The following is a 45301-nucleotide window of genomic DNA, read 5'->3' on the forward strand; positions in this document are numbered from 1 at the left end:
CCCCTGGGCGCTGCACGACGCCCGGGCGACCGTGTCCCCCGGCGAGACCGTGGTCGTGCTCGGCCCCAACGGCGCCGGCAAGTCCACCCTGCTGCAGTTGGCCGCCGGGGTCCTGCTCCCGTCCCGCGGCGCGATCCGGGACCGTCCGCCGATCGTCGGCTGGGTCCCCGAGCGGTTCCCGGCCGACCAGCCGTTCACCCTGCGGGGCTACCTGCACGCGATGGCCGCCCTGCGTGGCGTCACTCCCGCCACGGCCGACCACTGGATCGAACGCCTCGGCCTGGCCGCGCACACCGGAACCGGGCTCGGCGCGCTCTCCAAGGGCACCGCGCAGAAGGTCGGCCTGGCCCAGGCGCTGCTCGTCCCGCCCGGCCTGCTCGTGCTCGACGAGCCGTGGGAAGGGCTCGACGCCCAGGCCCGTACCCTGATCCCGGAGATCGTCGCCGAGGTCACCGGCGCGGGCGGCGCGGTCCTGGTCAGCGACCACCGCGGTGAGATCACCGGCCTGCCCGGCGCCATCCACTGGTCCGTCGCCGCCGCTACCCTGCACGTCGCGGGCACCGTCGCCGCGCAAGTCACGCCAGCCCCGCCCCGGTCCAGCACCGCGGACAAAGAGATGGTCCGGGCCGGCGCGGACGAGGTTGTCGTCGAGATCGCGGTGCCGCGTGCCGAGGCTGACGCGACGGTGGTCCGGCTCCGCGACTCCGGTCACCATGTTCTGCGCGTACGCGACCACGCCGCCCCCGCACGGCCCGAGCGGGAGGCACGATGATCGCCCTGGTGCGCATGCGGCTCGCCGGCTTCCTCCGCGGCGGCCGCGCGCTGGCCCCGTTGATCGCCGTGCTGGTCGTCCTCGGCGTCCTTTACGGCGGGGGAGCGTCCCCGGCCGGCGCCGCCTACGGCTACTCCGCTGCCGCGCTCTTCCCGGTGCTGGCCTGGCTGGCGAAGGTGCTGCTGGACACCGAGCCGGACGTGCAGCGCCGCCTGGTCCGGCTTGCCGTCGGCCCGGTCCGGGAGGGGGTCGCCGGGTTGCTGGCCGCGGTGCTCGCGGGTGCGGTGGTCTGCGCCGCCGCGATGCTCGCCCCGTGGCTGTTCCACGGCATCCGCGGCCCGGAAGCGGGATCCGGCGAGTCCTCGATCGGCGCCGGAGTTCTGCTCGGCGTACAGGCGCATCTGCTGTCCCTGATCGCGGCTGTGGCACTGGGTGCTCTCTCCGGCCGGGCCGTCACCCGTCGTGTCCTGCCCGGCGTCGCCACCCTGATCACCGGGTCGATTCTGGTGATCGTGCTCGGGCTGAGCAGCTCGATCGTCCCGTGGCTGGTCCCGCCGGTGATGGCGATGGCTCGCGCGCTCAACAGCGGTGTCAGCCCGGCCGCGTCGACGCTGGCGCAGCTCACGGCCTGGGCATTGGCATGGTCGGCGGTGGCGCTGGCGGCATACGGGACGCTTCGCCGCAACCGCTCATGATCATCTCCAGGTAGAAGCCCACCCTTCCCTTGGGGGGCCACCGCCTCTGACGTCAGTGTGGCGGTAAAGGCCAAGATCATGATGGTGGCCTGTGGATGACCACGAACTGTGGACAACTCTGGCGCCACCGGACGGGCGTGCTATACGCCGTACCGGGAAATGGGTCTGATCCGAGCGGCCCCAGAGCGAGGCAAACCGCAAGCGATGAGTCGGCCGATTTGGTTTTCATCGGAGTGCCGCGTAGTCTTCCTTCTCGGAGTTCCACCCATAGACCGCTGGTCGCCGCAGCAATCGTCGTCACGACGTTGTCGCGGCCGAAGGTCCCGCATGAGCGGGCGACCTGCGCAGGGAGAACGGTTCGTGATCTGCCGACATGCGTTCGCGCTTGTTCTGGTGTCCGCCCCGTGCCCTGCGCCGGGGCGTTTTGCTTTTTCGGACCCTCTCGACCAGTGGCCATAGCACTGAGGAGAGGAGGGACATGGCGGACAAGCCGGTCCGGGCCGACAAGGCCACGGCCGTCGCCGAGCTGACGGACAACTTCCGTGACTCCGCGGCCACCGTGTTGACCGAATACCGGGGCCTCACCGTCAAGCAGCTCACCGAGCTGCGGCGGGCGCTGGGCCAGCAGGCCAAGTACTCCGTTGCCAAGAACACGCTGGCGAAGCGTGCGGCTGGCGACGCGGGCATCGAGGGCCTCGACGCGCTGTTCACCGGTCCTACCGCGCTCGCCTTCGTCGGGGGTGACGTGGTTGACGCGGCCAAGGCGCTTCGTGCCTTCGCCAAGGCCAACCCCGTCCTCGTCATCAAGGGCGGCGTTTTCGAGGGCAAGGCCATCTCGGCCGAGGACGTCAACAAGCTTGCCGACCTCGAGTCCCGTGAGGTGCTGCTGGCCAAGCTGGCCGGCGCCATGAAGGGCAACCTGAGCAAGGCCGCGGCCACGTTCCAGGCTCCGCTCTCCCAGGCCGTTCGCCTGGTGGACGCCCTGCGTGACAAGCGCGAGAAGGACGGTTCCGCCGAGGCCGCCTGACGGCCCCGCGGACCGAGCAACGTTTACATCAGAAGCTAGGAAAGGTTGCCAGACATGGCGAAGCTCAGCACCGACGAGCTGCTCGACGCGTTCAAGGAAATGACCCTGATCGAGCTCTCCGAGTTCGTGAAGACCTTCGAGGACGTCTTCGACGTCAAGGCCGCCGCGCCGGTTGCCGTCGCGGCTCAGGGTGGCGGCGCCGCTCCGGCCGAGGCCGAGGCCGAGAAGGACTCGTTCGACGTTGTCCTCGAGGGCGACGGTGGCAAGAAGATCCAGGTCATCAAGGTCGTGCGTGAGCTGACCGGCCTGGGCCTCAAGGAGGCCAAGGACACCGTCGAGAGCGCGCCGAAGGCGATCCTCGAGGGCGTCAACAAGGAGAAGGCCGAGGCTGCCAAGGCCAAGCTCGAGGCCGAGGGCGCCAAGGTCACCCTCAAGTGATCTAACGCTCCTCAGCGTTTTCCGTCGATGGCGGAGGTCCTTCACGGATCTCCGCCATCGGTGTTTCCGCACGTGTTCATACTGGTCAGGGACGCACATCGGAGCAGGTCGCGGGCAGGGTGACAAAGTGTCACAAAGCTCGCCATCCATGCAGTAAGGTCCCTGTGGTGCGCCGGCCGGACGATCGGCTCTGTCCGACCCGCGGCACAGCCCTTGACTGTGTGTCCCCTGACAGGCACGCTGATGGCAGCAAGTTTCCGCGCTTGCGACAGCCGCCCCGTGGGTAATCGGTTGACTCGACGACCACGGACCGGCACCGGAAGAAGATGCGCCGCGTTTCCTGAGCGGCCCCGGCCACAGCGTTGATCGCGATTGCGCAGGTCAACAGCGGCGGGGACACGTTCCGCGAGCCACTTCGTGGTGTGGGCTGGACAGCGGTTAGCCAAGCGGCTACACTGCTAGTTTGCGCTGCCTTCTATCTTGACGCCTGTCCTTCCATTCATGTCTGTGGATTCGACGGGTGTCTATTGGAGTGCACGCAGACCAGTTGCATCAGCAACTCAGCCGCATAGCAGCACCGGTCCTCGGAAGGACGCATCTTGGCAGCTTCCCGCCCTGCGAAGACCAGCCGTACGTCGAGCGCTTACGCACCCCGCCGGGTCTCTTTCGGCCGGATCACCGAGCAGCTAGAGGTCCCCAACCTCCTCGCCCTCCAGACGGATTCGTTCGACTGGCTGGTCGGCAACGAGGCTTGGCAGGCGCGTACGACGGACGACCCGCACGCCCACTCGGGCCTCGCAGAGATCCTCGAAGAGATCAGTCCCATTGAGGACTTCTCCGGCACCATGTCGCTGTCCTTCTCGGCTCCGCGCTTCGACGAGGTCAAGGCCTCGATCGAGGAGTGCAAGGAGAAGGACCTGACCTACTGTGCCCCGCTGTTCGTGACCGCGGAGTTCACCAACAACACCACTGGCGAGATCAAGAGCCAGACCGTGTTCATGGGTGACTTCCCGATGATGACCCCCAAGGGGACGTTCGTCATCAACGGCACCGAGCGGGTCGTGGTGAGCCAGCTCGTCCGCTCGCCGGGCGTGTACTTCACCAAGGAGCCGGACAAGACCTCCGACCGTGACCTCACCAGCGTCAAGGTCATCCCGAGCCGGGGCGCCTGGCTCGAGTTCGACATCGACAAGCGTGACACCGTCGGTGTCCGCATCGATCGCAAGCGCCGTCAGGCCGTCACTGTCCTCCTCAAGGCGATCGGCTGGTCCGCGGACCAGATCCGTGAGCGCTTCGGCTGGTCCGAGCTGCTCATGACGACGCTGGAGAAGGACCACATCGCCGGGCAGGACGAGGCCCTACTCGACATCTACCGGAAGCTGCGCCCTGGCGAGCCCCCGACCCGGGAGAACGCGCAGACCCTTCTCGACAACCTCTTCTTCAACCCGAAGCGGTACGACGTCGCGAAGGTCGGCCGGTACAAGTTCAACAAGAAGCTCGAGATCGACGTCCCGATCGTCCGGGGCACGCTGACCGAGGAAGACATCGTCAAGACCGTGGACTACCTCTGCCGGCTGCACGCCGGTGAGGAGGGCTACGAGGCCGACGACATCGACCACTTCGGCAACCGTCGCCTGCGCACCGTCGGCGAGCTCATCCAGAACCAGGTCCGCGTCGGCCTGTCCCGGATGGAGCGCGTCGTCCGCGAGCGGATGACGACCCAGGACGTCGAGGCCATCACGCCGCAGACCCTGATCAACATCCGCCCTGTGGTGGCTGCGATCAAGGAGTTCTTCGGTACGTCGCAGCTGTCGCAGTTCATGGACCAGACGAACCCGCTGGCGGGCCTGACCCACCGGCGTCGTCTGAGCGCGCTCGGCCCCGGTGGTCTGAGCCGTGAGCGGGCCGGCTTCGAGGTCCGTGACGTGCACCCGTCGCACTACGGCCGGATGTGCCCGATCGAGACGCCCGAGGGCCCGAACATCGGTCTGATCGGCGCGCTCTCGACGTTCGCGCGGGTCAACCCGTTCGGCTTCATCGAGACGCCCTACCGCAAGGTGGAGAACGGTGTCGTCACCGACGAGGTGCACTACCTCACGGCCGACGAGGAAGACCGGTACATCAAGGCACAGGCCAACGCCGTGCTGTCCAGCGACAACACCTTCGCCGAGGACCGCGTTCTGGTCCGCCGTAAGGGTGGTGAGGTCGACTACGTGCCCGGCACGGAGGTCGACTACATGGACGTGTCGCCGCGGCAGATGACCTCGGTCGCCACCGCGATGATCCCGTTCCTCGAGCACGACGACGCCAACCGTGCCCTCATGGGTGCGAACATGCAGCGTCAGGCCGTGCCGCTGGTCAAGGCCGAGGCGCCGCTGGTCGGCACCGGCATGGAGTACCGGGCCGCTGTCGACGCCGGTGACGTGGTCGTCGCCGAGGTCGCCGGTGTGGTCGAGGACCTGTGCGCCGACTACGTGACGGTGCACCAGGACGACGGCCACCGCCGTACGTACCTGCTGCACAAGTTCCGCCGCTCGAACGCCGGCTCCTGCGTCAACCAGAAGCCGGTCGTCTTCGAGGGTGACCGGGTCGAGGCCGGCCAGGTCATCGCCGACGGTCCGTGCACCGACGAGGGGGAGATGGCCCTGGGCCGCAACCTCCTGGTCGCGTTCATGTGCTGGGAAGGCCACAACTACGAGGACGCGATCATCCTGTCGCAGCGCCTCGTGCAGCAGGACGTCCTCACCTCGATCCACATCGAGGAGCACGAGGTCGACGCCCGCGACACCAAGCTCGGCCCGGAAGAGATCACCCGCGACATCCCGAACGTCAGCGAGGAAATGCTGGCGGACCTGGACGAGCGCGGCATCATCCGGATCGGCGCCGAGGTCGTGCCCGGCGACATCCTGGTCGGCAAGGTCACGCCGAAGGGCGAGACCGAGCTGACGCCGGAGGAGCGGCTGCTGCGCGCGATCTTCGGTGAGAAGGCCCGGGAGGTCCGGGACACCTCGCTGAAGGTTCCGCACGGCGAGACCGGCACCGTCATCGGTGTCCGCACGTTCTCCCGCGAGGACGGCGACGAGCTGCCCCCGGGTGTGAACGAGCTGGTCCGGGTCTACGTCGCCCAGAAGCGCAAGATCCAGGACGGTGACAAGCTCGCCGGTCGTCACGGCAACAAGGGCGTCATCTCCAAGATCCTGCCGGTCGAGGACATGCCGTTCCTGGAGGACGGCACCCCGGTCGACATCGTGCTCAACCCGCTCGGTGTGCCCTCGCGTATGAACATCGGCCAGGTACTGGAGACCCACCTCGGGTGGATCGCCAAGACCGGCTGGTCCATCGAGGGTGACGACGAGGAGTGGAAGCGTCAGCTCCGCTCGATCGAGGCGCACGAGTCCCCCGCCGACAGCAACGTCGCGACCCCGGTCTTCGACGGTGCTCAGGAAGAGGAGATCAAGGGCCTGCTCGAGTCGACCCTGGTGAACCGGGACGGCAAGCGGCTGGTCAACGGCGACGGCAAGGCGCAGCTGTTCGACGGCCGCTCCGGTGAGCCGCTGCCGGACCCGATCTCGGTCGGCTACGTCTACATCCTCAAGCTGAACCACCTGGTCGACGACAAGATCCACGCGCGGTCGACCGGTCCGTACTCGATGATCACGCAGCAGCCGCTCGGTGGTAAGGCCCAGTTCGGTGGCCAGCGGTTCGGCGAGATGGAGTGCTGGGCGATGCAGGCCTACGGCGCCGCTTACGCGCTGCAGGAGCTGCTGACCATCAAGTCCGACGACGTTCTCGGCCGCGTGAAGGTCTACGAGGCCATCGTCAAGGGCGAGAACATCCCGGAGCCGGGAATCCCGGAGTCGTTCAAGGTGCTTCTCAAGGAGCTCCAGTCGCTGTGCCTGAACGTTGAGGTGCTCTCCAGCGACGGTGTGGCCCTGGAGATGCGCGAGACCGACGACGAGGTCTTCCGGGCCGCGGAGGAACTCGGCATCGACCTGTCCCGGCGCCCGAACGAGGGCGTCAGCAGCGTCGAAGAGATCTGACGGAGAGCGGCCCCGACCGGTTCTGGAAGCTCAGGACCAGCCCGGGGCCGCCCCCGCCGGCCTTGAATTCACCCGAGCAACGAAACACGAGGGATAGTCCAAGTGCTCGACGTCAACTTCTTCGACGAGTTGCGCATCGGCCTGGCTACCGCTGACGACATCCGGCAGTGGTCGCACGGCGAGGTCAAGAAGCCCGAGACGATCAACTACCGCACCCTCAAGCCCGAGAAGGACGGACTCTTCTGCGAGAAGATCTTCGGTCCTCAGCGGGACTGGGAGTGCTACTGCGGCAAGTACAAGCGCGTCCGGTTCAAGGGCATCATCTGTGAGCGCTGCGGCGTCGAGGTGACCCGCTCCAAGGTCCGGCGTGAGCGTATGGGGCACATCGAGCTGGCCGCCTCGGTCACGCACATCTGGTACTTCAAGGGTGTGCCGAGCCGCCTGGGCTACCTGCTCGACCTGGCGCCGAAGGACCTCGAGAAGATCATCTACTTCGCCTCGTACGTGGTCACGAGCGTTGACGCCGAGTCGCGTCACCGTGACATGTCCACGATCGAGAACGAGATCTTCGCCGAGAAGCGCCAGTCGGAGAACAGCCGCGACTCGGAGATCGAGAAGCGCGCCGCCAAGCTGGAGCAGGACCTGGCCGAGCTCGAGGCCGAGGGTGCCAAGGCCGACGTGCGACGCAAGGTCAAGGAAGCCGGCGAGCGCGAGATGCGCCAGATCCGGGACAAGGCCCAGCGCGAGATCGACCGCTTGGACGAGGTGCTCGACACCTTCCGTAAGCTCGACTCGAAGCAGCTGGTCACGGACGAGCTGCTCTACCGCGAGCTGCGGGACCGCTTCGGTGAGTACTTCACCGGTGGCATGGGCGCCGAGGCGATCAAGGCCCTGCTCGAGAACATGGACCTGGACGCCGAGGCGGAGAACCTCCGGGAGATCATCCGCACCGGTAAGGGCCAGCGGAAGATTCGGGCGCTCAAGCGGCTGAAGGTCGTCGCGGCGTTCCTGAACACCCGTAACTCGCCGCTCGGCATGGTGCTCGACTGCGTCCCGGTGATCCCGCCGGACCTGCGTCCGATGGTGCAGCTCGACGGTGGCCGGTTCGCGACCTCCGACCTGAACGACCTGTACCGCCGGGTCATCAACCGGAACAACCGGCTCAAGCGCCTGATCGACCTGGGCGCGCCCGAGATCATCGTCAACAACGAGAAGCGGATGCTGCAGGAGGCCGTCGACGCGCTGTTCGACAACGGCCGCCGCGGCCGGCCGGTCACCGGCCCGGGTAACCGCCCGCTGAAGTCGCTCTCCGACATGCTCAAGGGCAAGCAGGGTCGTTTCCGGCAGAACCTGCTCGGCAAGCGCGTCGACTACTCCGGCCGTTCGGTCATCGTCGTCGGCCCGCGGCTGAAGCTGCACCAGTGTGGTCTGCCCAAGCAGATGGCGCTGGAGCTGTTCAAGCCGTTCGTGATGAAGCGCCTGGTCGACCTGAACCACGCGCAGAACATCAAGTCCGCCAAGCGGATGGTCGAGCGTCAGCGCCCGGTCGTGTGGGACGTGCTGGAGGAGGTCATCAGCGAGCACCCGGTGCTGCTGAACCGTGCTCCGACCCTGCACCGTCTGGGCATCCAGGCCTTCGAGCCCCAGCTGGTCGAGGGCAAGGCGATCCAGATCCACCCACTCGTCTGCACCGCGTTCAACGCGGACTTCGACGGTGACCAGATGGCGGTCCACGTGCCGCTGTCGGCCGAGGCGCAGGCCGAGGCCCGGATCCTGATGCTGTCCTCGAACAACATCCTCAAGCCGGCCGACGGCAAGCCCGTGACCATGCCCACCCAGGACATGATCATCGGCCTCTACTTCCTGACGCACCAGACGGCCGGGGCCAAGGGTGAGGGCCGGGTGTTCAGCTCGGACGCCGAGGCCCGGATGGCGTTCGACAACGGTGAACTGCACCTCCAGGCGAACATCAAGGTCCGTCTGCGTGAGGTCATCGGCGTGGACAACGGCGCCAAGCACGACGCCTGGGTCGCTCCGGAGGAGTGGGTCGAGGGTGACCCGCTGCTCGTCGAGACCACGCTCGGCCGGGTCATCTTCAACGAGACGCTGCCCCCGGGCTACCGCTTCGTGAACTACGAGATCCGCAAGGGTCAGCTGTCGGCGATCGTCAACGACCTCGCCGAGCGCTTCCCCAAGGTCGCGCTGGCCGCGACCCTGGACGCGCTCAAGGAGGCCGGCTTCCACTGGGCCACCTGGTCCGGTGTGACGATCGGTATGGGCGACGTCATCGGCCCTCCGCGCAAGCCGGAGATCCTGGCTCGCTACCAGGTCGAGGCCGACCGGATCGACAAGCAGTACCAGCGTGGTCTGATGACCGCCGAGGAACGTCGCGGCGAGCTCATCGAGATCTGGACCAAGGCGACCAACGAGATCTCCAAGGAGATGGAGACCGCGCTGCCGCAGGAGAACCCGCTCTGGGTCATGATCAACTCCGGCGCTCGCGGTAACCTCCTCCAGCTCCGGCAGATCGCCGCGATCCGTGGTCTGGTGGCCAACCCCAAGGGTGAGATCATCCCGCGGCCGATCACCTCGTCCTACCGCGAGGGCCTGACCGTGCTGGAGTACTTCATCTCCACCCACGGTGCCCGTAAGGGTCTGGCCGACACCGCGCTGCGTACCGCCGACTCGGGTTACCTGACCCGTCGTCTGGTGGACGTGTCGCAGGACGTGATCATCCGCGAGGAGGACTGCGGCACCGAGCGGGCCATCCCGATGGCGGTCGGCGACCGGGAGCCGGACGGCACCCTGGTCGTGCACACGCACTCGGAGACCGGCGCGCACGCCCGCACCATCGCCGACGACATCTCCGACGCGAACGGCAACCTGATCGTCGCCCGGGGCACGGACCTCAACTCGATCATCGTCGACCAGCTGGTCGCCGCCGGTGTCGAGAACGTCCGGGTTCGCAGCGTGCTGACCTGTGAGTCGAAGCTCGGCGTGTGCGCGGCCTGCTACGGCCGCTCGCTGCCGACCGGCAAGTCGGTCGACATCGGTGAGGCGGTCGGCATCATCGCGGCCCAGTCCATCGGTGAGCCCGGCACCCAGCTGACGATGCGTACCTTCCACACCGGTGGTGTCGCGGGTGAGGACATCACCCAGGGTCTGCCGCGTGTCCAGGAAATCTTCGAGGCCCGCGTGCCGAAGGGTAAGGCGCCCATCGCCGACACCCCCGGCCGCATCCGCATCGAGGACGGCGAGCGATCGCGGAAGATCATCGTGATCCCGGACGACGGCAGCGAGGAGATCGTCTACGACAAGATCTCCAAGCGCGTCAAGCTGCGGGCGCACGACGGCGACCACGTGCAGGTCGGCGAGAAGCTCACCGAGGGCACCATCGACCCGCACGAGCTGCTGCGCATCATGGGCCCGCGCGCGGTCCAGGTCCACCTGACCAGTGAGGTCCAGGAGGTCTACCGCTCGCAGGGTGTGCTCATCCACGACAAGCACATCGAGATCATCATCCGCCAGATGCTCAAGCGGGTGACGGTCATCGACTCCGGCGCGACCGAGTTCCTGCCGGGTCTGCTGGTCGACCGGGCGCTCTTCGAGTCGGAGAACCGCCGGCTCGTGGGCGAGGGTGGCGAGCCCGCCGCCGGTCGCCCGGTGTTGATGGGTATCACCAAGGCCTCGCTGGCGACCGACTCCTGGCTCTCGGCGGCCTCCTTCCAGGAGACCACCCGGGTGCTCACCGACGCTGCGATCAACTCGCGCAGCGACTCGCTGGTGGGCCTCAAGGAGAACGTCATCATCGGTAAGCTCATCCCGGCCGGTACCGGTATCTCGAAGTACCGCAACATCCGGGTCGAGCCGACCGAGGAGGCCAAGGCCAAGGTGTACTCGATGACCGGGTACCCGGAGACCGACTACGGTTTCGGCCCGGCCAGTGGCCAGGCGGTTCCGCTGGACGACTTCGACTTCGGGTCGTACCGCTAAGGAATCTCAGCCCGCTGGGGCGGTCGCGCATCGGGCGCGGCCGCCCCAGCGGCGTTCTCGCCGGGCGGCGCGGATCAGAACCGCGATTAAGATGTACGGGTGACCGTTCAGCTCGCGCCCGCCCGCCATCCCCTGGATCCGGAGCCGGCGCGCTCGACGAAGGCCCGGGCGGTCTTCGTGCTGGGCCTGGTCGGGCTGCTGACCGGGCCCTTCATCGGTGGCGTGATTCCCGCCACGATCGCGGTGCTCCTGGCCCGTCAGACGTCGCGTGAGGCGTTCGCGGCCGGTGGCTACCTCACCGGTGGCGCCTGGATCCGCAGGGGCCGCAAACTGGCCTGGACGGGCCTGGCGCTGGCGTTGACAGCGCTGGTGGTGGCCTTGATCGCGGGCCTGCTGCACCTCGCCGCGGCCCCGGCCGGCACGGACTTCGCTCCCGGCACGGATTGATCGGCGGGCACGCCGGGGCGGTGCGGGGCAGGTCCGGCCGGGCTGCGCGGCGGCGCGTCCGGGTGACATGCTTCTGAACATGATGCAACCCCCTCCGCCTATGCCGTACGGTTCGCAGCCCTATGGCGTGCCTCCGCAGCCGGCGAGCGGCTGGGAGGCCGAGCGGGTGGACGTGGTGAGCGGCACCCGGTTCGGCCTGGTGCAGCTCCGCGTCGTGCCGATCACGTCGGGTCTCGCGATCGGCTCGCTGATCGCCGGGATCGCGTCGATCCTCGTTTCGTTGCTGGTGATCTGTTTCGGCTTCACCGCCGGCGGCCCCTGGGTGGGCGGCGCATTCACGCTGCTCAGCGTCTTGGGCGCCGGGGGAGCGATCGCCGCGGCGGTGCTCGCGCTGCGTCAGATCCGGCGCTCGGGGGAGCCGGGCCGGGTCCGGTTCACCGGTCGCGGGCTGGCGATCTCCGGCATCGTGTGCGGCGGGTCCGGTGCGGGAATATCGTTGCTGGCGTTGTTGCTGGAATTGGTGTTCCGGTCTTCGTGACGGGCCCTGTCGCGTGGATCCGGCACCGCGGCGTTGCCGCGTCGGGGCACCCGGTACACTGGTATACGGAGATGTCCATCGTGGGAGCCTCGGGTCTAGTCTGACTAGTTCATTTTGACCTGGGTGCCTGTGGTGGGTACTCTTTCCCCTCGTGCCCGGGCTCGCCCGGGCAACTCGTGCGTGCACCCGAATCGGAACGTACGACGGGTATTGCCGCACGACGGGCAGGGTTCGTCGAGAACCCATGTCCTGACAAAGACAAGATCCGGTGCGCGTGAACTCTTCACGCGTAGCGGGACCGTGAGCCGGACGACACGCCCGACCGCGGGTGCGGGACGCTCCCATCCTGGGAGAGCCCCGCACACAGGCAGAACACTCGGTGCGGCCGTAAAACAGGAAACGGCCGAAGGGAGCGGAGAAACCCGGTGCCCACGATCCAGCAGCTGGTCCGCAAGGGCCGCCAGGCGAAGACGACCAAGACGAAGACGCCGGCACTGAAGGGAAGCCCTCAGCGGCGCGGCGTGTGTACCCGCGTGTACACCACCACCCCCAAGAAGCCGAACTCTGCGCTGCGCAAGGTCGCTCGCGTGAAGCTGAGCAGCCAGATCGAGGTCACGGCGTACATCCCGGGTGTCGGTCACAACCTGCAGGAGCACTCGATCGTGCTCGTGCGTGGCGGCCGAGTGAAGGACCTTCCCGGCGTCCGCTACAAGATCGTCCGTGGTTCGCTGGACACCCAGGGTGTCCGCAACCGCAAGCAGGCCCGCAGCCGTTACGGCGCGAAGAAGGAGAAGAGCTGACATGCCGCGTAAGGGCCCCGCTCCGCGTCACCCGGTGGTCGCTGACCCGGTGTACAACTCGCCGCTGGTGACCCAGCTGGTGAACAAGATCCTGATCGGCGGCAAGCGTCAGCTCGCCGAGCGCATCGTGTACGGCGCCCTCGAGGGTGCCCGCGAGAAGAGCGGCACCGACCCGGTGGTCATCCTCAAGCGTGCGATGGACAACGTGAAGCCGACCCTCGAGGTCCGCAGCCGCCGCGTCGGTGGCGCGACCTACCAGGTGCCGGTCGAGGTGCGCACCCCGCGGCAGACCACTCTCGGTCTCCGCTGGCTGGTGCAGTACTCGAAGGCCCGCCGCGAGAAGACCATGATCGAGCGGCTGCAGAACGAGCTGCTCGACGCCAGCAACGGCCTCGGTGCCGCTGTCAAGCGTCGCGAGGACACTCACAAGATGGCGGAGTCCAACAAGGCCTTCGCGCACTACCGCTGGTAAGACTCTGCTGCGGGCCCGGCAATCGCCGGGCCACGGCAGTCGTACCGGTTCACGAGACGACGACGAAGAAAAGTAGGGATGGACGTGGCCGCCGCAGACGCGCTCGCCAAGGTTCGCAACATCGGCATCATGGCGCACATCGACGCTGGTAAGACGACGACGACTGAGCGCATCCTGTTCTACACCGGCATCACGTACAAGATCGGTGAGGTCCACGAGGGCGCCGCCGTCATGGACTGGATGGAGCAGGAGCAGGAACGCGGTATCACCATCACCTCCGCCGCCACGAAGTGCGAGTGGAAGGGCTACACGATCCAGATCATCGACACGCCCGGCCACGTCGACTTCACGGTCGAGGTCGAGCGGTCGCTGCGTGTGCTCGACGGCGCGGTCGCGGTGTACGACGGTGTCGCCGGCGTGGAGCCGCAGACGGAGAACGTCTGGCGCCAGGCCGACAAGTACAACGTCCCCCGGATGTGCTTCGTCAACAAGCTCGACCGGACCGGAGCGGACTTCTTCCGCTGCGTGCAGATGATGATCGACCGGCTCAACGCCACGCCGCTCGTCCTGCAGATCCCGATCGGCCTCGAGGGCGACCACATCGGTGTCGTCGACCTGATCAACATGAAGGCGCTCACCTGGCGCGGGGAGACCCAGAAGGGTGAGGACTACGCGATCGAGGAGATCCCGGCCGACCTGGTCGACTCCGCGAACGAGTGGCGCGAGAAGCTGATCGAGACCCTGGCCGACGTCGACGACGCGGTCATGGAGAAGTACCTCGAGGGCGAAGAGGTCTCGATCGACGAGATCAAGGCCGCCGTCCGGCGCGCCACGATCGCCAGCAAGGCCAACCCGGTCCTCTGCGGCTCGGCGTTCAAGAACAAGGGCGTTCAGCCCATGCTCGACGCCGTCGTCGACTACCTGCCGTCGCCGCTGGACATCCCGGCGATCGAGGGCACGGCCACCGACGGCGAGACGCCGATGCTGCGCAAGCCGTCGAACGACGAGCCTTTCTCCGGCCTGGCCTTCAAGATCCAGACGGACAAGCACCTCGGCAAGCTGACCTACGTCCGGGTCTACTCCGGCACGCTCGACTCCGGTTCCCAGGTGGTCAACTCCACCAAGGACCGGAAGGAGCGGATCGGCAAGATCTACCAGATGCACGCGAACAAGCGTGAGGAGCGCGCCACCGCGCAGGCCGGCGACATCATCGCCGTCCAGGGTCTGAAGCAGACCACCACCGGTGACACGCTCAGCGACCCGGCGAACCCGGTCATCCTGGAGTCGATGACCTTCCCGGAGCCGGTCATCCAGGTCGCCATCGAGCCGAAGACCAAGTCGGACCAGGAGAAGCTGGGCACCGCGATTCAGCGCCTGGCCGAGGAGGACCCGACCTTCCGCGTCTTCAACGACGAGGAGACCGGTCAGACGATCATCGCCGGCATGGGCGAGCTCCACCTGGACATCCTGGTGGACCGCATGCGCCGCGAGTTCAACGTCGAGGCCAACATCGGCAAGCCCCAGGTGGCGTACCGCGAGACGATCCGCGGCACCGTGGAGAAGCACACGTACGTCCACAAGAAGCAGACCGGTGGCTCCGGTCAGTACGCGAAGGTCGTCGTCAACGTCGAGCCGCTTCCGCTCGATGCAGACGGCCCCACGTACGAGTTCGTGAACGCGGTGACCGGTGGTCGCATCCCCAAGGAGTTCATCCCCTCGGTGGACGCGGGCGCGCAGGACTCCCTGCAGTACGGCGTCCTCGCCGGCTACCCGCTGGTCGGCGTGAAGTTCACGCTGGTCGACGGTCAGTACCACGAGGTCGACTCGTCCGAGATGGCGTTCAAGATCGCCGGCTCGATGGCGATGAAGGAAGTGGCTCGCAAGGCCGACCCCGCGCTGCTCGAGCCGATGATGTCCGTCGAGGTCACCACGCCCGAGGACAACATGGGCGACGTGATCGGCGACCTCAACTCCCGTCGTGGCATGATCCAGTCGATGGAGGAGCGTCACGGCGCCCGCGTCGTGAAGGCTCTCGTGCCGCTCTCGGAGATGTTCGGCTACGTCGGCGACCTGCGGTCGAAGACTGCGGGCCGGGCCAGCTACAGCATGCAGTTCGACTCCTACGCCGAGGTTCCTCAGAACGTGGCGAAGGAGATCATCGCTAAGGCCACCGGCGCCTGATGCGTTGAGGCACGTGCGGCCCGTCGAGGGCCGCACGTGCACGAGCAGTCGACAGAGTCCTGAGCGCCTTATCGGCGTGCCGGGCGAAAAGTAATGATCAGTCCACAGGAGGACACCAGTGGCGAAGGCGAAGTTCGAGCGGACTAAGCCGCACGTCAACATCGGCACCATTGGTCACATCGACCACGGTAAGACGACGCTGACTGCGGCCATCACGAAGGTCCTGCACGACGAGTTCCCGGACCTGAACCCGTACACCCCGTTCGACGAGATCGACAAGGCGCCGGAGGAGAAGGCCCGCGGCATCACGATCTCGATCGCGCACGTCGAGTACCAGACCGCGGCGCGTCACTACGCGCACGTGGACTGCCCCGGCCACGCCGACTACATCAAGAACATGATCACCGGTGCCGCGCAGATGGACGGCGCGATCCTGGTCGTGGCCGCCACCGACGGCCCGATGCCGCAGACCAAGGAGCACGTCCTCCTGGCCCGCCAGGTCGGCGTTCCGTACATCGTCGTCGCCCTGAACAAGAGCGACATGGTCGAGGACGAGGAGCTCCTGGAGCTCGTCGAGCTCGAGGTCCGCGAGCTGCTCAGCACCTACGAGTTCCCGGGCGACGACCTGCCGGTCGTTCGCGTGTCGGCGCTCAAGGCGCTCGAGGGCGACCCGGAGTGGACCGGCAAGCTCATGGAGCTGATGAACGCGGTCGACACCGCGATCCCGCAGCCCGAGCGTGAGACCGAGAAGCCGTTCCTCATGCCGATCGAGGACGTCTTCACGATCACCGGTCGTGGCACCGTGGTGACCGGTCGCGCCGAGCGCGGCATCCTCAAGCCGAACGAGGAGGTCGAGATCGTCGGTATCCGCGAGAAGTCGACCAAGACCGTTTGCACCGGCATCGAGATGTTCCGCAAGCTGCTCGACGAGGCCCGCGCGGGTGAGAACGTCGGTCTGCTGCTCCGCGGCATCAAGCGCGAGGACGTCGAGCGCGGCATGGTCGTCGTGAAGCCGGGCACCTCTACTCCGCACACGGAGTTCGAGGGCCAGGTCTACATCCTCTCGAAGGAGGAGGGTGGCCGGCACACCCCGTTCTTCCAGAACTACCGGCCGCAGTTCTACTTCCGCACCACGGACGTCACCGGCGTCGTCACGCTGCCCGAGGGCACCGAGATGGTCATGCCCGGCGACTCCACCTCCATGTCCGTGAAGCTGATCCAGCCGATCGCCATGGAGCAGGGCCTGAAGTTCGCGATCCGTGAGGGTGGCCGCACCGTCGGCGCCGGAACGGTCACGAAGATCAACAAGTGATTGATGGTTGTCCATGGTTCGCCGTGGGCAACCACTCAATGGTGACCCCGATTAGCAATGCTGCGTTCAATCCGGCATACTAGTCAGGTTGCGTCCGCGCGGGGTGGGTTCCTGACGTGCTCAGGGCCCACCCTCGCCGGGTGTCCGGGTGTGTTTGTTCGCCGCCCGGCGCGCCCCAGATCCCCGCGATCGCGTTCGTCCCGGCAAGATCAGGGACGGAGGCCGGAAGCTGAGTGCCCAGCACTCTGTGACGAGGCGCGACACGCCCGACCGCGGGGGTCGGACAACGCAGGATCAACGGTCCTGCGGGCATGTGGGGGCCACCGCCTCCGCACGTAGCGGCATCGAGAGAAGGAAACAGAAGCCACCATGGCGGGACAGAAGATCCGCATCCGGCTCAAGGCCTATGACCACGAGGTCGTCGACTCCTCGGCGCGGAAGATCGTCGAGACGGTGACGCGTACCGGGGCGCAGGTCGCGGGCCCGGTGCCGCTGCCCACGGAGATCAACCGTTTCTGCGTGATCCGTTCGCCGCACAAGTACAAGGACTCGCGCGAGCACTTCGAGATGCGCACGCACAAGCGTCTGATCGACATCATCGACCCGACTCCGAAGACGGTCGACTCGCTCATGCGCCTCGACCTGCCGGCTGGCGTCGACATCGAGATCAAGCTGTAGGGATCCGGACAAATGGACAGGCAAGTTAAGGGGATCCTGGGCGCCAAGCTCGGCATGACCCAGGTCTGGGACAACAACAAGGTCGTCCCGGTGACCGTGGTTCAGGCCGGCCCGTGCGTCGTGACCCAGGTCCGTACTGACGAGAAGGACGGCTACGCGGCTGTCCAGCTGGCCTACGGCGCTATTGACCCTCGTAAGGTCAACAAGCCCGAGAGCGGCCACTACGCGAAGGCCGGCGTCTCGCCGCGCCGCCACCTCGTGGAGCTGCGCACGACCGACGCCGGTTCGTACGAGCTCGGCCAGGAGGTCACCGTCGAGGCGTTCGCCGCGGGTAACGCGATCGACGTCACCGGTAAGACCAAGGGCAAGGGCTACGCCGGCCCGATGAAGCGGCACGGCTTCCACGGTCTGCGCGCCAGCCACGGTGTCGAGCGCAAGCACCGCTCGCCCGGCTCCATCGGCGCCTGCGCCACCCCGGGTCGCGTCTTCAAGGGCACCCGGATGGCCGGCCGCATGGGCAGCAAGCGCTACACCGTGCAGAACCTGACGGTGCAGGCGGTCGACGCCGAGCGCAACCTGATCCTGGTCCGCGGCGCTGTGCCCGGCCCGAAGGGCGCGCTGATCCTGGTCCGTACCGCGGCCAAGAAGGGCGGTGTCAAGTGAGCTCGGTCGACATCATCAACGCCGAGGGCACGAAGACCGGCTCGGTCGACCTGCCCGCCAACGTCTTCGAGGCGCAGGCGAACATCCCGCTGATGCACCAGGTCGTCGTGGCGCAGCTGGCCGCGGCCCGGCAGGGTACGCACAAGGCGAAGACCCGCGGCGAGGTCGCCGGCGGCGGCAAGAAGCCGTACAAGCAGAAGGGCACCGGCCGCGCCCGTCAGGGCTCGATCCGCGCGCCGCAGTTCACCGGTGGTGGCGTCGTGCACGGTCCCGTGCCGCGTGACTACAGCCAGCGGACCCCCAAGAAGATGAAGGCCGCCGCTCTGCGGGGCGCCCTCTCCGACCGGGCCCGTGACGGCCGCGTGTTCGTCGTCGAGTCCTTCGTCACCGGCGAGACGCCGTCGACCAAGGCCGCCGTCGCCACGCTGCGGAAGGTCGCGCAGACCACCAAGGTCCTCGTCGTGCTGGACAGCCAGGACGAGCTGAACTGGATCTCGCTGCGCAACGAGCCGACCGTGCACCTCATCGAGGCCGGCCAGCTGAACACGTACGACGTGCTGGTCGCCGACGAGGTCGTCTTCACCAAGGTCGCGCTCGACGAGTTCCTGAGCGGGTCCGAGAAGTCCGAGGAGGGCGACAAGTGAGCACGATCGCCGACCCGCGCGACATCATCGTCGCCCCGGTGGTCTCCGAGAAGAGCTACAGCGTTCTCGACCAGAACTGGTACACGTTCACCGTCCACCCGGACGCGAACAAGACCCAGATCAAGATCGCGATCCAGCAGATCTTCAACGTCCGCGTGCTGACGGTGAACACCGCCAACCGCGAGGGCAAGCGCAAGCGCACCAAGACCGGTTTCGGTCAGCGCAAGGCGACGAAGCGCGCGATGGTCAAGCTGGCTGACGGTGACCGCATCGAGGCCTTCGGCGGCCCGGTCAGCTAAGGGGTTTGTAAATCATGGCTATCCGTAAGTACAAGCCGACCACGCCGGGCCGTCGCGGCTCCAGCGTCGCCGACTTCGCCGAGATCACCCGGTCCACGCCGGAGAAGTCTCTGCTGGTTCCGCTGCCCAAGAAGGGTGGTCGCAACGTCCACGGCCGCATCACCACGCGGCACCAGGGCGGCGGCCACAAGCGGCAGTACCGGCTGATCGACTTCAAGCGCAACGACAAGGACGGCGTGCCGGCCAAGGTCGCTCACATCGAGTACGACCCCAACCGCACCTCGCGCATCGCGCTGCTGCACTACGCCGACGGCGAGAAGCGCTACATCCTCGCGCCGAAGGACCTGAAGCAGGGCGACCGCGTCGAGTCGGGCGTGGGCGCGGACATCAAGCCGGGCAACAACCTGCCCCTGCGCAACATCCCGGTCGGTACGACGATCCACGGTGTGGAGCTTCGTCCCGGCGGTGGAGCCAAGCTGGCCCGCTCGGCCGGCGTCGGCATCCAGCTGCTCGGCCGTGAGGGTGCGTACGCCACGCTGCGTATGCCCTCCGGCGAGATCCGTCGTGTCGACGTCCGTTGCCGGGCGACGGTCGGCGAGATCGGCAACGCCGAGCAGTCGAACATCAACTGGGGTAAGGCCGGCCGCATGCGCTGGAAGGGCAAGCGCCCGACCGTCCGTGGTGTCGCCATGAACCCCGTCGACCACCCGCACGGTGGTGGTGAGGGTAAGACCTCCGGTGGTCGTCACCCGGTCAACCCGGCTGGTAAGCCGGAGGGCCGTACCCGCCGCAAGGGCCAGGAGAGCGACAAGCTGATCGTTCGCCGCCGCTACGCCACCCGCAAGCGCGGGTAACGGGAGTTAAAAGATGCCTCGCAGCCTGAAGAAGGGCCCGTTCGTCGACGACCACCTGCTCAAGAAGGTGGAAGTCCAGAACGAGAAGAACTCGAAGAACGTCATCAAGACCTGGTCGCGGCGTTCGACCATCATCCCCGACATGCTCGGGCACACGATCGCCGTGCACGACGGGCGCAAGCACGTCCCGGTGTTCGTCACCGAGGCGATGGTCGGGCACAAGCTCGGCGAGTTCGCTCTGACCCGCACGTTCAAGGGTCACGAGAAGGACGACCGCAAGAGCCGTCGTCGCTAAGCAGATTCACGGATTAGAGGATTTAGGAGCTACAGCGATGCCAGCAAAGGGCGACGCTCCGGTGCTTCCGGGCGCGCGGGCGGTTGCGCGACACGTGCGCATCTCGCCGAACAAGGCGCGCCGGGTGGTCAACCTCGTCCGCGGTCTGCCCGCGAAGGAGGCGCTGACCGTCCTGCAGTTCGCGCCGCAGGCCGCCAGCGAGCAGGTCTACAAGGTGCTTGCCAGCGCCGTTGCGAACGCGGAGAACAACGAGCGGCTCGACCCCGACGCACTCCTCGTGAGCGAGGCGTTCGTCGACGAGGGTCCGACGCTCAAGCGGTTCCGTCCGCGGGCGCAGGGCCGGGCGTACCGGATCCGCAAGCGCACGAGTCACATCACTATCGCGGTCGAGGCGGTCCAGACGGCCCGCCCGGCGAAGAAGGCTTCGGCGAAGAAGGCCACTGCGGCCGCTGAGCCGGCTGCCGCCGAGTCCCAGAGCACGGAGGGTGCCGAGTAATGGGTCAGAAGGTTCACCCCACCGGGTTCCGCCTCGGCATCTCCACCGACTGGAAGAGCCGCTGGTTCGCGGACAAGCTCTACAAGGACTACATCGGCGAGGACGTCAAGATCCGTCGCATGATGTCCAAGGGCCTCGAGCGCGCCGGCATCTCCAAGGTGGACATCGAGCGGACCCGTGACCGGGTCCGGGTCGACATCCACACCGCCCGGCCGGGCATCGTCATCGGCCGTAAGGGCGCGGAGGCCGACCGGATCCGCGGCGAGCTCGAGAAGCTCACCGGCAAGCAGGTCCAGCTGAACATCCTCGAGGTCAAGAGCCCCGAGTCGGATGCGCAGCTGGTGGCCCAGGGCGTCGCTGAGCAGCTGTCCTCCCGGGTCAGCTTCCGCCGCGCGATGCGCAAGGCCATGCAGTCGGCCATGAAGAACCCGATCTGCAAGGGCATCCGGGTGCAGGTCTCCGGCCGCCTCGGTGGCGCGGAGATGAGCCGCACGGAGTTCTACCGTGAGGGTCGTGTTCCGCTGCACACGCTGCGGGCGAACATCGAGTACGGCTTCTTCGAGGCGCGTACCACGTTCGGCCGGATCGGCGTGAAGGTCTGGATCTACAAGGGCGACGCTGTTCCCGGCCGTGAGGCCGTGGCCGAGGCGCCGGCGCGTCCGCGCCGTGACCGCGCCGAGCGTCCCGAGCGTCCGCGCCGTGGTCGTTCCGGTTCGTCCGGCACGACGGCGGGCGGCACCGAGGCGGGTCGCGCTGCGGCCCAGTCCCGGTCCACCGCGGACGGCGACAACGCGAACGACGCCGCGGTTGCCGCGGCTCCGGCTCCGGCCGAAACGCAGCAGGAGGGCTGACACATGCTGATGCCGCGTAAGCCCCCAAAGGGCTTCCGTAAGCCGCACCACCCGGACCGCCACGGCGCGTCCAAGGGCGGCAACCGGGTCGTCTTCGGCGAGTTCGGTATCCAGGCGCTCGAGCCGGCGTACGTGACGAACCGGCAGATCGAGTCCGCTCGTATCGCCATGACCCGTCACATCAAGCGTGGCGGTAAGGTCTGGATCTCGATCTTCCCGGACCAGGCGCTGACCAAGAAGCCCGCTGAGACCCGCATGGGTTCCGGTAAGGGTTCTCCCGAGTGGTGGGTGGCGAACGTCAAGCCGGGCCGGATTCTCTTCGAGATGTCCTTCCCGAACGAGACGGTCGCGCGTGAGGCGATGCGCCGCGCGATCCACAAGCTCCCGATGAAGTGCCGCATCGTGACGCGCGAAGTGGGTGAAAGCTGATGGCAGCGGGCGTTAAGGCAGCCGAGCTGCGCGAGAGCTCCGACGAGGAGCTGGTCGCGAAGCTGCGGGAGGCCAAGGCGGAGCTGTTCAACCTTCGCGTGCAGCGCGCGACCGGGCAGCTCGACAATCACCGTCGACTGCAGGTCGTCCGCAAGGACATCGCGAAGATCTACACGATCATGCGTGAGCGCGAGCTGGGGCTCTCGGTTGCGCCGGATGAGGTGAGCGCATGAGTGAGAACACTGTCGCGCCGCGCGCCCAGCGCAAGACGCGTGAGGGTCTCGTGGTCAGCGACAAGATGGACAAGACCGTCGTCGTCGAGGTCGAGGACCGCGTCAAGCACGCGCTGTACGGCAAGGTCATCCGTCGTACCCGCAAGCTGAAGGTGCACGACGAGCAGAACGCCGCCGGCACCGGCGACCGGGTTTCGATCATGGAGACCCGCCCGCTCTCCGCCACCAAGCGGTGGCGGATCGTGGAGATCCTCGAAAAGGCCAAGTGAGTACGCTGGGCCGGTCACGGCCGGCCCAGCGGACCATCGTTCCGCCAAGCTTCGGTAGGTCACCGGAGAACTGGCAGACATAGGAGACAGACGTGATCCAGCAGGAGTCGCGACTGCGCGTCGCCGACAACACGGGTGCCCGGGAGATTCTGTGCATCCGCGTGCTCGGTGGCTCCGGTCGCCGTTACGCGAGCATCGGCGACGTCATCGTGGCCACGGTCAAGGACGCCATTCCGGGTGCCGGTGTGAAGAAGGGTGACGTCGTGAAGGCGGTCGTCGTCCGCACCGCCAAGGAGCGGCGTCGTCCGGACGGCTCGTACATCCAGTTCGACGAGAACGCCGCCGTCATCATCAAGGACGGCGGGGACCCCCGCGGTACCCGCATCTTCGGCCCGGTCGGGCGCGAGCTGCGCGACAAGCGGTTCATGAAGATCATCAGCCTGGCGCCGGAGGTGCTCTGACCGTGAAGATCAAGAAGGGCGACACGGTCGTCGTCATCGCCGGTAAGGACAAGGGCGCCAAGGGTAAGGTCATCGCGGCCTTCCCGACGCGGGACAAGGTCCTGGTCGAGGGCGTCAACCGCGTCAAGAAGCACGAACGCATCCGTACCACCCAGCGTGGTTCGAAGACCGGTGGCATCGTCACTCAGGAAGCCGCGATCCACATCTCCAACGTGCAGCTCCTGGACGACCAGGGGAAGCCGACCCGGGTCGGTTACCGGATCGACGAGAACGGCACGAAGGTCCGTATCGCGCGTACGACCGGTAAGGAACTCTGATGACTGCCGCCACTGAGACGAAGACGCTGCCGCGTCTGAAGAGCAAGTACCGCTCCGAGGTCGTCCAGGCGCTCCAGGAGCAGCACAAGTACGCCAACCCCATGCAGATCCCCGGCCTGGTCAAGGTCGTCGTGAACATGGGTGTCGGCGAGGCTGCCCGCGACGCCAAGCTGATCGACGGCGCGGTCCGCGACCTGACCACGATCACCGGGCAGAAGCCGCTGGTGCGGCGGGCGACCAAGTCGATCGCGCAGTTCAAGCTCCGCGAGGGCATGCCGATCGGCGCCAAGGTCACCCTGCGTGGCGACCGGATGTGGGAGTTCCTGGACCGGCTGCTGTCCATCTCGCTGCCGCGTATCCGTGACTTCCGTGGTCTCGACGGCCGCAAGCTGGACGGGCACGGCAACTACACGTTCGGCCTGACCGAGCAGTCGGTGTTCCACGAGATCGATCAGGACAAGATCGACCGTACGCGGGGCATGGACATCACGGTGGTCACGACCGCCACGACCGACGACGAGGGCCGGGCGCTGCTGAAGCTCCTGGGCTTCCCGTTCAAGGAGAACTGACAATGGCTAAGAAGGCGCTGATCATCAAGGCGGCCGCGAAGCCGAAGTTCGCCGTGCGCGCTTACACCCGCTGCCAGAAGTGCGGTCGCCCGCACTCGGTCTACCGCAAGTTCGGCCTGTGCCGCGTTTGCGTGCGGGACATGGCTCACCGTGGTGAGCTGCCCGGCGTGTCCAAGGCCTCCTGGTAACCGACTTAGTAATACCGCTTCGCCGTAGGCCCGCGTCCAACGTGGGAACCCCGGCGAGAAAGGTTGACGAATACCCATGACGATGACGGACCCGATCGCAGACATGCTGACGCGTCTGCGCAACGCCAACCAGGCGTACCACGACAAGGTGACCATGCCGTACTCGAAGATCAAGGCGAACATCGCCGAGGTCCTCAAGTCCGAGGGTTACATCGCGTCGTGGACGTCTGAGGAGCCCGAGGAGGGCGCGGTCGGCAAGCGTCTGGTCGTTGAGCTCAAGTACGGCCAGAACCGCGAGCGCAGCCTTGCCGGCATCAAGCGCGTCTCGAAGCCCGGCCTGCGGGTTTACGCCAAGTCCGACGAGCTGCCCCGCGTGCTCGGTGGTCTCGGTGTCGCGATCATTTCGACGTCCCAGGGACTGCTGACCGACAAGCAGGCCCGCAAGCGGAGTGTTGGCGGGGAAGTCCTCGCCTTCGTCTGGTAACTGGAGACTTTGACATGTCGCGAATCGGACGTAAGTCGATCCCGGTCCCGGCCGGCGTCGATGTCACCATCACGGGGCAGACCGTCAAGGTCAAGGGCCCCAAGGGCGAGCTCTCCCACCTCGTGGCCGAGCCGATCACCGTCGCCCAGGAGGGCGGCGAGCTGGTCGTCAACCGCCCCAACGACGAGCGCAAGGCCAAGGAACTGCACGGCCTCTCCCGGACGCTGGTCGCCAACATGATCGTCGGAGTGACCGAGGGCTACAAGAAGACCCTCGAGATCAACGGCACCGGTTACCGTGTCACCGCGAAGGGCAAGGACCTGGAGTTCGCTCTGGGCTTCTCGCACCCGGTGAACATCGTGCCGCCGGCGGGGATCACGTTCTCGGTGGAGAAGCCGACCCAGTTCACTGTGTCGGGCATCGACAAGCAGCTGGTCGGCGAGGTCGCCGCCAACATCCGGAAGATCCGCCCGCCGGAGCCCTACAAGGGCAAGGGCGTCAAGTACCAGGGCGAGGTCATCCGCCGCAAGGCTGGAAAGGCAGGTAAGAAGTGACCGCCACGCTGCTCAAGCGCCGCAATGGCGGCGGTGTCGCCTCCCGGCGGGCCGTTGGCAAGGCGCGTCGGCACTTCCGGGTCCGCAAGAACGTGCGCGGCACGGCCGAGCGTCCCCGCCTGGTCGTCACCCGGTCCACGCGGAACATCACCGCGCAGATCATCGACGACCTCAAGGGCCACACGCTGGCTTCGGCCTCGACCCTCGACACCACGATCCGGGGCACCGAGGGCGACAAGAGCTCGCAGGCAGGCAAGGTCGGCACGCTTCTCGCCGAGCGCGCCAAGGCCGCGGGTATTTCCAAGGTCGTCTTCGACCGCGGTGGCAACAAGTACGCGGGGCGGATCGCCGCGCTTGCCGATGCCGCTCGCGAAGCCGGACTCGAGTTCTAGGAGGATTGACCAATGCCTGGTCAGCAGCGCCGTGGCGGCGGGTCCGGCGGCAACAGCGAGGGTGGCGGCCGCCGCGACAACCGTCGCGAGGGCGGGCGCAACGCGCCCGTCGAGAAGACCCCGCACCTCGAGCGGGTCGTCGCGATCAACCGCGTCGCCAAGGTCGTCAAGGGTGGTCGTCGCTTCAGCTTCACCGCCCTGGTGATCGTCGGCGACGGTGACGGCACCGTCGGTGTCGGTTACGGAAAGGCCAAGGAGGTGCCCGCGGCCATCGCCAAGGGCGTCGAGGAGGCCAAGAAGCACTTCTTCAAGGTCCCGCGTATCGGTGCGACGATTCCGCACCCGATCACGGGTGAGGCTGCCGCGGGTGTCGTCCTGCTCAAGCCGGCGTCCGCTGGTACCGGTGTCATCGCCGGTGGTCCGGTGCGCGCCGTGCTGGAGTGCGCGGGCATCCACGACATCCTCTCGAAGAGCCTCGGCTCCTCGAACCCGATCAACATCGTGCACGCCACCGTGGCGGCGCTGAAGGGCCTCGAGTCCCCGGAGGCGGTTGCGGCTCGCCGTAGCCTCCCGGTCGAGGACGTGGCGCCGGCCGCGATGCTGGCGGCCCGTGCGGAAGCGGCGGTGCACTGATGGCGCGCTTGAAGGTCACCCAGATCCGGTCCGAGATCGGCCGTAAGCAGAACCAGCGGGACTCCCTGCGGTCGCTCGGGCTGAAGCGGATCAACGATGTGGTGGTCAAGGAGGACCGTCCCGAGATCCGGGGCATGATCTTCGCCGTGAACCACCTCGTCACTGTCGAGGAGGTCGAGTAATGGCGATCAAGATTCATGACCTGAAGCCGGCTCCCGGCGCCAAGACCAAGAAGACCCGCGTGGGTCGTGGTGAGGGCTCCAAGGGCAAGACGGCCGGTCGCGGTACCAAGGGCACCGGCGCCCGGAAGAACACTCCGGCGTCGTTCGAGGGTGGGCAGATGCCTATCCACATGCGCCTGCCGAAGATCAAGGGCCTGCGGAACCGCCCGCGCAACAAGGTCGTGTTCCAGGTCGTGAACCTGGACCGGCTCGCCGAGCTGTTCCCGAACGGTGGCGAGGTCGGCCCGTCCGAGCTCGTCCAGGCCGGCGCGGTTCGCAAGAACCAGCCGGTGAAAGTCCTGGGCTCGGGTGAGCTGGGCGGTGTGTCGCTGACCATCTCGGCGCACGCGTTCAGTGACTCGGCCAAGGAAAAGATCGCGGCCGCTGGTGGTTCCACCACCGAGCTGTGAGGCTTGCGGGGATGCTCGTCCGGACGCGTGTTCGGCGAGCATCCCCTTGTGCCGTTTGACCAGCACTTTTGTGATCGGTAGTAACGCAGTGCCTCGTGGACGGCTACCGTGGCTGACCACGACGGGACAAGACTGTTAGAGTCCGTTCCCAGCTAGGGATATCGGTCATCCGGGCCGATGCCTTCCCCCCGTACCGCTGACAGTGGCGGTCACCTCGCGCAGGAGGAAGAAGTTGCTCTCCGCCTTTTCGAGTGCGTTGCGGACGCCTGACCTGCGCAAGAAGTTGTTGTTCACGGTGGCGATCATTGCGCTCTACCGGCTCGGCGCAACCTTGCCCAGTCCGGGCGTGTCGTACACCAACGTGCAGGCCTGTCTCAAACTGACCGAGCAGTCGGGCAACCAGGTTCTGAACCTGTTGAACCTGTTCTCCGGCGGCGCTCTGCTCCAGCTATCGGTCTTCGCGCTCGGCATCATGCCTTACATCACGGCGTCGATCATCCTGCAGCTGCTCACCGTGGTCATCCCGCGGCTGGAGCAGCTCCGCAAGGAGGGTCAGTCCGGCCAGGCGAAGATCACCCAGTACACCCGGTACCTGACGCTGGGTCTGGCGATCCTGCAGTCCTCGGCGTTCGTCGCCCTGGCGCGCACCGGCCAGCTCTTCGGCGGCCTGTGCGACCAGGACAACCCGCAGTACCAGATCATCCCGGAGAACACCGGCGTCCCGATGTGGCTGACGCTGACCGTGCTGGTGATGACGATGACCGCCGGCACCGGCATGGTCATGTGGCTCGGCGAGCTGGTCACCGACCGCGGCGTCGGCAACGGCATGTCCGTCCTGATCTTCACCTCGATCGCGGCCCGCCTCCCCGGCGAGGGCTGGACGATCAAGCAGACCGCCGGCACCGCCAAGTTCCTCCTGGTGATCGCGCTGGTCCTGGTGATCATCGGCCTGGTGGTCTTCATCGAGCAGGCTCAGCGGCGCATCCCGGTGCAGTACGCGAAGCGCATGATCGGCCGCCGGATGTACGGGGGCACCTCGACCTACATCCCGCTGAAGGTGAACCAGGCGGGTGTCGTCCCGGTCATCTTCGCGTCGTCGCTGCTCTACCTGCCGCAGCTGTACTTGCAGTTCTTCGACAAGAACAACCTCAAGGGCTACCAGATCTGGATCCAGAACTGGCTGGCCGCGCCGACCAGCTGGGTCTACATCAGCGTCTACTTCCTGCTGATCATCTTCTTCACGTACTTCTACGTGTCGATCACGTTCAACCCGACTGAGGTCGCGGAGAACATGAAGAAGTACGGTGGTTTCGTGCCGGGTATCCGCCCGGGCAAGCCGACCGCCGACTACCTGGACTTCATCCTCAGCCGGATCACGCTCCCGGGCGCGCTCTACCTGGGTCTGATCTCGGTCCTGCCGAACTTCTTCTTCATCTGGCTGGACCAGCAGCAGTACCAGAACTTCCCGTTCGGTGGCACCGCTGTCCTGATCATGGTCGGTGTGGGTCTGGAGACGGTGAAGCAGATCGAGAGCCAGCTCATGCAGCGGAACTACGAAGGGTTCCTCCGGTAGTGGCTACGCGGGGCCGGGGGGCTCTGGCGTCAGCGGTTGGCGTGGTGTGGTGCGACCGAAGCGAGGCGATGTAGGTGCGGCTGGTACTGGTGGGCCCTCCGGGGGCCGGCAAGGGGACCCAGGCTGAGTTCATCGCCGCCCATCTCGCCGTACCGAAGATCTCGACCGGGGACATCTTCCGCGCGAACGTCTCGCAGGGCACCCCGCTCGGCGTCGAGGCCAAGCGCTACATGGACGCCGGGCAGCTGGTGCCGGACGAGGTGACCATCAACATGGTCCGCGACCGGCTCGCCGAGCCGGACGCCGGCGACGGGTTCCTGCTGGACGGGTTCCCGCGCACGGTGCCGCAGGCGAACGCGCTGGACAAGCTGCTGGCCGACCTGGGCACGGCGCTGGACCTGGTGATGGAGCTCGTGGTCGACGACGACGAGGTGATCCGGCGGCTCTCCGGCCGCCGGACCTGCCGGGGCTGCGGCAAGATCTGGCACGTCGAGTTCGACCCGACGAGCAAGGAGAACATCTGCGACCGCTGCGGGTCGGAGCTGTTCCAGCGGGACGACGACAAGGCCGAGACGATCGCCAACCGCCTGGTGGAGTATGCGGACAAGACCGCGCCGCTGGTGGACTACTACGGCGCTCAGGGCAAGCTCGTGGGCATCGACGCGACCGGCCCGGTCGAGGACGTCACCGTGCGCGCGATCGACGCCCTCCGGTCGTACGGAGGCTGAACATGCGTCGTCAGGAGCTGGACATCCAGCTGAAGACGCCGGAGCAGATCGGGAAGATGCGGGCGGCCGGCCTGGTCGTCCACGCCGCGCTGGAGGCGATGCGCGACGCGGTCGCTCCCGGCGTCTCTACGGGCGACCTCGACGCGATCGCCGAGAAGGTGATCCGCGACCACGGGGCCATCCCGTCGTTCAAGGGCTACCACGGCTTCCCGGCCTCGATCTGCGCGTCGAACAACGAGCAGGTCGTGCACGGCATCCCGGGCGCGGAGCAGATCCTCGTGGAGGGCGATCTGATCTCGCTGGACTGCGGCGCGATCCTGGACGGCTGGCACGGCGACTCGGCGATCACGGTCGGGGTCGGTGACACCGATCCGGCGCTGCTGCGGATGGCCGAGGTCGCCGAGGACGCGATGTGGGCCGGGATCGCCGCCGCGGCGCGGGGTGTGGCCAACGGGCGGGGCCGGCTCACCGACATCTCGTTCAACATCGAGAAGGTGATCCGCAAGGCCGGGCGGTACGGGATCGTCGACGGCTACGGCGGGCACGGCATCGGCACCGAGATGCACCAGGAGCCGCACGTGCTCAACCACGGCAAGCCGGGACGCGGCCCGCGGCTCGTCGCCGGCATGGCGCTGGCCATCGAGCCGATGATCACGATGGGCTCGCCGCGGACCGTGGAGCTCTCCGACGGCTGGACCGTGGTGACCCGTGACGGCTCACGCGCCGCGCACGTCGAGCACACCATGGCGCTCCTGGAGGACGGGGTGTGGGTCACCACCGCCCTGGACGGTGGAAAGGCCCGCCTGGGCGATCTGGTGACCGCGCGCGCCTGACTCAGGCCTGAGTGGACCGGGGTATCGAGGTTCGCGTACGCCTGGCATGCTGTGACCCATGGGACGCGAGGGAATGCGGGCCGGCGACAGTGATCGGCAGCGCGTCGCGGATCAGTTGAAGTCCGCGCTCGACGAGGGCCGGCTCGATCTGAACGAGTACGACGAGCGGGTCCAGCGTGCCTACAACGCCCGGACGTACGGCGATCTCGACGGACTTCTCGACGATCTGCCCGGCACGGTCCCGGAGCAGCATGCCCAGATGCAGCAGCACGCCCCGCCCCAGCCCGTGGCGCCGCCGCAGCAGGCCTGGAAGAAGGATTCCCACACCGGCCGGCACACCTTCGGCTCGGCGCTGACGGCCTTCCTGGTCTGCACGGTGATCTGGGCGATCTCGTCGTTCAGCTCCGGTCACGCGTACTATTTCTGGCCCGCCTGGGTGTTGATCCCGGTCGTGATCACCGCTGTCGGCGCGCTGACGGACCGCCGTCGCAACGACCGCTGACCGGCCGTGATCACCGCTCTCGGCGCGTGGCGGGCCGCCGTCGCAACGACCGCTGACCGGTCGTGATCACCGCGGCCGGCGCCTGGCGGACCGCTGTCGCCACGATCGCTGACCGGGCGTGACACGCCCGACTGCGGGTATCGGTGACCTCGGTTTGGCGTCACCGGGACGTGCGCGTAGACTGGCTTGCTGGCGCGCAGCGTCCACTCTTTCATGTCCTCAGCGCTTCGAGGAACGAGGGAGCCGCGGCTGGTCCGAGCCCCCCAAGAGGCTCGGGAACGACGTTGCACAGCCTGCCCCAGAACCCGATGTCAGGTAGCGGAGGACATGCCAAAGAAAGACGGAGCCATCGAGATCGAAGGCCGAGTGATCGAGCCCCTGCCGAACGCAATGTTCCGCGTGGAGCTCGCCAATGGTCACAAGGTCCTGGCACACATCTCCGGGAAGATGCGCCAGCACTACATCCGCATCCTTCCCGAGGACAGGGTCGTCGTCGAGCTCTCGCCGTACGACCTGACCCGTGGGCGCATCGTCTACCGCTACAAGTGAACTTTTCCGGCGCGGGTCGCAACCGCGCCGGAGATGATTCATTCGGGTCGCGGGGATTCCACATCCCGTCTGACTGAGAGTTAAGGCAAACCGTGAAGGTCAAGCCGAGCGTCAAGCGGATCTGCAACAACTGCCGGGTCATCCGGCGGCACGGCCGGGTCATGGTCATCTGCTCCACCGACCCGCGTCACAAGCAGCGCCAGGGCTGAGTAGACCCGCGCAGGATCCGCACCACTGAATAAGCGCGTCCCGGCCGTCGCACGACGGCTGTACCCCCGGTCGGAGGCCGGGGCCCGCCCGGGCAGGTGGGAAGGGACGGGCACAGACCTCCGCGACAACAACGAGGAGTACGCCCAGAAATGGCACGTCTCGTCGGCGTCGATCTTCCCCGCGAAAAGCGGATGGAGATCGCGCTCACCTACATCTTCGGGATCGGGCGCACCCGGTCCGTCGAAGCATTGACCGCTACGGCGATCGACCTGAACAAGCGCGCCAAGGACCTCACGGAAGAGGAGCTGCTCAAGCTCCGCGAATACATTGAGGCCAACTTCAAGGTTGAGGGCGACCTGCGCCGCGAGGTCGCCGCGGACATCCGCCGCAAGGTTGAGATCGGCTGCTACGCCGGCATCCGCCACCGCAAGGGCCTGCCCGTGCGAGGACAGCGGACCCGGACCAACGCTCGTACCCGCAAGGGCCCGAAGCGCACGGTCGCCGGTAAGAAGAAGCCCGGTCGGAAGTAATAGGAGCGCACTGACTTATGCCACCGAAGGCACGCGCAGGGGCCGCAGTCAAGAAGGTCCGGCGCAAGGAACGCAAGAACGTCGCCCACGGGCAGGCGCACATCAAGAGCACCTTCAACAACACCATCGTGTCGATCACCGACCCGACCGGTGCGGTCATCTCCTGGGCCTCGTCCGGCCAGGTGGGCTTCAAGGGCTCCCGCAAGTCGACTCCGTTCGCCGCTCAGCTGGCCGCCGAGGCCGCCGCGCGCCGGGCCATGGAGCACGGCATGCGCAAGGTCGACGTGTTCGTCAAGGGCCCCGGTTCCGGCCGGGAGACCGCCATCCGTTCGCTGCAGGCCGCTGGTCTCGAGGTCGGTCAGATCTCCGACGTGACCCCGCAGCCGCACAACGGTTGCCGTCCGCCGAAGCGTCGCCGGGTCTAAGGGAGAGATCGAAGCAATGGCTCGTTACGTTGGTGCGGACTGCAAGCGGTGCCGCCGCGAGAAGATGAAGCTGTTCCTGAAGGGCAGCAAGTGCGACGGGCCGAAGTGCCCGTTCGAGTCGCGTCCCTTCCCGCCCGGCCAGCACGGCCGTGGGCGGACCAAGGAGACCGAGTACCTGCTCCAGCACCGCGAGAAGCAGAAGGCCCGCCGCGTCTACGGCGTGCTGGAGAAGCAGTTCCGCGGTTACTACGAGGAGGCTGTCACCAAGCCCGGCAAGACCGGTGAGGTGCTGCTGCAGATCCTCGAGTCGCGTCTGGACAACGTCGTCTACCGGGCCGGCTACGCCGCGTCCCGTGACGCCGCCCGCCAGCTGGTCAAGCACGGCCACTTCCTGGTGAACGGCGTCAAGGTCGACATCCCGTCGTACCGGGTGAAGGAGCACGACATCGTCACGCTCCGCGAGAAGTCGAAGGAGCTCACGCCCTTCGTCGTCGCGCAGGCCCAGGCCGGTTCCCGGCCGGTGCCGGCGTGGCTCGAGCCCATCCCGAGCGAGATGAAGATCCTCGTTCACACGCTCCCGGCCCGCGCTGTCATCGACACGCAGGTCCAGGAGCAGCTGATCGTCGAGCTCTACTCCAAGTAACAAGTTGCCCGGCGTCCCCTGAAAAGGCGCCGGGCAAATCAGACGGCCATCAAATAGCGGTTGGCCTGACAGAAAGAAGAACAGCGTGCTCATCAGCCAGCGGCCCTCCCTCTCGGAGGAGTCGATCAGCGAGACCCGCTCCCGGTTCACCATCGAGCCGCTGGAGCCGGGCTTCGGCTACACCCTCGGTAACTCGCTCCGGCGCACCCTGCTGTCGTCCATCCCGGGCGCGGCGGTCACCAGCATCAAGGTCGACGGCGTGCTGCACGAGTTCACCACGATCCCCGGTGTCAAGGAGGACGTGGTCGAGCTGGTCATGAACGTCAAGGAGCTGACCGTCAGCTCGGAGCACGACGAGCCGGTCAGCATGTACCTGCGCAAGCAGGGACCGGGCGACGTGACCGCCGGCGACATCCAGCCCCCGGCCGGTGTCTCGGTGCACAACCCGGACCTGAAGCTGGCCACGCTGAACAGCAAGGGCCGGCTCGACATGGAGCTGACCGTCGAGCGCGGTCGTGGCTACGTCACGGCGGCGCAGAACAAGAGCGCGGGCGCGGAGATCGGCCGGATCCCGGTCGACTCGATCTACTCGCCGGTGCTCAAGGTCACCTACCGCGTCGAGGCGACCCGTGTCGAGCAGCGCACCGACTTCGACCGTCTGATCATCGACGTCGAGTCGAAGGCGTCCATCTCGCCGCGGACCGCGCTGGCCTCGGCCGGCTCGACCCTGGTCGAGCTCTTCGGCCTGTGCCGGGAACTGGACGAGACCGCCGAGGGTATCGACATCGGCCCGTCGCCGCAGGACGCGCAGCTCGCTGCCGACCTGGCTCTCCCGATTGAGGAGCTGGACCTCACCGTCCGGTCGTACAACTGCCTCAAGCGTGAGGGCATCAACTCGGTGGGCGAATTGATAGGGCGTACGGAGGCCGACCTTCTGGACATCCGGAACTTCGGCCAGAAGTCCATCGACGAGGTCAAGATGAAGCTCGCCGGTATGGGCCTGGGCCTGAAGGACAGCGCGCCGTCCTTCGACCCCGCGCACGTGGTCGACTCGTTCGGCGACGTGGACTACGACACCGACGACTACCGCGAGACCGAGCAGCTCTAAGAGCTCGGTTGCGCCACATTTCAAGGAGCATCTGAAATGCCCACGCCCACCAAGGGTGCCCGCCTCGGCGGCAGCCCGGCACACGAGAAGCTCATCCTGGCCAACCTGGCCACCGAGCTCTTCCGGCACGGGAAGATCAAGACCACCGAGACGAAGGCCAAGCGGCTCCGCCCGCTGGCTGAGCAGCTCATCACGAAGGCCAAGCGCGGCGACCTGCACGCCCGTCGCCGGGTCCTGGGCACCGTGAAGGACAAGGACGTCGTGTACGCCCTGTTCGAGCAGATCGCTCCGCGGTACACGGGCCGTCCCGGTGGCTACACCCGGATCACCAAGACCGGCCCCCGCAAGGGTGACGCCGCTCCGATGGCGATCATCGAGCTGGTCGAGGAGGCTCCGGTCGCGGCCACCACCGCGCCGGCCGCCAAGGCCGCCGCTCGCAAGGCCGTCGCGCAGCAGGACAAGCTCGAGGCCCTGGCCCCCGAGGAGACGGCTCCGGCCGTCGCCGACGACCAGGACGCCGAGCCTCCGGTGAGCGCGTCCGGTGACAAGGGTGCCGAGGGCCCCGGTGACAAGGCCGAGGGCGAAGACACCGACAAGGCCTGACCAGGCGTCGACGAGGGGCCCGGCATCCGAGAGGGTGCCGGGCCTTTCGCTTTCCGGAACGATCATTGTGTACGCGAGGAGCACGCCCCGAGATGACGGAAACGATCCGCCTGCGACTTGACGTCTCGTACGACGGCGCGGACTTCTCGGGCTGGGCGGCACAGCCGGGGCGCCGTACCGTCGCAGGGGTTCTGGTCGAGGCCCTGCATCGCATCCTCGGAGCCTCGGGCGCCGAGTGGCCACTGGGACTCACGGTGGCCGGGCGCACCGACGCCGGGGTGCACGCGACCGGGCAGGTGTGTCACATCGAGCTGCCGGTCGAGCGGTACGAGGAACTGGCCGGCTCGCTGCCGCGGCGGCTGAACGGGCTGATGCCGCCGGACGCCCGGGTCAAGGGCGTGGTGCCGGTCCCGGAGACGTTCGACGCGCGGTTCTCCGCCACGTTCCGGCGCTACGAGTACCGGGTCTGTGACGACGGCTGGGGGCCGGAGCCGCTGCGCCGCTTCGACACGATCGGCTGGCAGCGCCCGCTCGACCTGGACCGGCTCAACGCCGCGGCGGCCGGGCTGCTCGGCGAGCACGACTTCGCCGCGTTCTGCAAACGCAAGGAGCACGCCACCACGATCCGCGCGATCGCCCGGCTGGACTGGCGCCGCGAGGCGGACCGGACGCTGGTGGCGACAGTGCAGGCGGACGCGTTCTGCCAGGCGATGGTGCGCAGCCTGGTCGGCGCGATGCTCGCCGTCGGTGAGGGCCGCCGGGAGCCGGAGTGGCCGGCGAAGCTGCTCACCCTGCGGGAACGGTCCAGTGAGGTGACCGTCGCCCCGGCGCACGGCCTGACGCTGGTCGCGGTCGGCTACCCCGCGCAGGCGGAGTACGCGGCGCGCGCCGAGGCCACCCGCCGCTTGCGCGCCTGACCGCCCGCCGGCACCCGACACACCTGGCTCCGGCCGGCACCCGACACACCTGATCGCTCCGGCCGGCACGCGAGGTCGCCGCCGCTCCGGTCCGCCGCGCGGCGCACGCTTCGGGCTGGTGCTCATGGTTGTAATGAGGGACAGATAACAGCCATGAGCACCAGCCGGGACTGCGTGTCGCGCCGCCGCCGACAGCTGCGACCTCCTCGCGTGACGCGGTACGCCGGGCGCCCCTATCGAGCTAGGTGCGGTGGTCGAGGACCTGCTCGGTGAGGTAGGAGTCGAGGAGGGCGCTCGTGAGGCGGGGCAGGGCCGGGTCGCCGCTCGGGACCGGCTCGCCATCCGGGCCGGTGATCACGCAGTACAGCAGGTAGTGGCCGTGTGCGCGCCACCCGACCGGGGTGCCCGGCGGGATCTGTTCGCCGCCCATCCCGGTGAAGCTGCCGTCGTCGGACTCGACCAGGCGGCCGACCTGCTCGCCGACCGCCGCGGCGCTCTGCGAGTCGGCCAGGTTGAGGACGCCCGCGGTCAGCTGATGGCCGCTGTCGGTGGCGCTCAGCGCCGCGCGGATCGCCTGCGAGCATCCGTACGCCGAAATCGCGGAGCGCAGGTCCCCGGTGACCGCGACCGTGCAGTCGGCCTGGTCGGAGGTGCTTCTGACTCCGAAGCCGGCGAGGTCGGCGGGGAAGACCTCGGTGACCGTGAGCGGTCGTGGATCGCCGGCGCGCGTGGCGAGGCGACGGTCGGCGGCAGTGGGGCCCTCGCCCTCGTCGCCGACGATCAGGAACGCCGAGACCAGGCAGATGCCGAGCACGATCAGGGCGGCCAAGCCGCGGGTGAGAAGGGTCATGGCCGGTACGGCTCGCGCCGCGCGTGCCGCTGCGGACGGGCCCGGACCCGCTGCCGATGCTGGCCGGAGGATCTCGGGAACGGCACGGACGGCAGCGCGAGACCGGCTGCCGGGGCGGCGCGATGGGCGGAGCGCGTCGGGGTGGCGAAGCGCATGGGCACAAGTTAGGCGCGCACATCAGTCGATGAACGCACAGTTTGTCCGGCACCCGGTGGTTCGTGCGGCGTTGTGACGCGGGAAACTGACAGGGTGACCGCCGAGCATTACTTCAGCACCGACCCGGACGCCCCGATGCGCCGGAGTGAGATCGAGTTCAGCGTGGCCGGCCGGGATTACCGGCTCGCCGTGGCCTCCGGGGTGTTCTCCGCCGGGCGGCTCGACCCGGGCACCGCGGTGCTGCTGCGCAAGGCGGAGCTGCCCGGCGCCGGCGTCGAGGGGGATCTGCTCGACCTCGGTTGTGGGTATGGGCCGATCACCTGCGTGCTGGCCACCCAGGCGCCGCGCGCGACCGTCCACGCGATCGACGTGAACTCCCGCGCCCGTGAATTGACCAGCGAGAACGCGGCGACCCTCGGGCTGGGGGAGCGGGTCCGGGTGAGCGCTCCGGACGACGTGCCGGAAGGTGTGACGTTCGCGCAGATCTGGAGCAACCCGCCGACCCACGTCGGGAAGGCGGAGCTGTACGCGCTGATGGACCGCTGGCTGCCGCGGCTCGCGCCGGACGGGGTCGCCTGGCTGGTGATCAACCGGCACCTCGGAGGTGACTCGTTGCACAGCCGGCTCGCCGGGCAGGGCTGGGAGGTCGAGCGGATCGCCAGCCAGAAGGGGTTCCGGGTCCTGCGGGTCACCGGAAAACCGGCTGCCATCTGAGGCCCTGACCGGGCAGGATGCCGGGCATGGGTTACGTGGATGTCGCCGGTGTCGGTTTCGTGCTGCCCGACGGGCGGGAGCTGTTCACCGACGTGTCGTTCCGGGTCGGCGAGGGCGCCAAGGTCGCGCTGGTCGGGCCGAACGGGGCCGGCAAGACCACCCTGTTGCGGACGGTCGCCGGGGACATCCCGACGCAGAGCGGCACGGTCGCGCGCTCCGGCGGGGTGGGCGTGATGCGCCAGTTCATCGGCATGATCGGCGACGATCGGACGCTCGAGGACATGGCGTTGTCCCTGGTCGCGCCGCCGCTGCGGGAGGCCGGCGACCGGCTGGCGAAGGCCACGCAGGCGCTGGACGAGACCGAGAAGAGCCAGATCGCGTACGCGAATGCCCTGGCTCATTGGGGTGAAGCCGGCGGTTACGACGCGGAAGTGCTCTTCGACACGGTCGCGGTCTCGATCCTCGGCAAACCGTGGGACGAGGCGCGCAGCCGGGTCGTGCGCACGCTCTCCGGCGGCGAGCAGAAACGGTTCGCGCTGGATCTGCTGCTGCGCGGCAGCGACGAGGTGCTCCTGCTCGACGAGCCGGACAACTTCCTCGACGTGCCCGCCAAGCGCTGGCTGGAGCAGCGGATCCGCGAGTCGAACAAGTCGATCCTCTACATCTCGCACGACCGTGAGCTGCTGGCCCAGACCGCGGACCGGGTCGTCGCGGTCGAGGGCGGCGGCGCGTGGACCCATCCGGGCGGGTTCGCCTCCTGGCACGAGGCCCGCGCCAACCGGCACGAGCGGATGGAGGAGCTGCGCCGCCGCTGGGACGAGGAGCACGAGAAACTGCGTGAGCTGGTCTTCACGCTGAAGAACAAGGCCGCGTACAACGACGGCCTGGCCTCGCGTTATCAGGCCGCCCAGACGCGCCTGCGCAAGTTCGAGGAGGCCGGCCCGCCGCCGCTGCCGCCCAAGGAGCAGGCGGTCCGGATGAACCTGCGCGGCGGCCGCACCGGCAAACGCTCGGTGATCTGCGAGAGCCTGGAACTGGAAGATCTGACCTTCCCGTTCGACCTGGAGATCTGGTACGGCGATCGCGTCGCCGTCCTCGGGGCGAACGGCACCGGCAAGTCACACTTCCTGCGCCTGCTCGCGGCCGGCGGCAGCGAACCCGATGTGGAGCATCAGCCGGTCGACGGGGCGCCCCTCGCGCAGGTGAAGCACAACGGCGTGGCGCGGCTCGGCGCTCGGGTCCGGCCCGGGCACTTCTCGCAGACCCACGACCGCCCCGAGCTGATGGAGAAGACGCTCGTCGAGATCCTCTGGCGGGGTGACGAGCACCGCTCCGGGATGGACCGGGCCGGCTCGATGAAACACCTCAGCCGGTACGAGCTCTCGGCGCAGGGCGATCAGCGTTTCGGCACCCTCTCCGGCGGGCAGCAGGCGCGCTTCCTGGTGCTGCTGCTGGAACTTTCCGGGGCGACGCTGCTGCTGCTCGACGAGCCGACGGACAACCTGGACCTGGCCTCCGCGGAGGCGCTGGAGGAAGGGTTGAAGGCCTTCGACGGGACAGTGATAGCCGTCACCCACGACCGCTGGTTCACGCGATCCTTCGATCGGTTCGTGCTCTTCAGGAGCGACAACGAGGTTGTCGAGGTTCCGGAACCTGTGTGGGACGTCCGCTGACTCGGGAGTGAACAGGATCCGCTTCTGTGTCCTCCCGGGACTCGGTCCGCCGTCGTCCGCAAGAGTTGGAGCCGTCGGAAAAGCGAGTCCTAAGTCACCGGCGATGAACGCTAGCGTGAATCGTCACGGGCCGGTTATGGTCCGGTTACAAGAAACCCCACGGGAGTCCGGGCACCGGGCTGAGAGGGGGGCTGACGCGGCCCCCGACCGTAGAACCTGATCCGGGTAATGCCGGCGCAGGGAGGAGTGCGTCATGGACGCTTTGTCTTTTCCCCGGCTCCACGTCCTCACCGACGACCTCGAGGTCGTTCGCGGGGTGGCTCGCCCCGGCGTCGCGGTGCAGATCAGGGTCAAGAGCAACGACAGGGTGGCGTACGGCGTGACCGTCGCCGCCGTCGAGCTCTGTCGCGCGGCCGGAGCGATGTGCCTGGTCAACGATCGGATCGGGGTCGCGCTGGCAGCCGGGGCCGACGGCGTCCACCTGGGCGACGACGACCTGCCCGTGGACGCCGCGCGCCGGGTGCTCGGGCCGGATGCGGTTGTCGGGGCGACGTGCCGTACGCCGGAAGCCGCTCGTGCCGCCGTCGCGCAGGGTGCCTCGTACCTCGGAGTCGGGCCGGCCTTCACCTCGTCCACGAAGGACGGCCTGCCACCACCACTCGGGCCGGACCGGATCGCTGTCGTGGCGGCCGCGGTCCCGGGGACACCCGTGCTGGCGATCGGCGGGATCACCCTGTCGCACCTGCCACGATTCGCGGGGCGGGTGCACGGGATCGCCGCGATCGCCGCGTTCACCACCGACCCGTCGGGCGCGGCCGAGGCGTTCCTGACCGCTCTCGCCTCCCCTGCCACCCGGGAAGGGCTGTCGTGAGGGTCGGTGTCGTCGGCGGCGGGATCATCGGGCTCGCCGTCGGCGCGGAGTTGTTGCGCCGCGGGGCGGACGTCACCGTCTACGACCCCGCGCCGGACGGGACCGGCGGCGCCTGGCACGTCGCGGCCGGGATGCTCGCGCCGGGCGGCGAGTCGGTCTTCGAGTTCCCGCAGCTGGAGCGCCTGCTCCGAGCGTCGAACGAGTTGTGGCCGGAGTTCGCGGCGGGGCTCGGCGACGTCGGCTACGACGACGCGGGAACCCTCGGGGTGGCACTGACCGCCGACGACGTGGCCGAGATGGCGCGCGAGTGGAAACACCAGAAGCTCTCCCCGCTCACCGGCTCCCAGCTGCGCGATCGGGAACCCGCGCTGTCCCCCCGGATCCGGGCGGGCGCCTACTCGCCGGCCGAGCGTCAGGTCGACCCGCGCCGAGTGGTCAGAAGCCTGCGGCGGCAGTTGAACGGGCGCATCCGTCAGCGAGCCGTCGACGACGTGTCCGCCCTGGACGACGAGACGATCGTCGTGGCCGCCGGCTGCGGCACCGCCGACCTCACCGGGCTCCCGATCCGGCCCGTCAAAGGCCAGGTGCTGCGCCTGCGTGGCGAACCAGGCCTACTCACCCACGTCCTCGACGGCGCGGCCGACGGTCGGCACGTCTACCTCGTCCCGCGCGCCGACGGCGAGGTGGTCGTCGGCGCCACCCAGGAGGAGCGCACCGACCACCAGCCGACCGCCGGTGGCGTGCACGACCTGCTGCGCGCCGCGCTCGACCTGGTCCCCGGCCTCGCCGAGCACGAGCTCACCGAGATCACCGTCGGCCACCGCCCGGGCACCCCGGACAACGCGCCGATCATCGGCCACGTCAAGGACAACGTCTTCGTCGCCGCCGGTCACCACCGCAACGGGGTGCTGCTGACCCCGATCACCGCACGACTCGTCGCCGACCTGGTGCTCACCGGGACGGCCGACCCGATCATCGACGACTTCACCCCCGGGAGGTTCGGATGCGCCTGATCGTCAACGGACGGCATGAGACCCGGCCGGACACCTGCTCGGTGGCCGCGCTGGTCGCCGAGCTGACCGACGCGCATCGCGGGGTCGCGGTCGCGGTGAACGGTTCGGTCGTGCCGCGCTCCACGTGGGGCCAGGTCGACCTCGCCGACGGCGACGCGGTCGAGGTGCTGACCGCGGCCCAGGGAGGTTGACCATGACCATCGCTGAGAAGACGACAGAGGCGCCGGCCGTCCCGCTCCTGCCGGAGAACGGACTGATCCTCGGCACCGGCGGCGCGAACAGCCTCGCCGCCCTCGAAGAGGCCATCATCGCGTCGGAGACCGACCTGGTCACCGTCGCGCTGCGCCGGATCGAGGCGGCCGGGCCGGGCCTGCTGCCGATGCTGGAGCGGCTCAAGGTGCGGATCCTGCCGAACACGGCCGGCTGCTTCACCGCCGGCGACGCGATCAAGACAGCGCAGATGGCCCGCGAGGCGTTCGAGACCAACCTGATCAAACTCGAGGTCATCGGCGACGAACGGACCCTGCTGCCCGACGGCGTCGAGCTGCTCCGAGCCGCCGAAGCCCTGGTCGTGGACGGGTTCACGGTCCTGCCGTACACCACCGACGACCCGATCCTGGCCCGCCGCCTCGCCGACGCCGGATGCGCCGCCGTGATGCCGGCCGGCTCCCCGATCGGATCCGGCCTGGGCATTTCCAACCCGCACCACATCGAGCTGATCCGGCAGAACGTCGACGTGCCGGTGGTCCTCGACGCCGGCATCGGCACCGCCTCCGACGCGGCGCTCGCGATGGAACTGGGCTGCGACGCGGTGCTGGTGGCCAGCGCGATCACCCGGGCCGACACGCCCGCCGCGATGGCCACGGCGATGCGCCACGCGGTTGCCGCCGGTCGCCTCGCGCGGCAGGCCGGGCGGATCCCGCGACGCTTCCACGCGATCGCGTCCACCTCCGACGAGGGGATCCCGGTGTGGTGACGCCGGGCGGGCTCGTCGTCCTCACCGACCGGCGGTCCGCCGCCGGGCCGCTGGTGGAGACGATTGCCGCAGCGGTACGGGGTGGAGCCGCCTGGGTGATCCTCCGCGAGCGCGACCTCCCCGCGGAACAACGCGCCGGCCTGGCCGCGCAGTTGCGCGCCGTGGTGCCCGCGGGGCGGCTCATCGTGGCCGGTCCCGACCCGCTCGGCGGGGACGCGGTGCACCTGGCCGCCGCTGACTTGCGCCCGGCGGGAGTGGGGCTGGTCGGGCGCTCGTGGCACGGCACAGAGCCGCTGTCCGACGTGGACTATGTGACGTTGTCGCCGATTTACCCGACGTCGACCAAACCGGGATACGGACCGGCGCTCGGCGCTGTCCCGGCCGCGGCACTGGCCGGGGGTGTGCCTTGGCTGGCGCTGGGCGGGGTGGACTCGGCGGTGCGGGCGGCGGAATGCGCGGGGGCGGGGGCGGCGGGGATCGCGGTACTCGGGGCGATCATGCGGGCGGCTGAGCCGGAGCGGGTGGCTCGGGTGCTGGCTGAGGCGTTCGGGGCGGGGGTGTCCGCTGGGTCTGCGAGAGAGGCCACTGTGGATCTCCAACCCGGCTCACCACACTACCCACCCTCCCGAGGGGGGCCTCCACCCCGCCAGTATGACGAGAAAGCCCAAGATCGCGTTGGTGAGCTGTGGACAAGTCGCCAGTGTGGACAACCGCGCAGCGGCGATCGGCAGGTCAGCGCATGACCCCGCCGGTGGTGCTGACGATCGCGGGGTCGGATTCGGGTGGCGGAGCCGGGATCCAGGCGGACCTGAAGACGTTCGCCGCCCTGGGCGCCTACGGGACGTCGGTGATCACGGCTGTCACGGCGCAGAACACGCTCGGCGTGACCGCGATCCACCCGGTTCCGGCCGAGATCGTGGCCGCTCAGCTCGACGCCGTGCTGACCGATCTGCCGGTGGCCGCGGTCAAGGTCGGGATGATCGCGGATCCGGCTGTCGCGAGGGTGATCGCCGAACGCGCCCCGGATCTGCCGAACCTGGTCGTGGACCCGGTGCTGGTGTCGACCTCCGGCAGCCGGCTCGGGGAGGCCGCGGTGGTCGCGGTGCTCATGCCGTACGCACAAGTCGTGACGCCGAATCGGCAGGAGGCCGCAGCCCTCGTCGGACAGGATGCCGGGACCACCTCGGAGATGGCCGCGGCAGCGGCCCGGCTGGCAGCGATGGGGCCGCGCGCCGTGGTGGTGACCGGCAGCGAGCTCGCGGTCGACGTGCTCTGGCACGGCGGCGTCGTCACCGAACTGCACGGGGAGTCCGTGCCTACGCGGAACAACCACGGGTCCGGGTGCACGTTCTCGTCGGCGATCGCGGTGCGGCTGGCCATGGGTGATGCCGTGCCGGACGCGATCGCGGCGGCGAAGGAGTACGTGACCGGCGCGCTGCGCGGCGGCGCGGAGTGGAAGCTGGGCGCCGGGCCCGGTCCGCTCGACCACTTCTGGAACTAGCAAGTCCGTTGAGGCTCCGGCGGAGGCACTGTGCTGCCATCGGCCGCCGGTTTTGTACCTATCTGGGAGGAATCATGAGGCGCAAGGTCTACGTGGAGGGCTCCCGTCCGGAGATCCGGGTGCCGTTCACCGAGGTGGTGCTGACCGGCGACAACCCGTCGGTCCGGCTCTACGACACGTCCGGGCCGGGCAGCGAGCCCACGGTCGGGCTGCCGCCGCTGCGCAAGCCGTGGTGGGACGGGCGGACGCAGCTCGCCGCGGCGCGCGCCGGCGACATCACGCCGGAGATGGAGTTCGTCGCGGTCCGCGAGGGCGTCGACCCCGAGGTGGTACGCGACGAGATCGCGGCCGGCCGCGCGGTGCTCCCGGTCAACCGCAACCACCCCGAGTCCGAGCCGATGATCATCGGGTCGAAGTTCCTGGTGAAGGTCAACGCGAACATCGGCACCTCGGCGGTCACCTCGTCGGTCGCCGAGGAGGTGGAGAAGCTCACCTGGGCGACCCGGTGGGGCGCCGACACCGTAATGGACCTCTCCACCGGGCCGCGGATCCACGAGACCCGTGAGTCGATCATGCGGAACTCGCCGGTGCCGATCGGGACCGTGCCGATCTACCAGGCCCTCGAGAAGGTCAACGGCGACCCGCTCAAGCTCTCCTGGGAACTGTTCCGGGAGACCGTGATCGAGCAGGCCGAGCAGGGCGTCGACTACATGACGATCCACGCCGGGGTGCTCCTGGAATACGTGCCGCTGGCCGCCGAGCGGGTCACCGGCATCGTGTCGCGCGGCGGGTCCATCATGGCGGCGTGGTGCCTGGCCGGACACCGGCAGAACTTCCTCTACGAGCACTTCCGTGAGCTGTGCGAGATCTTCCGGCAGTACGACATCACGTTCTCGCTCGGCGACGGCCTGCGCCCCGGATCGATCGCCGACGCCAACGACGAGGCGCAGTTCGCCGAGCTGCGGACCCTGGGCGAATTGACGCACATCGCCTGGGAGTACGACGTACAGGTGATGGTCGAAGGTCCCGGTCACGTGCCGATGCACAAGATCAAGGAAAACGTGGACCTGCAGCAGGAGCTGTGCGCCGGGGCGCCGTTCTACACCCTCGGGCCGCTGGCCACCGACATCGCGCCGGCCTACGACCACATCACGTCCGCGATCGGCGCCGCGATGATCGGCATGTTCGGCACCGCGATGCTCTGCTACGTCACCCCGAAGGAGCACCTCGGCCTGCCGAACAAGGAGGACGTCAAGGCCGGGATGATCGCCTACAAGATCGCGGCGCACGCGGCCGACCTCGCCAAAGGCCACCCCGGCGCGCAGGCGTGGGACGACGCGCTGTCGCACGCCCGGTTCGACTTCCGGTGGGAGGACCAGTTCGAGCTGGCCCTCGACCCGGAGACGGCCCGGGCGTACCACGACGAGACGCTGCCGGCGGCGCCCGCCAAGACCGCGCACTTCTGCTCGATGTGCGGGCCCAAGTTCTGCTCGATGAAGATCAGCCACGAGCTGCGAGCGGCCGGGATGAAGGCGAAGTCGACCGAGTTCGTCGACGCCGGTGGGCGGGTCTACCTCCCGGTGACCTCCTAGTCCTTCATCGTGCTAGCCCTTCTTCGGGCTAGTCCTTCTTCGGGAGGAAGTCGAAGACCGGGTCGCGCGAGGCGGTGCGTTTCGCCACGCGCTCCTTGCGGGCCCGGTCAGCGGCGGCCTGATCCTCCTCTGCCTTGCGGGCGATGGCTTCTTCCAGGGCTACGTTGCGCTCGGCCAACTCCTCGGCTGCCTTTCGTTCCGTGGCGAGAACTTCCGCCGCTTTCTCTTGCTCGATGGTTTCCTCCACCGGCGTCCTGCGCTCGGCGGGAGGTTCGGGAGCCGCCTTGCGCCTGGTCGCGGTGGGGCGCTTGGGCGCGGCCTCCGCTTCGGCGGCCGGAGGAACGGCGACGGCCTTGCGGGCGCGCGGCTTGCGGCGGGCCGCCTGCTTCCGAGGCCCGGGTGCGCTTTCCGGCTCCTGCTCTTCTTCCCGTACGGCCGGTGCCGCGCCCGTGGCCACCTCCGGCGCCGCCTCGTCGGCGGCCTCGGGGCTCGTCGCCGCCGGGGGTTCCGGTGCCGGGGTCGCCGGCTTCGCCTCGAGCTCGGGCACCGGCTTGACGCGGGGTTTGCGGGGGCGGCGGGCCGGCTGGGTCCGTGCCGCCGGGGTTTCCGTGACCGTCTGGGCCGCCTTGTCCGGGGCGGGCCCGGCGGCGGCGATCTCCGGCTCAGCGGGCTGCTCGGC

At 68.2% G+C, this 45301-nt stretch carries 55 protein-coding genes, 2 pseudogenes and 1 riboswitch (1 of these 58 only partly in view); of the genes and pseudogenes, 54 read left to right on the plus strand and 3 right to left on the minus strand.

The window, feature by feature from the left end; all coding sequences use genetic code 11:
- The 45 genes from Acy02nite_RS09310 to truA all read left to right on the plus strand — a co-directional run.
- Positions 1–772 carry the 3' portion of an ATP-binding cassette domain-containing protein gene (locus Acy02nite_RS09310; RefSeq protein ID WP_203739436.1) on the plus strand. 41 nt of this gene lie to the left of the window's left edge, so the window shows 772 of its 813 coding nt (coding positions 42–813); its start codon lies beyond the left edge, outside the window; its stop codon occupies positions 770–772.
- Complete coding sequence (locus Acy02nite_RS09315) at positions 769–1467, plus strand: hypothetical protein (protein WP_203739438.1); 699 nt, start codon at positions 769–771, stop codon at positions 1465–1467. Before Acy02nite_RS09310 ends, Acy02nite_RS09315 begins: the two co-directional genes overlap by 4 nt.
- Before the next feature lie 478 nt (positions 1468–1945).
- Positions 1946–2494 carry a 50S ribosomal protein L10 gene (gene rplJ, locus Acy02nite_RS09320; protein ID WP_203739440.1) on the plus strand — a complete coding sequence of 183 codons (549 nt, stop codon included), beginning with the start codon at positions 1946–1948 and terminating at the stop codon, positions 2492–2494.
- Positions 2495–2548: 54 nt separating this feature from the next.
- The gene (gene rplL, locus Acy02nite_RS09325) at positions 2549–2932 is read left to right on the plus strand and encodes a 50S ribosomal protein L7/L12 (protein ID WP_203739442.1); all 384 of its coding nucleotides are present in this window, start codon (positions 2549–2551) and stop codon (positions 2930–2932) included.
- Positions 2933–3531: 599 nt separating this feature from the next.
- Positions 3532–6972, plus strand: a complete 3441-nt coding sequence (gene rpoB / locus Acy02nite_RS09330) for a DNA-directed RNA polymerase subunit beta (RefSeq protein WP_203739443.1) — start codon at positions 3532–3534, stop codon at positions 6970–6972.
- Positions 6973–7074: 102 nt separating this feature from the next.
- Positions 7075–10965, plus strand: coding sequence for a DNA-directed RNA polymerase subunit beta' (locus Acy02nite_RS09335; protein ID WP_203739444.1), 3891 nt, complete (start codon positions 7075–7077; stop codon positions 10963–10965).
- Positions 10966–11064: 99 nt separating this feature from the next.
- Positions 11065–11412 carry a hypothetical protein gene (locus Acy02nite_RS09340; RefSeq protein ID WP_203739445.1) on the plus strand — a complete coding sequence of 116 codons (348 nt, stop codon included), beginning with the start codon at positions 11065–11067 and terminating at the stop codon, positions 11410–11412.
- Between the two features lie 166 nt (positions 11413–11578).
- Positions 11579–11950 (plus strand): hypothetical protein, encoded by a 372-nt coding sequence (locus tag Acy02nite_RS09345; protein ID WP_203739543.1) that lies wholly within the window; start codon positions 11579–11581, stop codon positions 11948–11950.
- Positions 11951–12375: 425 nt separating this feature from the next.
- On the plus strand, positions 12376–12750 hold the full coding sequence (gene rpsL, locus Acy02nite_RS09350) for a 30S ribosomal protein S12 (RefSeq protein ID WP_007465318.1): 375 nt from the start codon (positions 12376–12378) through the stop codon (positions 12748–12750).
- Position 12751: 1 nt separating this feature from the next.
- Positions 12752–13222, plus strand: coding sequence for a 30S ribosomal protein S7 (rpsG, locus tag Acy02nite_RS09355; protein WP_043531103.1), 471 nt, complete (start codon positions 12752–12754; stop codon positions 13220–13222).
- A gap of 84 nt (positions 13223–13306) precedes the next feature.
- Complete coding sequence (fusA, locus tag Acy02nite_RS09360) at positions 13307–15403, plus strand: elongation factor G (RefSeq protein ID WP_319802102.1); 2097 nt, start codon at positions 13307–13309, stop codon at positions 15401–15403.
- A gap of 118 nt (positions 15404–15521) precedes the next feature.
- Positions 15522–16715 carry an elongation factor Tu gene (gene tuf / locus Acy02nite_RS09365; protein WP_203739449.1) on the plus strand — a complete coding sequence of 398 codons (1194 nt, stop codon included), beginning with the start codon at positions 15522–15524 and terminating at the stop codon, positions 16713–16715.
- 369 nt (positions 16716–17084) lie between these two features.
- Positions 17085–17393 (plus strand): 30S ribosomal protein S10, encoded by a 309-nt coding sequence (gene rpsJ, locus Acy02nite_RS09370; RefSeq protein WP_007073037.1) that lies wholly within the window; start codon positions 17085–17087, stop codon positions 17391–17393.
- Between the two features lie 12 nt (positions 17394–17405).
- On the plus strand, positions 17406–18056 hold the full coding sequence (rplC, locus tag Acy02nite_RS09375) for a 50S ribosomal protein L3 (RefSeq protein ID WP_203739451.1): 651 nt from the start codon (positions 17406–17408) through the stop codon (positions 18054–18056).
- The gene (gene rplD, locus Acy02nite_RS09380; RefSeq protein WP_203739453.1) at positions 18053–18700 is read left to right on the plus strand and encodes a 50S ribosomal protein L4; all 648 of its coding nucleotides are present in this window, start codon (positions 18053–18055) and stop codon (positions 18698–18700) included. The genes rplC and rplD overlap by 4 nt, the downstream gene beginning before the upstream one ends.
- On the plus strand, positions 18697–18999 hold the full coding sequence (rplW, locus tag Acy02nite_RS09385) for a 50S ribosomal protein L23 (RefSeq protein WP_203739455.1): 303 nt from the start codon (positions 18697–18699) through the stop codon (positions 18997–18999). The genes rplD and rplW overlap by 4 nt, the downstream gene beginning before the upstream one ends.
- Positions 19000–19013: 14 nt before the next feature.
- Positions 19014–19853, plus strand: coding sequence for a 50S ribosomal protein L2 (rplB, locus tag Acy02nite_RS09390; protein ID WP_203739457.1), 840 nt, complete (start codon positions 19014–19016; stop codon positions 19851–19853).
- 13 nt (positions 19854–19866) lie between these two features.
- Complete coding sequence (rpsS, locus tag Acy02nite_RS09395) at positions 19867–20148, plus strand: 30S ribosomal protein S19 (protein ID WP_014687760.1); 282 nt, start codon at positions 19867–19869, stop codon at positions 20146–20148.
- A gap of 37 nt (positions 20149–20185) precedes the next feature.
- The gene (gene rplV, locus Acy02nite_RS09400; protein WP_203739465.1) at positions 20186–20644 is read left to right on the plus strand and encodes a 50S ribosomal protein L22; all 459 of its coding nucleotides are present in this window, start codon (positions 20186–20188) and stop codon (positions 20642–20644) included.
- Positions 20644–21495, plus strand: coding sequence for a 30S ribosomal protein S3 (rpsC, locus tag Acy02nite_RS09405; protein WP_014687762.1), 852 nt, complete (start codon positions 20644–20646; stop codon positions 21493–21495). Before rplV ends, rpsC begins: the two co-directional genes overlap by 1 nt.
- 3 nt (positions 21496–21498) lie before the next feature.
- A complete protein-coding gene (gene rplP, locus Acy02nite_RS09410; RefSeq protein ID WP_014687763.1) occupies positions 21499–21924 on the plus strand; it encodes a 50S ribosomal protein L16 in 426 nt (141 codons plus the stop codon).
- Positions 21924–22157 carry a 50S ribosomal protein L29 gene (rpmC, locus tag Acy02nite_RS09415; RefSeq protein ID WP_203739467.1) on the plus strand — a complete coding sequence of 78 codons (234 nt, stop codon included), beginning with the start codon at positions 21924–21926 and terminating at the stop codon, positions 22155–22157. Before rplP ends, rpmC begins: the two co-directional genes overlap by 1 nt.
- Entirely contained in the window at positions 22154–22426 is a 273-nt protein-coding gene (rpsQ, locus tag Acy02nite_RS09420) for a 30S ribosomal protein S17 (protein ID WP_203739476.1), read from the plus strand. The genes rpmC and rpsQ overlap by 4 nt, the downstream gene beginning before the upstream one ends.
- Positions 22427–22518: 92 nt before the next feature.
- Positions 22519–22887, plus strand: coding sequence for a 50S ribosomal protein L14 (rplN, locus tag Acy02nite_RS09425; RefSeq protein WP_203739477.1), 369 nt, complete (start codon positions 22519–22521; stop codon positions 22885–22887).
- Positions 22884–23204 carry a 50S ribosomal protein L24 gene (rplX, locus tag Acy02nite_RS09430; protein ID WP_203739545.1) on the plus strand — a complete coding sequence of 107 codons (321 nt, stop codon included), beginning with the start codon at positions 22884–22886 and terminating at the stop codon, positions 23202–23204. Before rplN ends, rplX begins: the two co-directional genes overlap by 4 nt.
- Positions 23204–23773, plus strand: a complete 570-nt coding sequence (gene rplE / locus Acy02nite_RS09435; RefSeq protein WP_203739479.1) for a 50S ribosomal protein L5 — start codon at positions 23204–23206, stop codon at positions 23771–23773. The genes rplX and rplE overlap by 1 nt, the downstream gene beginning before the upstream one ends.
- A gap of 2 nt (positions 23774–23775) precedes the next feature.
- Positions 23776–23961: a type Z 30S ribosomal protein S14 gene (locus tag Acy02nite_RS09440; RefSeq protein ID WP_014440734.1), complete on the plus strand. Its 186-nt coding sequence runs from the start codon at positions 23776–23778 to the stop codon at positions 23959–23961.
- Between the two features lie 76 nt (positions 23962–24037).
- Positions 24038–24445, plus strand: coding sequence for a 30S ribosomal protein S8 (gene rpsH / locus Acy02nite_RS09445; protein ID WP_203739481.1), 408 nt, complete (start codon positions 24038–24040; stop codon positions 24443–24445).
- 14 nt (positions 24446–24459) lie between these two features.
- Positions 24460–24999, plus strand: a complete 540-nt coding sequence (gene rplF, locus Acy02nite_RS09450) for a 50S ribosomal protein L6 (RefSeq protein ID WP_203739483.1) — start codon at positions 24460–24462, stop codon at positions 24997–24999.
- Positions 24996–25391: a 50S ribosomal protein L18 gene (gene rplR, locus Acy02nite_RS09455; RefSeq protein WP_425548160.1), complete on the plus strand. Its 396-nt coding sequence runs from the start codon at positions 24996–24998 to the stop codon at positions 25389–25391. Before rplF ends, rplR begins: the two co-directional genes overlap by 4 nt.
- Before the next feature lie 12 nt (positions 25392–25403).
- Positions 25404–26024, plus strand: coding sequence for a 30S ribosomal protein S5 (gene rpsE / locus Acy02nite_RS09460; RefSeq protein ID WP_189329200.1), 621 nt, complete (start codon positions 25404–25406; stop codon positions 26022–26024).
- Complete coding sequence (rpmD, locus tag Acy02nite_RS09465; protein WP_014687772.1) at positions 26024–26206, plus strand: 50S ribosomal protein L30; 183 nt, start codon at positions 26024–26026, stop codon at positions 26204–26206. The genes rpsE and rpmD overlap by 1 nt, the downstream gene beginning before the upstream one ends.
- Entirely contained in the window at positions 26206–26655 is a 450-nt protein-coding gene (gene rplO, locus Acy02nite_RS09470; RefSeq protein ID WP_203739485.1) for a 50S ribosomal protein L15, read from the plus strand. Before rpmD ends, rplO begins: the two co-directional genes overlap by 1 nt.
- A gap of 232 nt (positions 26656–26887) precedes the next feature.
- Positions 26888–28228: a preprotein translocase subunit SecY gene (gene secY / locus Acy02nite_RS09475; protein ID WP_203739487.1), complete on the plus strand. Its 1341-nt coding sequence runs from the start codon at positions 26888–26890 to the stop codon at positions 28226–28228.
- 74 nt (positions 28229–28302) lie between these two features.
- A complete protein-coding gene (locus tag Acy02nite_RS09480; RefSeq protein ID WP_203739488.1) occupies positions 28303–28956 on the plus strand; it encodes an adenylate kinase in 654 nt (217 codons plus the stop codon).
- A gap of 2 nt (positions 28957–28958) precedes the next feature.
- Positions 28959–29789, plus strand: coding sequence for a type I methionyl aminopeptidase (map, locus tag Acy02nite_RS09485; protein WP_203739490.1), 831 nt, complete (start codon positions 28959–28961; stop codon positions 29787–29789).
- 73 nt (positions 29790–29862) lie between these two features.
- Positions 29863–30291: a DUF1707 SHOCT-like domain-containing protein gene (locus Acy02nite_RS09490; RefSeq protein ID WP_203739549.1), complete on the plus strand. Its 429-nt coding sequence runs from the start codon at positions 29863–29865 to the stop codon at positions 30289–30291.
- A 327-nt stretch (positions 30292–30618) separates the two neighbouring features.
- Positions 30619–30840, plus strand: coding sequence for a translation initiation factor IF-1 (gene infA / locus Acy02nite_RS09495; protein WP_007073013.1), 222 nt, complete (start codon positions 30619–30621; stop codon positions 30838–30840).
- A gap of 92 nt (positions 30841–30932) precedes the next feature.
- A complete protein-coding gene (rpmJ, locus tag Acy02nite_RS09500) occupies positions 30933–31049 on the plus strand; it encodes a 50S ribosomal protein L36 (protein WP_014440745.1) in 117 nt (38 codons plus the stop codon).
- A gap of 150 nt (positions 31050–31199) precedes the next feature.
- The gene (rpsM, locus tag Acy02nite_RS09505; RefSeq protein WP_014687779.1) at positions 31200–31580 is read left to right on the plus strand and encodes a 30S ribosomal protein S13; all 381 of its coding nucleotides are present in this window, start codon (positions 31200–31202) and stop codon (positions 31578–31580) included.
- Between the two features lie 17 nt (positions 31581–31597).
- Positions 31598–32005: a 30S ribosomal protein S11 gene (rpsK, locus tag Acy02nite_RS09510; RefSeq protein ID WP_014440747.1), complete on the plus strand. Its 408-nt coding sequence runs from the start codon at positions 31598–31600 to the stop codon at positions 32003–32005.
- Between the two features lie 16 nt (positions 32006–32021).
- Positions 32022–32648: a 30S ribosomal protein S4 gene (rpsD, locus tag Acy02nite_RS09515; RefSeq protein WP_203739498.1), complete on the plus strand. Its 627-nt coding sequence runs from the start codon at positions 32022–32024 to the stop codon at positions 32646–32648.
- Positions 32649–32733: 85 nt separating this feature from the next.
- Positions 32734–33756, plus strand: coding sequence for a DNA-directed RNA polymerase subunit alpha (locus tag Acy02nite_RS09520; protein ID WP_203739500.1), 1023 nt, complete (start codon positions 32734–32736; stop codon positions 33754–33756).
- 36 nt (positions 33757–33792) lie between these two features.
- Positions 33793–34359: a 50S ribosomal protein L17 gene (gene rplQ / locus Acy02nite_RS09525; protein ID WP_203739501.1), complete on the plus strand. Its 567-nt coding sequence runs from the start codon at positions 33793–33795 to the stop codon at positions 34357–34359.
- Between the two features lie 92 nt (positions 34360–34451).
- Positions 34452–35276, plus strand: a complete 825-nt coding sequence (gene truA, locus Acy02nite_RS09530) for a tRNA pseudouridine(38-40) synthase TruA (protein WP_203739503.1) — start codon at positions 34452–34454, stop codon at positions 35274–35276.
- Between the two features lie 241 nt (positions 35277–35517).
- On the opposite strand, the gene Acy02nite_RS09535 is transcribed toward truA, so the two are convergent.
- On the minus strand, positions 35518–36126 hold the full coding sequence (locus tag Acy02nite_RS09535; protein WP_203739504.1) for a hypothetical protein: 609 nt from the start codon (positions 36124–36126) through the stop codon (positions 35518–35520).
- Positions 36123–36281 (minus strand): hypothetical protein, encoded by a 159-nt coding sequence (locus tag Acy02nite_RS09540; RefSeq protein WP_203739506.1) that lies wholly within the window; start codon positions 36279–36281, stop codon positions 36123–36125. The genes Acy02nite_RS09535 and Acy02nite_RS09540 overlap by 4 nt, the downstream gene beginning before the upstream one ends.
- 94 nt (positions 36282–36375) lie before the next feature.
- Between Acy02nite_RS09540 and Acy02nite_RS09545 the strand changes: the two genes are divergently transcribed.
- The 9 genes and pseudogenes from Acy02nite_RS09545 to thiC all read left to right on the plus strand — a co-directional run bounded on the left by Acy02nite_RS09545 (position 36376) and on the right by thiC (position 44622).
- On the plus strand, positions 36376–36996 hold the full coding sequence (locus tag Acy02nite_RS09545) for a class I SAM-dependent methyltransferase (RefSeq protein WP_203739508.1): 621 nt from the start codon (positions 36376–36378) through the stop codon (positions 36994–36996).
- A gap of 26 nt (positions 36997–37022) precedes the next feature.
- A complete protein-coding gene (locus Acy02nite_RS09550; RefSeq protein WP_203739509.1) occupies positions 37023–38669 on the plus strand; it encodes an ABC-F family ATP-binding cassette domain-containing protein in 1647 nt (548 codons plus the stop codon).
- 149 nt (positions 38670–38818) lie between these two features.
- A riboswitch (TPP riboswitch) is annotated at positions 38819–38929 on the plus strand.
- Positions 38923–39540, plus strand: coding sequence for a thiamine phosphate synthase (locus Acy02nite_RS09555; RefSeq protein ID WP_203739511.1), 618 nt, complete (start codon positions 38923–38925; stop codon positions 39538–39540). (Overlaps the previous riboswitch by 7 nt.)
- Complete coding sequence (thiO, locus tag Acy02nite_RS09560; protein ID WP_203739513.1) at positions 39537–40553, plus strand: glycine oxidase ThiO; 1017 nt, start codon at positions 39537–39539, stop codon at positions 40551–40553. The genes Acy02nite_RS09555 and thiO overlap by 4 nt, the downstream gene beginning before the upstream one ends.
- Positions 40544–40744, plus strand: a complete 201-nt coding sequence (gene thiS / locus Acy02nite_RS09565; protein ID WP_203739515.1) for a sulfur carrier protein ThiS — start codon at positions 40544–40546, stop codon at positions 40742–40744. Before thiO ends, thiS begins: the two co-directional genes overlap by 10 nt.
- Positions 40745–40746: 2 nt before the next feature.
- Entirely contained in the window at positions 40747–41529 is a 783-nt protein-coding gene (locus Acy02nite_RS09570) for a thiazole synthase (protein WP_203739516.1), read from the plus strand.
- Positions 41523–42104: pseudogene (locus Acy02nite_RS09575) on the plus strand (thiamine phosphate synthase); the annotation flags it as partial. The gene Acy02nite_RS09570 and the pseudogene Acy02nite_RS09575, both read left to right, overlap by 7 nt.
- A 164-nt stretch (positions 42105–42268) precedes the next feature.
- Positions 42269–43030 (plus strand): bifunctional hydroxymethylpyrimidine kinase/phosphomethylpyrimidine kinase, encoded by a 762-nt coding sequence (thiD, locus tag Acy02nite_RS09580; RefSeq protein ID WP_203739523.1) that lies wholly within the window; start codon positions 42269–42271, stop codon positions 43028–43030.
- A 74-nt stretch (positions 43031–43104) separates the two neighbouring features.
- The gene (gene thiC, locus Acy02nite_RS09585; protein WP_203739524.1) at positions 43105–44622 is read left to right on the plus strand and encodes a phosphomethylpyrimidine synthase ThiC; all 1518 of its coding nucleotides are present in this window, start codon (positions 43105–43107) and stop codon (positions 44620–44622) included.
- 28 nt (positions 44623–44650) lie between these two features.
- Here thiC and Acy02nite_RS09590 read toward each other — a convergent pair.
- Positions 44651–45301: pseudogene (locus Acy02nite_RS09590) on the minus strand (hypothetical protein); the annotation flags it as partial.

This window comes from Actinoplanes cyaneus, from assembly GCF_016862095.1.
Classification (GTDB): Bacteria; Actinomycetota; Actinomycetes; order Mycobacteriales; family Micromonosporaceae; genus Actinoplanes; species Actinoplanes cyaneus.

Bases quoted from the DNA above. Each gene is read 5' to 3' on its own strand.
- rpsM (WP_014687779.1), top strand. From the start codon at position 31,200: ATGGCACGTCTCGTCGGCGTCGATCTTCCCCGCGAAAAGCGGATGGAG.
- rpsJ (WP_007073037.1), top strand. From the start codon at position 17,085: ATGGCGGGACAGAAGATCCGCATCCGGCTCAAGGCCTATGACCACGAG.
- rplL (WP_203739442.1), top strand. From the start codon at position 2,549: ATGGCGAAGCTCAGCACCGACGAGCTGCTCGACGCGTTCAAGGAAATG.
- rpsE (WP_189329200.1), top strand. From the start codon at position 25,404: ATGCCTGGTCAGCAGCGCCGTGGCGGCGGGTCCGGCGGCAACAGCGAG.
- rpsK (WP_014440747.1), top strand. From the start codon at position 31,598: ATGCCACCGAAGGCACGCGCAGGGGCCGCAGTCAAGAAGGTCCGGCGC.
- rplE (WP_203739479.1), top strand. From the start codon at position 23,204: ATGACTGCCGCCACTGAGACGAAGACGCTGCCGCGTCTGAAGAGCAAG.
- rplB (WP_203739457.1), top strand. From the start codon at position 19,014: ATGGCTATCCGTAAGTACAAGCCGACCACGCCGGGCCGTCGCGGCTCC.
- rplJ (WP_203739440.1), top strand. From the start codon at position 1,946: ATGGCGGACAAGCCGGTCCGGGCCGACAAGGCCACGGCCGTCGCCGAG.
- rpsS (WP_014687760.1), top strand. From the start codon at position 19,867: ATGCCTCGCAGCCTGAAGAAGGGCCCGTTCGTCGACGACCACCTGCTC.
- rpsQ (WP_203739476.1), top strand. From the start codon at position 22,154: ATGAGTGAGAACACTGTCGCGCCGCGCGCCCAGCGCAAGACGCGTGAG.
- rpsD (WP_203739498.1), top strand. From the start codon at position 32,022: ATGGCTCGTTACGTTGGTGCGGACTGCAAGCGGTGCCGCCGCGAGAAG.
- rpsG (WP_043531103.1), top strand. From the start codon at position 12,752: ATGCCGCGTAAGGGCCCCGCTCCGCGTCACCCGGTGGTCGCTGACCCG.
- Acy02nite_RS09550 (WP_203739509.1), top strand. From the start codon at position 37,023: ATGGGTTACGTGGATGTCGCCGGTGTCGGTTTCGTGCTGCCCGACGGG.
- rplP (WP_014687763.1), top strand. From the start codon at position 21,499: ATGCTGATGCCGCGTAAGCCCCCAAAGGGCTTCCGTAAGCCGCACCAC.
- Acy02nite_RS09535 (WP_203739504.1), bottom strand. From the start codon at position 36,126: ATGACCCTTCTCACCCGCGGCTTGGCCGCCCTGATCGTGCTCGGCATC.
- rpmD (WP_014687772.1), top strand. From the start codon at position 26,024: ATGGCGCGCTTGAAGGTCACCCAGATCCGGTCCGAGATCGGCCGTAAG.
- rpsH (WP_203739481.1), top strand. From the start codon at position 24,038: ATGACGATGACGGACCCGATCGCAGACATGCTGACGCGTCTGCGCAAC.
- infA (WP_007073013.1), top strand. From the start codon at position 30,619: ATGCCAAAGAAAGACGGAGCCATCGAGATCGAAGGCCGAGTGATCGAG.
- rpmC (WP_203739467.1), top strand. From the start codon at position 21,924: ATGGCAGCGGGCGTTAAGGCAGCCGAGCTGCGCGAGAGCTCCGACGAG.
- rplF (WP_203739483.1), top strand. From the start codon at position 24,460: ATGTCGCGAATCGGACGTAAGTCGATCCCGGTCCCGGCCGGCGTCGAT.
- Acy02nite_RS09570 (WP_203739516.1), top strand. From the start codon at position 40,747: ATGACCATCGCTGAGAAGACGACAGAGGCGCCGGCCGTCCCGCTCCTG.
- Acy02nite_RS09540 (WP_203739506.1), bottom strand. From the start codon at position 36,281: ATGCGCTTCGCCACCCCGACGCGCTCCGCCCATCGCGCCGCCCCGGCA.
- rpsC (WP_014687762.1), top strand. From the start codon at position 20,644: ATGGGTCAGAAGGTTCACCCCACCGGGTTCCGCCTCGGCATCTCCACC.
- rplC (WP_203739451.1), top strand. From the start codon at position 17,406: ATGGACAGGCAAGTTAAGGGGATCCTGGGCGCCAAGCTCGGCATGACC.
- Acy02nite_RS09555 (WP_203739511.1), top strand. From the start codon at position 38,923: ATGGACGCTTTGTCTTTTCCCCGGCTCCACGTCCTCACCGACGACCTC.
- rplO (WP_203739485.1), top strand. From the start codon at position 26,206: ATGGCGATCAAGATTCATGACCTGAAGCCGGCTCCCGGCGCCAAGACC.
- Acy02nite_RS09315 (WP_203739438.1), top strand. From the start codon at position 769: ATGATCGCCCTGGTGCGCATGCGGCTCGCCGGCTTCCTCCGCGGCGGC.
- Acy02nite_RS09490 (WP_203739549.1), top strand. From the start codon at position 29,863: ATGCGGGCCGGCGACAGTGATCGGCAGCGCGTCGCGGATCAGTTGAAG.
- rplQ (WP_203739501.1), top strand. From the start codon at position 33,793: ATGCCCACGCCCACCAAGGGTGCCCGCCTCGGCGGCAGCCCGGCACAC.
- thiD (WP_203739523.1), top strand. From the start codon at position 42,269: ATGACCCCGCCGGTGGTGCTGACGATCGCGGGGTCGGATTCGGGTGGC.
- thiS (WP_203739515.1), top strand. From the start codon at position 40,544: ATGCGCCTGATCGTCAACGGACGGCATGAGACCCGGCCGGACACCTGC.
- map (WP_203739490.1), top strand. From the start codon at position 28,959: ATGCGTCGTCAGGAGCTGGACATCCAGCTGAAGACGCCGGAGCAGATC.
- rplV (WP_203739465.1), top strand. From the start codon at position 20,186: ATGCCAGCAAAGGGCGACGCTCCGGTGCTTCCGGGCGCGCGGGCGGTT.
- thiC (WP_203739524.1), top strand. From the start codon at position 43,105: ATGAGGCGCAAGGTCTACGTGGAGGGCTCCCGTCCGGAGATCCGGGTG.
- Acy02nite_RS09440 (WP_014440734.1), top strand. From the start codon at position 23,776: ATGGCTAAGAAGGCGCTGATCATCAAGGCGGCCGCGAAGCCGAAGTTC.
- truA (WP_203739503.1), top strand. From the start codon at position 34,452: ATGACGGAAACGATCCGCCTGCGACTTGACGTCTCGTACGACGGCGCG.